At 41.0% G+C, this 44,402-nt stretch carries 39 protein-coding genes and 3 pseudogenes; 15 read left to right on the top strand and 27 right to left on the bottom strand.

What is annotated here, in order from left to right; translation table 11 throughout:
* Positions 1-283 precede the first annotated feature (283 nt).
* On the top strand, positions 284-1,465 hold the full coding sequence (locus NWP25_RS04415) for an NAD(P)/FAD-dependent oxidoreductase (RefSeq protein WP_280650889.1): 1,182 nt from the start codon (positions 284-286) through the stop codon (positions 1,463-1,465).
* Here the strand turns inward: NWP25_RS04415 and NWP25_RS04410 are convergent.
* The 4 genes from NWP25_RS04410 to NWP25_RS04395 form a co-directional block, all read right to left on the bottom strand.
* Positions 1,431-1,934: a hypothetical protein gene (locus NWP25_RS04410; RefSeq protein ID WP_280650888.1), complete on the bottom strand. Its 504-nt coding sequence runs from the start codon at positions 1,932-1,934 to the stop codon at positions 1,431-1,433. The two genes, NWP25_RS04415 and NWP25_RS04410, sit on opposite strands and share 35 nt — an antisense overlap.
* Positions 1,935-2,140: 206 nt before the next feature.
* The gene (ilvD, locus tag NWP25_RS04405) at positions 2,141-3,829 is read right to left on the bottom strand and encodes a dihydroxy-acid dehydratase (protein ID WP_280650887.1); all 1,689 of its coding nucleotides are present in this window, start codon (positions 3,827-3,829) and stop codon (positions 2,141-2,143) included.
* Positions 3,830-3,943: 114 nt separating this feature from the next.
* Entirely contained in the window at positions 3,944-4,564 is a 621-nt protein-coding gene (locus NWP25_RS04400; protein WP_280650886.1) for a TenA family protein, read from the bottom strand.
* Between the two features lie 17 nt (positions 4,565-4,581).
* Positions 4,582-6,216, bottom strand: a complete 1,635-nt coding sequence (locus tag NWP25_RS04395) for a cation:proton antiporter (RefSeq protein ID WP_280650885.1) — start codon at positions 6,214-6,216, stop codon at positions 4,582-4,584.
* 480 nt (positions 6,217-6,696) lie between these two features.
* On the opposite strand from NWP25_RS04395, the gene NWP25_RS04390 reads away from it, so the two are divergent.
* Positions 6,697-7,563, top strand: a complete 867-nt coding sequence (locus NWP25_RS04390) for a M48 family metalloprotease (RefSeq protein WP_280650884.1) — start codon at positions 6,697-6,699, stop codon at positions 7,561-7,563.
* Between the two features lie 149 nt (positions 7,564-7,712).
* Here NWP25_RS04390 and NWP25_RS04385 read toward each other — a convergent pair whose 3' ends face one another.
* Positions 7,713-8,387 carry a LuxR C-terminal-related transcriptional regulator gene (locus tag NWP25_RS04385; RefSeq protein ID WP_280650883.1) on the bottom strand — a complete coding sequence of 225 codons (675 nt, stop codon included), beginning with the start codon at positions 8,385-8,387 and terminating at the stop codon, positions 7,713-7,715.
* 102 nt (positions 8,388-8,489) lie between these two features.
* Between NWP25_RS04385 and NWP25_RS04380 the strand changes: the two genes are divergently transcribed.
* The gene (locus NWP25_RS04380; RefSeq protein WP_280698925.1) at positions 8,490-9,146 is read left to right on the top strand and encodes a DUF3386 domain-containing protein; all 657 of its coding nucleotides are present in this window, start codon (positions 8,490-8,492) and stop codon (positions 9,144-9,146) included.
* A 158-nt stretch (positions 9,147-9,304) separates the two neighbouring features.
* Here the strand turns inward: NWP25_RS04380 and glgB are convergent, their stop codons facing one another.
* The 4 genes from glgB to NWP25_RS04360 form a co-directional block, all read right to left on the bottom strand.
* Positions 9,305-11,596 (bottom strand): 1,4-alpha-glucan branching enzyme, encoded by a 2,292-nt coding sequence (glgB, locus tag NWP25_RS04375; protein WP_280698927.1) that lies wholly within the window; start codon positions 11,594-11,596, stop codon positions 9,305-9,307.
* A 100-nt stretch (positions 11,597-11,696) separates the two neighbouring features.
* A complete protein-coding gene (locus NWP25_RS04370) occupies positions 11,697-12,662 on the bottom strand; it encodes a transposase (protein WP_280698923.1) in 966 nt (321 codons plus the stop codon).
* 399 nt (positions 12,663-13,061) lie between these two features.
* On the bottom strand, positions 13,062-13,385 hold the full coding sequence (locus NWP25_RS04365; RefSeq protein ID WP_280650879.1) for a hypothetical protein: 324 nt from the start codon (positions 13,383-13,385) through the stop codon (positions 13,062-13,064).
* Positions 13,382-14,050: a glutathione S-transferase family protein gene (locus tag NWP25_RS04360; RefSeq protein ID WP_280698921.1), complete on the bottom strand. Its 669-nt coding sequence runs from the start codon at positions 14,048-14,050 to the stop codon at positions 13,382-13,384. Before NWP25_RS04360 ends, NWP25_RS04365 begins: the two co-directional genes overlap by 4 nt.
* Before the next feature lie 287 nt (positions 14,051-14,337).
* Here NWP25_RS04360 and NWP25_RS04355 point away from each other — a divergent pair, with 287 nt between their 5' ends.
* The 3 genes from NWP25_RS04355 to NWP25_RS04345 all read left to right on the top strand — a co-directional run bounded on the left by NWP25_RS04355 (position 14,338) and on the right by NWP25_RS04345 (position 17,633).
* Complete coding sequence (locus NWP25_RS04355; protein WP_280656743.1) at positions 14,338-14,511, top strand: hypothetical protein; 174 nt, start codon at positions 14,338-14,340, stop codon at positions 14,509-14,511.
* A 464-nt stretch (positions 14,512-14,975) separates the two neighbouring features.
* Complete coding sequence (locus NWP25_RS04350; RefSeq protein ID WP_280650876.1) at positions 14,976-15,665, top strand: hypothetical protein; 690 nt, start codon at positions 14,976-14,978, stop codon at positions 15,663-15,665.
* A 129-nt stretch (positions 15,666-15,794) separates the two neighbouring features.
* Positions 15,795-17,633, top strand: a complete 1,839-nt coding sequence (locus NWP25_RS04345; protein WP_280656741.1) for a peptidoglycan D,D-transpeptidase FtsI family protein — start codon at positions 15,795-15,797, stop codon at positions 17,631-17,633.
* Positions 17,634-17,640: 7 nt separating this feature from the next.
* Here the strand turns inward: NWP25_RS04345 and NWP25_RS04340 are convergent, their stop codons facing one another.
* Complete coding sequence (locus NWP25_RS04340) at positions 17,641-18,744, bottom strand: glutamate--cysteine ligase (protein WP_280650874.1); 1,104 nt, start codon at positions 18,742-18,744, stop codon at positions 17,641-17,643.
* Between the two features lie 428 nt (positions 18,745-19,172).
* On the opposite strand from NWP25_RS04340, the gene NWP25_RS04335 reads away from it, so the two are divergent.
* Together NWP25_RS04335 and obgE are read left to right on the top strand one after the other, a co-directional pair.
* Positions 19,173-19,832: a Mo-dependent nitrogenase C-terminal domain-containing protein gene (locus NWP25_RS04335; protein WP_280656737.1), complete on the top strand. Its 660-nt coding sequence runs from the start codon at positions 19,173-19,175 to the stop codon at positions 19,830-19,832.
* A gap of 153 nt (positions 19,833-19,985) precedes the next feature.
* Positions 19,986-21,014, top strand: coding sequence for a GTPase ObgE (gene obgE, locus NWP25_RS04330; protein ID WP_280650872.1), 1,029 nt, complete (start codon positions 19,986-19,988; stop codon positions 21,012-21,014).
* Between the two features lie 215 nt (positions 21,015-21,229).
* On the opposite strand, the gene NWP25_RS04325 is transcribed toward obgE, so the two are convergent.
* On the bottom strand, positions 21,230-22,339 hold the full coding sequence (locus NWP25_RS04325) for an acyltransferase family protein (RefSeq protein WP_280650871.1): 1,110 nt from the start codon (positions 22,337-22,339) through the stop codon (positions 21,230-21,232).
* Positions 22,340-22,425: 86 nt separating this feature from the next.
* Here NWP25_RS04325 and NWP25_RS04320 point away from each other — a divergent pair, with 86 nt between their 5' ends.
* Positions 22,426-23,130: a polysaccharide deacetylase family protein gene (locus NWP25_RS04320; RefSeq protein ID WP_280686780.1), complete on the top strand. Its 705-nt coding sequence runs from the start codon at positions 22,426-22,428 to the stop codon at positions 23,128-23,130.
* 39 nt (positions 23,131-23,169) lie between these two features.
* On the opposite strand, the pseudogene NWP25_RS04315 reads toward NWP25_RS04320, so the two are convergent.
* From NWP25_RS04315 to psaC, 4 genes and pseudogenes are all read right to left on the bottom strand, one after another.
* Positions 23,170-23,555: pseudogene (locus NWP25_RS04315) on the bottom strand (helix-turn-helix transcriptional regulator).
* A gap of 304 nt (positions 23,556-23,859) precedes the next feature.
* Positions 23,860-24,120, bottom strand: coding sequence for a hypothetical protein (locus NWP25_RS04310; protein WP_280650869.1), 261 nt, complete (start codon positions 24,118-24,120; stop codon positions 23,860-23,862).
* Positions 24,121-24,781: 661 nt separating this feature from the next.
* Positions 24,782-26,680 (bottom strand): glutamine--fructose-6-phosphate transaminase (isomerizing), encoded by a 1,899-nt coding sequence (gene glmS / locus NWP25_RS04305; RefSeq protein ID WP_280650868.1) that lies wholly within the window; start codon positions 26,678-26,680, stop codon positions 24,782-24,784.
* Between the two features lie 281 nt (positions 26,681-26,961).
* Entirely contained in the window at positions 26,962-27,207 is a 246-nt protein-coding gene (gene psaC, locus NWP25_RS04300) for a photosystem I iron-sulfur center protein PsaC (RefSeq protein WP_015215228.1), read from the bottom strand.
* 481 nt (positions 27,208-27,688) lie between these two features.
* Between psaC and NWP25_RS04295 the strand changes: the two genes are divergently transcribed.
* Positions 27,689-28,054, top strand: coding sequence for a DUF6464 family protein (locus tag NWP25_RS04295; protein WP_280650867.1), 366 nt, complete (start codon positions 27,689-27,691; stop codon positions 28,052-28,054).
* A 17-nt stretch (positions 28,055-28,071) separates the two neighbouring features.
* On the opposite strand, the gene fmt is transcribed toward NWP25_RS04295, so the two are convergent.
* Positions 28,072-29,073: a methionyl-tRNA formyltransferase gene (fmt, locus tag NWP25_RS04290; RefSeq protein ID WP_280698919.1), complete on the bottom strand. Its 1,002-nt coding sequence runs from the start codon at positions 29,071-29,073 to the stop codon at positions 28,072-28,074.
* 944 nt (positions 29,074-30,017) lie between these two features.
* Between fmt and NWP25_RS04285 the strand changes: the two genes are divergently transcribed.
* Complete coding sequence (locus tag NWP25_RS04285; RefSeq protein WP_280650865.1) at positions 30,018-31,304, top strand: hypothetical protein; 1,287 nt, start codon at positions 30,018-30,020, stop codon at positions 31,302-31,304.
* Between the two features lie 499 nt (positions 31,305-31,803).
* Here the strand turns inward: NWP25_RS04285 and minE are convergent, their stop codons facing one another.
* From minE to NWP25_RS04260, 5 genes are all read right to left on the bottom strand, one after another.
* Entirely contained in the window at positions 31,804-32,112 is a 309-nt protein-coding gene (gene minE / locus NWP25_RS04280; RefSeq protein ID WP_280650864.1) for a cell division topological specificity factor MinE, read from the bottom strand.
* Positions 32,113-32,144: 32 nt separating this feature from the next.
* Positions 32,145-32,951, bottom strand: a complete 807-nt coding sequence (gene minD, locus NWP25_RS04275; protein WP_280650863.1) for a septum site-determining protein MinD — start codon at positions 32,949-32,951, stop codon at positions 32,145-32,147.
* A gap of 44 nt (positions 32,952-32,995) precedes the next feature.
* The gene (gene minC, locus NWP25_RS04270) at positions 32,996-34,060 is read right to left on the bottom strand and encodes a septum site-determining protein MinC (protein ID WP_280650862.1); all 1,065 of its coding nucleotides are present in this window, start codon (positions 34,058-34,060) and stop codon (positions 32,996-32,998) included.
* Between the two features lie 185 nt (positions 34,061-34,245).
* On the bottom strand, positions 34,246-35,583 hold the full coding sequence (locus tag NWP25_RS04265; RefSeq protein WP_280650861.1) for a four-carbon acid sugar kinase family protein: 1,338 nt from the start codon (positions 35,581-35,583) through the stop codon (positions 34,246-34,248).
* Positions 35,584-36,083: 500 nt separating this feature from the next.
* Positions 36,084-36,635 carry an NUDIX hydrolase gene (locus tag NWP25_RS04260; RefSeq protein WP_280650860.1) on the bottom strand — a complete coding sequence of 184 codons (552 nt, stop codon included), beginning with the start codon at positions 36,633-36,635 and terminating at the stop codon, positions 36,084-36,086.
* A 126-nt stretch (positions 36,636-36,761) separates the two neighbouring features.
* Here NWP25_RS04260 and NWP25_RS04255 point away from each other — a divergent pair, with 126 nt between their 5' ends.
* Together NWP25_RS04255 and NWP25_RS04250 are read left to right on the top strand one after the other, a co-directional pair.
* Positions 36,762-37,814: a dipeptide epimerase gene (locus NWP25_RS04255; RefSeq protein ID WP_280650859.1), complete on the top strand. Its 1,053-nt coding sequence runs from the start codon at positions 36,762-36,764 to the stop codon at positions 37,812-37,814.
* Positions 37,798-38,844, top strand: a complete 1,047-nt coding sequence (locus NWP25_RS04250) for a DUF1611 domain-containing protein (protein ID WP_280650858.1) — start codon at positions 37,798-37,800, stop codon at positions 38,842-38,844. Before NWP25_RS04255 ends, NWP25_RS04250 begins: the two co-directional genes overlap by 17 nt.
* Before the next feature lie 91 nt (positions 38,845-38,935).
* Here NWP25_RS04250 and NWP25_RS04245 read toward each other — a convergent pair whose 3' ends face one another.
* Positions 38,936-39,175 (bottom strand): hypothetical protein, encoded by a 240-nt coding sequence (locus NWP25_RS04245; protein ID WP_280650857.1) that lies wholly within the window; start codon positions 39,173-39,175, stop codon positions 38,936-38,938.
* A 59-nt stretch (positions 39,176-39,234) separates the two neighbouring features.
* Positions 39,235-39,447: a chlorophyll a/b-binding protein gene (locus NWP25_RS04240; RefSeq protein ID WP_280650856.1), complete on the bottom strand. Its 213-nt coding sequence runs from the start codon at positions 39,445-39,447 to the stop codon at positions 39,235-39,237.
* A gap of 213 nt (positions 39,448-39,660) precedes the next feature.
* Between NWP25_RS04240 and NWP25_RS04235 the strand changes: the two genes are divergently transcribed.
* Positions 39,661-40,695 (top strand): aspartate carbamoyltransferase catalytic subunit, encoded by a 1,035-nt coding sequence (locus NWP25_RS04235; protein WP_280650855.1) that lies wholly within the window; start codon positions 39,661-39,663, stop codon positions 40,693-40,695.
* 200 nt (positions 40,696-40,895) lie between these two features.
* Positions 40,896-41,060: pseudogene (locus NWP25_RS18625) on the top strand (pentapeptide repeat-containing protein); the annotation flags it as partial.
* Positions 41,061-41,090: 30 nt separating this feature from the next.
* Here NWP25_RS18625 and NWP25_RS04230 read toward each other — a convergent pair.
* The 4 genes and pseudogenes from NWP25_RS04230 to NWP25_RS18790 all read right to left on the bottom strand — a co-directional run.
* Positions 41,091-42,431 carry a TldD/PmbA family protein gene (locus NWP25_RS04230; protein ID WP_280650854.1) on the bottom strand — a complete coding sequence of 447 codons (1,341 nt, stop codon included), beginning with the start codon at positions 42,429-42,431 and terminating at the stop codon, positions 41,091-41,093.
* A 122-nt stretch (positions 42,432-42,553) separates the two neighbouring features.
* On the bottom strand, positions 42,554-44,026 hold the full coding sequence (locus NWP25_RS04225; protein WP_280650853.1) for a TldD/PmbA family protein: 1,473 nt from the start codon (positions 44,024-44,026) through the stop codon (positions 42,554-42,556).
* 24 nt (positions 44,027-44,050) lie between these two features.
* The gene (locus NWP25_RS04220; RefSeq protein WP_280698917.1) at positions 44,051-44,260 is read right to left on the bottom strand and encodes a hypothetical protein; all 210 of its coding nucleotides are present in this window, start codon (positions 44,258-44,260) and stop codon (positions 44,051-44,053) included.
* Between the two features lie 18 nt (positions 44,261-44,278).
* Positions 44,279-44,402 (bottom strand): annotated as a pseudogene (locus tag NWP25_RS18790) (IS982 family transposase); the annotation flags it as partial.

The raw sequence follows: 44,402 nt of genomic DNA, 5'->3' as shown, positions 1-44,402 counted from the left end.
CTTCTTGACGAGGATTGGTTATTCTTTCGCTTTCAAAGTATTTTGTTTTCTCGGTTCAGGTGTTTTCGGCTTTTGCCTCGCCACCTATTTAATATAACTATTCTATTGCGCTTCGTCAAGGGCTTGAGCAAAATTTTTTTTAGGGTTGCCCCTAAGTCTCTTTTCCCATACCCAGAGCCTAGTCCCGAGGATAACCGTTTAGAGAACACGGTTTCACCTTTATTCAGAAACCCCTATATATGTATTATGACAAGATTATCACAAGCAAAAATAGGCGTAAATCATGAATAACTATGATTGGATTGTGGTTGGGGCTGGCATTACAGGTGCTGCCATCGCCTATGAACTGGCCAAAACAGGCTTTAGTACACTTTTGTTGGAGCAACAGCAAACATCGGAGAATGCTACTCGCTATAGTTATGGTGGGTTAGCCTATTGGTCTGGGACTACACCACTCACCCAGCAACTATGTGAAGAGGCCATCTCTCGTTACCAAAATTTTGACTTTGAATTAGAGGCTGAGACCGAGTTTCGCGAACTAGACTTATTACTGACTATTGCAGCTGATGAAGACCCACAAACCACTGCTTCATTATATAGTCATGCTGCTATTCCACCTCGGTTACTCAATATCAATGAGGCGTGTGAGTTGGAACCACTCTTGAATCCAAGGGCGATATCCGGAGCTTTAACTGTTAAACATGGTCATATCAACCCAGCAAAAACAACACACGGCTATATCCAAGCTTTTCTGCGTGCTGGGGGAACAATGGAAATAGCCCAAGTTCTCAATTTACAAACAACTTCATCTTCTCACAAAGGAATGAAGTTGACAGGTGTACAAACAACTATTAACACCTACCATACTGCTAACGTTGTGATTTGTGCAGGTGGATTTAGTAGACAACTACTAAAATTGGCTGGTATTAACATCAAGTTGTACTTTACTCATGCAGAGGTAATTGAAACCTCACCTGTTGAATTAAATTTACGCACTTTAGTCATGCCAGCAAGTCTGCAACGTTTTCACTTAGAAGCAGAATCTACTAAGATTGATGAACTATGGCAATACTCAGATACTGAACCAGTACCCCCGATTTTAGATGTAGGTGCGATTCAGTTTCAAGATGGTAGTTTGCGCTTGGGTCAAATTAGCCGTGTTCTCACAAATCCTAACGCCAAGGTCAACCCAGAAAAAAGTCAAAAGTGGCTACGAACAAATATTCAGCAAATCTTACCAAAATTAGCCCATTTACCCGGAACTTTGCATCATTGCTTGGTGGCTTTTAGTAGCGATCGCCTACCTTTAATTGGTCTTATTCCAGGATGTGAAGGAGTTTATATTTTTTCGGGTTTTAGCAATCCCCTTGTAATGATACCACCTTTAGCACGGCGCTTTGCTGATTTTGTGGCTGGCAAGGAGGATGAAATTATTCCTCAGTTATCGCCAAGGCGCTATGAATAGTGGAATGGTCAATATTTTCCCTAGCCATTAAGTCTGCTGCTTCTGCTAAAAGTTGTTGTTGTTCTGCTTGAATGACTTCTAAACGTTTAGAAATTTGAGCTAATCGCTGATGTTTGTTGTTATCGATAGTTTCAGAGTTTATAGGTAAAATTTTTAGTGTATTATCTAACTTAGGATCTTTCACTGATTGAAGAGCAAAACCTGTAAATTTAGTGAAAGAAACAAAGCTAACTTTAATCACAGACAAAATTAATTTAACTGGAATTTGGAGTAACGACCAACTAGCTGTTTCAATCAGGCGGAGAATGACTTTAATAATGCTCCCAATCAAAGCAATGGCAAACAGCAAAATCACTATAGTGACAATCGGGTGACTAGCCGCCCAGGCCAAGATATGAAAAAACCGCAAAAATCCAGGGTGTTGAGTCAGCCAATTATTTACAGAATTAGTCACAAAAGAAATTCTCATACCACTTCTCTTTAATAAGATACTTAATACAATTGAATACCTTTACACCTTTGCGTAACCGTAACAGCTAGGATATTAAGTGCAGCTTCATAGAGAAATGGTATTAGAACTACTTGTGGATTTTTTACTAGTTCTTCCTTGACCCAAACATTTGCACCCTTCGCAATTCATCCCCAACCTGGAGGCGAATGGGGAATTTTGCGACGTTAGTTAAATAAGTCTAAATCCGTCACAGCTCCAACACTGCTAGAAGATACTAACTTTGCATATTTAGCCAATACACCTTTAGTGTAACGAGGTGGACGGGGTTGCCAATTAGCACGCCTGCGGGCTAATTCTTCATCTGATACGTTTAACTGCAATAGGCGAGTCGAGGCATCAATAGTGATGCTATCACCTTCTTCCACAAGAGCGATCGCACCACCAACTGCTGCTTCTGGAGCTACGTGGCCGACTACCATGCCGTATGTACCACCGGAGAAGCGCCCATCAGTAATTAAACCTACTGCGTCACCTAACCCAGCCCCAATAATTGCTGAGGTGGGAGCAAGCATTTCTCGCATACCAGGGCCACCCTTGGGGCCTTCGTAACGAATAACCAAAACATCACCTGCATTAACTTTCCCTGCCAGGATTGCTTCTAAACAAGATTCTTCAGAGTCAAATACCCGTGCTGGTCCGGTAATAATCGGCTTTTTAACTCCAGTAATTTTAGCTACAGCTCCTTCTGTGGCTAAATTGCCTTTGAGGATAGCTAAGTGTCCTTGAGAATACATCGGGTTATCCCAAGGTCGAATCACATCTTGACCAGTAGGTGCTTCTGCTGGGATATCTGCCAAGACTTGTGCAACTGTTTGACCACTAATGGTCAGACAATCACCGTGTAGTAAGTCATGCACAAGTAACATCTTCATTACTTGGGGAATCCCACCAACTTTGTGCAGGTCTGTGGCGACATATCTACCACTGGGTTTTAAATCACAAATCACAGGGACACGGCTACGGATGGTTTCAAAGTCGTCTAAAGTTAGTTCTACCCCAGCCGCGCGAGCGATGGCTAAAAAATGCAATACTGCATTTGTGGAACCTCCCACGGCCATAATTACAGAAATGGCATTTTCTATAGATTTACGGGTAATAATTTGCCTAGGTAAAATTTGCTTACGAATAGCTTCCACCAAAACAAGGGCTGATTTTTCTGTACTGTCGGCTTTTTCTGGGTCTTCCGCTGCCATTGTGGAGGAATAAGGTATGCTCATCCCCATTGCTTCAAAAGCGGAAGACATGGTGTTAGCCGTATACATCCCACCGCAGGAACCAGCACCAGGACAAGCTTGACGTTCCACTTCTAAAAGTTCATCAGCATCAATCTTACCGGCGCTGTATTCACCCACCGCTTCAAAGGAACTGACGACGGTTAAATCTTTACCATTGTAGTTACCAGGTTTAATTGTGCCACCGTAAACAAAAATAGCAGGAATATTCATGCGAGCCATGGCTAGCATTGCCCCTGGCATATTTTTATCACAGCCACCAATAGCCAGCACACCATCCATACTTTGACCATTACAAGCCGTTTCAATGGAATCAGCAATCACTTCCCGCGACACTAAGGAGTATTTCATTCCTTCTGTTCCCATTGATATACCATCGCTAATGGTAATTGTGCCGAAAATCTGTGGCATTGCTCCAGCGTTTTTTATACCAATTTCAGCTCTTTGTGCCAGCTTATTAATTCCCATATTGCAAGGCGTAATAGTGCTGTAGCCATTAGCAATACCGACGATAGCCTTATTAAAATCTTCATCTTGAAAACCAACTGCACGCAGCATAGCCCGATTAGGGGATCGCTGCACTCCTTGGGTGACAACTTTGCTTCTGAAATTTTCTGACATCTTTTTTCCTTCCCTGCCGTCCGATAGGTTGCGTGGCGTAGCCACAGCATGTATTGCGATTGTATTACCTAATTTTCTCATGCAGATGCAGCACAAGTGAGCAAGGGTCAATAGTTATTTTCCCCAAACAGCTTCAAAAAAGTCTTGCTCACAAAACATGGCATAACGATAAATTGAATGAATTCTAGAACTAGAAGTAGCATAACGTTCTACCAAATTTTCTAATTGTTGTGTCAGGCGTTGAAAATCCCCACCACTGTAAGTTTGAATCCAATGGGCATACTGATGGTCAGGAATGCCATCACGGGCTAACTCTTGTCCCAAAAAAGCATAAAGACCCATACAAGGAGACATAGCCGCAGCAGTCACACCGACATCACCACTCCAGGCGGTAGCTAGTAAAAAATCAGTATAGCGACGGGTAGCGATTCCAGGTTCTACAGTCCCCAAATTAACCCCCCACTGGATAGCATAGCTTTCATGTAGCTTCAGTTCTGCCAAAACTCCACCACCTAAGGCGTGAAATGTGGTAAAACATTGCCAATCTGGGGCTTTCCCTGCGGCAATACTATATGCACGACCAAAAGCTGCTAAGAAAAAAGCATCTTGCCCCACATAGTCGGCAAATTTAGCTCGTTCGAGAGTACCATCAGCGATGCCTTGAACGAAAGGATGATTGAGACAAGCTAAGGCTAAATCTTGATTTGCTGCCCACAATTCAGTTGATAGAGTCATGGCTTAAAACTGATATTTTATCCAAAATTGGTAACACTATTTTCCACCAAAATTACAGGTATAAGACTAGCTTCTAAAACTGATTGAGACACTGAACCAATTACAACTTTTGCCCAGGTCTGATGACCGCGTTTGCCCATAATAATTGCAGTGGCGTGATGTTCTTGGGCAGTGCGAATAATTTCTTCCGGCACAGCACCTGTGACAGTTATAAACTTATATCTAATATCCGATAACAATTCTTGAACTTGTGACTTTAGTTTTTGGATCTCTGGTTGATTTGGCAAATTAACTACATGCACAACTATCACTTCTGCATTAGTGCGTCGTGCTAAATCTGCAACTTTGGTTAAAACTGCTGTGGCTAAAATGGATGTATCAATTGCTGCTAATAACAAGGTAGGAGTTGCAACTGTAACTTTTGTGGGGTCAACTTCTCCCCTAGTCAATAATTTAGGTGCAAAGGTCATAGTTCCCCAAGCTCCTAAAGGTGCCGTAATTAAAATTGATAAAGCCGCGATCGCTAAAATTATCTCACCTCCAGCAATTCCTTGAGCTAGGGGAATTGCACCAATGGCGGCTTGCACCGTAGCTTTGGCGCTCATTCCTGGTAATAAAAACAATCTTTCCCGCCAATTCCAATTACTCCCCCATGTGGAAAGATGCCAACCCACCATCCGACCAATCAATAAACCAATAGCCAAAATTAAAATCCCAGGTAAGAAAATTTTTGCTAACACTTGCAGTTGAATATTTGCACCCAGCAAAACAAACAAAAAAATCTCGGCTACTGTCCACAAACTATCAAACCCACCGCGTAACCTCCGGGCTAGGGGTGAATCTAATTCAATTAAAAAAAATCCCATACTCATTGCTGCTAAATAACCAGAAAAGTAAGGCAATCCATGAGCAGAAATTACTAAAAATAAGGCGATACTGGCAGCAACTACAGTGTCTTGAACGCCGTTTTGAGTCCAATTTTGTTTGACTAACAGCAAAACCAAGAAACGCGCTGCTAAATAACCTAACACCACTCCTAGTGCAATTGGCACGGTAATTTGCAGTGGTAGCAGTTGCCAAGGAGTTAGTGTGAAACGGTCAAAAAGGATAATCTGCTTCAATCCTCCACCACCCAAAAAACTCAGCAACAAGCTAAAAACTAGCAATAGCAACACATCAGACAAAGCGCTACCAGTCAAAATTGCATCGGGTATACCTTTAGTAACCCCCCAGCCTAAACTTTTTAGCCTGAGCATTCCTGGGACAATCACAGCCGGGGATTCAGCGCTAATAATACAACCCAAAAGTAACCCGGTGAGAAAGTCAAAGTTAAAAATTACCATAGCAGCCAAAGCAATAGCCATTGCTTCGGTTGTAGCTGGCAAAAATCCCAAACGCAGCGCTACGCCTCTTTGTTGGACTAACTTTTCTTTATCTAGTCCCAATCCAGCTTTCATGAGAATAATCATCACTGCCAGTGTTCTTAAATCATCAGCAGCACCTAGCATCTCTGGACTGACTAGATTAAATATTTGAGGGCTCATAATTATCCCCACTAAAATCATGCCAATTAAAGGGGGAGCCCCTAAACGACGGGCAATTTGACCGACAAAAAAGCCCATTATTAAAATCCACAATACGCTGGCCAGCACTTTCATGACTCCTTGAGGTGCAATTTGTACACAGATAGTTGGTACAGAAGAGTCAAGTTAGACATTTACCCAAGCCCTACCCTTCCGCACACACCGGAAAAAGTAGCAGCCATTAGCCTAAGAAACGGGGGTTTTGGCGAGATCCATCACCATTATTAATTAACTTTACAATGTTATTTTGTTTTTTTTTTAAATAAACTCCTAGATTTTCTTAAGCATACCAGATAATAATATTGGTACAATTTTCTTAATTTAAATATTTTTTGTTGCTAAAATAATTAAAAATAGTTAGTAATTTTCAGATAATTAATTTCTCTAGAAGTAGCCAAATTATATTTTTCCCTTTGATTGGGAAAACCGTACTTATTTGACAGGTTTTCTGTACCATACATCAAAGTTTAGCTAAGTACAATTAAAATGCGATGTGAGTAATGCTGTTGTTCCAAAACACCAATACGACATGAGCCGGAGAGCAAAAATATGACAAATCAATTAAAAACGGTGGCTTTACTAGCCATCCTTAGTGGTCTGTTGATTGCAATTAGCTATTGGATAATTGGCGGTGCTGGTGGCTTAATTATAGGAATTGCCTTAGCAGCAGCTACAAATCTGTTTTCTTGGTATCAGTCAGACAAGATTGCATTGACTGTTTACCGCGCTCGTCCTGTAAGTCAAGCCGAAGCACCGGGGCTTTACCGCATGGTGCAAAAATTGTCTCAACGTGCCAACATTCCCATGCCGGGAATTTACATTGTTCCAAGCCAAACTGCCAATGCTTTCGCTACGGGACGGGATCCAGAACACGCAGCTGTTGCAGTTACACAAGGGATTTTGAATATATTGCCGGAAGATGAACTCGAAGGCGTAATTGCTCACGAATTAACTCACATTATTAATCGTGACACTTTAACCCAAGCCGTTGCTGCCACTATTGCTGGGGCTATTTCCTTTCTGGCTCAAATGGTTAGTTACAGTTTATGGTTTGGTGGTGGGCGAGACAGTGACAGAGGTGGAAATCCTTTAGGTATTTTGTTAACAGTAATATTTGCACCCGTAGCTGCCACAATTATTCAGCTAGCAATTTCCCGCACCCGGGAGTTTTCCGCCGATGCAGGTTCTGCTAGATTAACTGGTAACCCCCGCGCTTTAGCTAACGCCCTAAAAAGGTTAGAAGCCACAGCTAGACAATTACCTTTAAATGCTAATCCAGCTTTTGAGCCGTTATTGATTATTAATCCAATTTCCGGTAAGTTTCTGGGTAATTTATTCTCTAGTCATCCACCTACAGAAGCACGAGTTGAACAACTGCTAAACCTAGAACAAGAACTATCAACAAAGGGTTATTAAGTGACTTCCAACAATGTTTAAATTTGGCAATTAATTTAGACATCCCCAGAAATCAAATATGCCCCTTGCGCCTTGTAGAGACGTTCCATGCAAAGTCTTTACATTTTTTTCCCAAGTGTCTATTATTAATTGTTCCTCACTGAACAAGTTTAACTAAGCGAGATCAAATGTAATTTTGCCACCAGCTCACTACGAGCTGAAACACTAAGCTTACGAAACATCCGTTTGAGCGCTTGCTTGACGGAATTTTGAGTAATCCAGAGTTGACGACCAATTTCCGCATTGGTTAACCCCTGTGCTACCAACTCAGCAATTTCTAACTCACGGGGGGTTAAAGGACTGACTAACAAGGAATTAGACAGTTTTGGCTGTTGCGCTCGGAGAGTTGAGAGTTTCGCCGATAAATGAATACATAAAGCACTCAAGTCAGCTAGGTCATCAGCATTAAAAGCTTCAGTTCCTTGATGGCGGGCTAAATTTAATGTCCCTACCAAACCACCATCGCAAACAATCGGGCCTGTCATCACGTGTTCATGGTCGTGACGCGAACAGAAATGTTTCCAATCCCCTGGGGATAATATTAATTGCTCATGGGTGGGAGCGTGCCTTTCCACGACATAGCGCCCCACTGGGTTATTCTTCATACACACTGCGGGAATAGCCTGAATATTAGTTTCCGCAGTTGATTGTTCATCGATCAAATAGATACCGCAATTTTGCACTCCAAAGTACTCACCAATTTTATCCATGAGCTCCAGTCGTAGTTGCTGCTCGTTGCTGACATTAGCGATCGCTTGAAATACAGTGTAAAGAGAATTAGGCATAAGTGTACCCACTTGGGGACTATGCGAAGCTTTCTATTTACTTCTATCCTAATATTAACCAAGATAAAACGCTAATATAGCCAGTCACGGTAGGAGAGGCATATGACAATTACAAAACTTTCTGCTCAGGAACTATTCCGGGCTGCTTATGAAAATCGCTACACTTGGGACAAGTCTTTTCCAGGTTATACAGCAGATATTGTATATAAATATGAACAGCAAGTATTTACAGGTAAAGTAGTTATTGATGCCAACCTCAAGGCGGAAGTCTTGGACGTAGAAGACGAACAAGCAAAAAAAGCAATCCACGGTCAGGCTTGGGAAATTGCCATTCACCGTGTTCGTCGCAGCTTTGAAGATACCCACAGTGCCAATACATTCAGCTATGGCAATACTGACGAAAGCGGTGCAATGGAAATTTTAGTAGGTGGTAAATCTGAAGGCGATAAATACAAAGTCCGCAACAATGAAGTTTGCCACGTCCACCGTTTAATCCACGGTACTTTTGTGACAATTAACACTTTCAGCAGTCATAACACTGGCGAAGGATATTTATCTCACACCTATAACTCCGTATACAATGACCCCAAAACAGGGGAACAAAAGGGTGGTAGAAGTGAGTTTACAGATGAATATGAAAAAGTTGGTGAATACTTCATTTTAAATCGTCGCCAGATTCGCACTGAAGCGGCAGGGAAAATTTCCACTCAAGAATTCATCTTCTCAAATATTCAACTGCTATCATGTGTTGCTGCCTAAGGTGAATTTTTGATCAAATCAACTTCCCGAACCGTTGTAGAGATGTTCTCTGGAATGTCTCTACATTCTTTTTTGAACAACAAGAAGACGATAACTCCCCTGCTCCCTCTCGCCCCTCCTGTGCATTAGGGTGGGGATAATCCCACCCTGACCGTTATTTATTTCATTACTTGGGCGGTCCTCTCCTTATCCAACTTCAACATCAACACACCCAAAGGTGGTAGACATAAATCAAGGGAATAAGGACGACTGTGCAAAGACCAATTATCAGTCCATTTACCACCTAAGTTGCCCATATTACTCCCGCCATAGCGACGGGCATCACTATTGAACAACTCGGTGTAAAATCCTTGTTCAGGCACACCAATACGGTAGTGAGAATGGGGTTGAGGTGTGAAGTTGCAAACCACGATAACGAAATCATTTGAATCCTTGTCACGACGGATAAACGAAACCACACTGTGACGGTTATCGCTACAATCAATCCACTCAAAGCCACTCTGGGCAAAGTCCTGGGTATACAAAGCCGGTTCAGAACGGTAAAGATGATTTATATCCTGAAAAAACTGTTTTAATTTTTCGTGGTCTTCATACTGCAACAATTGCCACTCCAAGTCTGCCCACACATTCCATTCACTCCATTGCCCAAATTCCATGCTCATAAACATGGTTTTTTTACCTGGGTGAGCGAACATATAGCTAAATAAACATCGCACATTTGCTAACTTCTGCCATCTATCACCAGGCATTTTACCGATAATGTTGCTTTTGCCATGTACAATTTCATCATGGGACAAAGCCAGCATGAAATTTTCACTGTGGTGGTACCACATGCTAAAAGTAACATTATTTTGATGGAACTGGCGGAACCACGGATCCATACTGAAGTAATCCAGCATATCATGCATCCAGCCCATATTCCACTTTAAATTAAAGCCTAATCCTCCTGTGTAAGTAGGCCAAGATACCATAGGCCAAGCGGTGGATTCTTCGGCAATTGAGAGAATTCCAGGGAAATAGCTAAAAATGAGGTGATTTGCCTGACGCAGAAAATCAGCTGCTTCCAAGTTCTCTCTACCACCGTATTGGTTGGGCACCCATTCTCCTGCTTTACGGCAATAGTCTAGGTAAAGCATGGAAGCCACAGCATCAACACGAATTCCATCAATATGATACTTATCAAACCAGAAAAGGGCATTTGCTACCAGGAAATTCCTCACTTCATGGCGATTGTAGTTAAAAACTAAAGTACCCCATTCTTTATGTTCGCCTTTGCGGGAGTCCGAGTGTTCATAAAGGTGGGTACCATCAAAGAAAGCTAAACCATGACCATCTTTGGGAAAGTGACCCGGAACCCAATCCACAATTACGCCGATTTCGTTTTGGTGACATTTGTCAACAAAATACATAAAATCCTCAGGGCTGCCAAAACGTGAGGTAGGGGCATAATAACCGGTTACTTGATAACCCCAAGACCCATCAAAGGGATGTTCAGCCACGGGTAGCAGTTCTAAATGGGTATATCCCAATTCTTTGACATAGGGGATAAGCCGATCTGCTAATTCTCTGTAGGTTAGGAAACGTGCCCCTGGTTTGAGTTCTGAAACTACGACTACAGGTTCAGTCTCACCACTGGGTAATTTAGCAGGTTCTGAACTAGAAGCGTGTAACCAAGAACCTAAATGCACTTCGTATACCGAAATAGGTTGGGTGAGAGGATCTGTATGACGACGTTTTTCCATCCAGTCTTCGTCAGCCCAAGTGTAAGTATTTAAATCACTGACAATGGATGCAGTTTTCGGACGAGGTTCCTGCTGGAAACCATAGGGATCTGATTTTTCGTAAATATGTCCTTCAAAATTTTTAATTTCATACTTGTAAGGCTCTCCGATGCCTATTTCGGGAATAAATAATTCCCACACACCAGTGGGGCCTTTCCTCATCTGATGTTTACGCCCATCCCAAAGATTAAAATCTCCCAGTAAGGAAACATTACGAGCATTAGGAGCCCACACGGCAAAGTAAACACCTTTAACACCGTTTATCTCTGTGGGGTGTGCTCCCATTTTCTCGTATATACGGTGATGATTGCCTTCAGCAAACAAATGCAAGTCAAAGTCTGTCAATTTAGGAGAACGGAAAGCATATGGGTCATAAATTACACGCTCATGTTCACCTTCTTTAATCCGTAACTGGTAGTTTGTCAGTTCTGGGACTTCAATAGTACATTCAAAAAAATGGGGATGATGTACAGTCTGCATTGGGTGTTGTTGACGTTGCTCAGGAAGAACTACCCATGCTGCACTTGCATTTGGTAGGTAGGCTCGCACAGCCCAGACTTTTTTGCCATCTTGTTCTATAGGATGAGAACCTAGTATTTCAAAGGGATCGTGATGCTGATTCCCCACTATACGATTAACTTGTTCTGGGACAATTGTGGTCATGGACATGAAGCTACCTACATCTAAGATAAACGAATTGAGTGATCTACTCACAACGCTGACTCTATAGAGTACAGCATGGTTTTGCGAAGCTAGAAGTGACGTACTTCTACACTGATGCTATCGCATACAGTGTGGGCTTCTCAGCGACTCCAGCCATTGCTGGGGAAGTTAACTGAGCCTTAAAGACGGCATGCTCCACCGCCATATTGTTTATATTTATTGTTGTATTGTGGTTATGGTCAAGACCGCATCCACAACTAGGGCATTCATACCATTTTTCATGGAATTTTTGCCGAATTTTCGCTTCAGAATCATAACAATCTGGAAAATTAGCGGAAGTATTCACGGAAATTACCAACAAACCTGCACTTTGGGCTGTAATCGTTATTATTGACAGTAAATTCAACCATCCATCATCATGCATAAATTTTGAAAGTGCTTTAACATTCAAGTTTTCATAAAGCACAAAATAATATTTTGACAGGAGTTTTTTAACTGTTTTTACGTAAAAATTTTTGCATTTATCAGCAAGTTTTTGATATTGCTTGCCTAATTGTTTAACTGGTTTCTTGATTATAGATGGTATTTTAATTTTAAACCCAACAGGTAAAGGATTGTGCAAAATTAACTTAAAATTGTTCAGTTTTAGTCTGTTAATCAAATTGCTTTGTAAATAGCCATTTTGCATCTGTGGATCCCCCAACGTAGGATCACAGTCACGAGATTTGAATCTTCCTTTGTTACTAAGTTTCCCCTTACTCTCACTGTTGAGAAAAGGGTTACAGGTTACCTTAAATCTTTTCACTACATTATTCTGTAAAATCCGTGAATAAATGTCTTGGTATAAAAGGTAAGTTTTTTTGATTTGACCCTTATAGTTGGGATTCTTTGCTAATTCCTGAAAGTGGCTGAAGATTTGACAAACGTCAATAGCACAAGGATTTTGCTCATACCAATGAAATCTGTCACCTAACAAATAGTTATATTGATTACCAACCATAGGTAAACATCTATGCATTGCAATGGCTGGCTGTTTTGTTAGACGTAATTTGTATTGGTATACTGTTTGCACTTGTCTATGTCATCCTTTACTAGAGTTAATGATCACATACTTGTGACAACCTTGGATAGACAAACATGAAAATGACTAGATTAAATTTGCGGATCTGTGACCAAAGATTCAATAAGTTATATCAATATGTAGCAAGTAAGGAGCAAGGGGTTACTCAAATTGTAAAAGGTGCGATTTTGCAACTCCTAAATACAAAAATTGACAAAAATCCAACTACTCCCCACCCATCAAACCAGAGGTTTAATGGTGATTATGAGTATATTAGCCAAATTTATGCTTCTAAATGTTAGTTATATTTATTCGCTATTTCTTTACTACTGGTATCATATATCATAATGTCGCATCAGTCTAATCAGGATAATGGGGTAATAGATAAACATACAGATAAAACTGAATTTGTCAAATATCTAAAAAGGGGAAAATTTGCAGTAACGCTTTACGCAACTTTAAAAGGTAAACAGTTTGCCGTACATTGGTACTTAGTTTGGGTGGAGGACTGACTTGCAGCTGTTCTTGCAGTTCTGCGTATTGGGCAGCATTTAGGGGTTTACCATCAACAGGCGATCGCGCGTCTATGATAATTTCTGTCCGTAATATTTCTTCTGGTATGTCGTCTGGTGGTGGTAACGCAACTACATTTGTCCCCCAATTACTAGTTGACCAGATCACAATAGTAGTGCTGATGGTCAAAACCCAAAAAAATATTTTCCTGTTCTTTTTCATAACCCTGGTGGTAATGGTTCATGACACAGTTCATGGACTTGCACAAGGCGTTCAAATAACCAGGGATATCCTTGACGATACTCGGGAATTAGTGCTAGGGGACTCAATAAAGCCGCCGCCGCAATATCTGCTACACTTAGTCTATTACCTACTAAGTAATTATTTTTCTCCCAGCGGATAGATAACTCTGAGAATGCAGTAGCAAGTCTGTTTTTAGCTAATCCCACACTAGCCTGGTTAATGCCATATTGTTGGCGCACCACTGAGATGACAATTTGACTAAGTACTGAAGGATCAATTTCCTTACCTTCACCAGCGCGAAACTGATAGTATACAAATCTTGTGGCCGTACCTACACTTTCATCCAACCAATCCTCTAGCATCCAAGCTTGTGTCTGCTGTTCATAGTCAGGTAACAAGAATGATGGTTCTTTTTGGTAATTTTCCAGAAACTTTAAAATTTCTGTAGAATCAGGAATCACACTCCGTTTTCCTTCAATTTGTGGCAGCAAAACAGGCAGAGTCTTCAAACCTGTCATAGCCCTAAGGCGAAGGATATGCAATCCAGGAGTCAGATTTTCGCATTTATAATTAATTTGCTTGTAGCCTAGCGCCAGACGGGCTTTGCGGCAATAGTGTGATGTGCTAAACTGTAGCAGCAACATAATGCTACTTTTTTTCTACAAAAGAAAAGTAAATTTTACCTAGTTAATTTCTATTTTTTCAAAGCAAAAACTCACTATCCTTGATTAAGGATAACAATAGTATAACCTACCCAAGGTCATCAAGTAATAAAGAAAAAATCAGGCATAAACCACATAGAAATGGCATTTTGAAGAGTTTTTACTTAAGTCATAGTAAGGACACTTGGTTGCAAATAAATCTATGTTTACCAGTGTCCTTTACGTACTATTTTAACTCGATATTTTACTCCTGTTAGGAATAAGATGCTGTGTACTCGCCCAGACCCAAATTAATTGTTGTATTAAATTTTACTATCATTAACTTTTTGGGCGGGATTTCTCCGGCTAAGTTTTATGGAGTGGATCCGGGTGTCGGGGTAGGAGTAGCACTGTCAGTTGGCTCACCACCAGGGGTGGGAGTAGCTGGTGTAACTTCGGGTTGAGTACTAGGCTGACAAGCTCCCAGAATCCCAACCATCCCTAACATTAGAATAAAACCAAAGATTCTTGTCTTCATCATGAACTCCTCTTTCACCAAATGACGGCGATGAAAAACAATTCGCCTGTTGAATAAGATAACCTATTTGTTGCTAATTTTTGAAATGCCTTGTGCTGATATTTTTTAAAGCAACCCTTTAGGTTAATTTTTATGAGTTTAGTTATTGTGCAGTAAACTTATTAATCTCTCTACCTGTGCAGTACAGTAATTATCAACTTAGTAGCTAACCAAAACATTACATTAAAGGTTGTTAATCTTCTTCGGGTCTTGCCCTTTGCGGCCTCCTCTTGCCATACTTTAAATGCAATATTCCTGTTTACTGGTTATAAGTATTACAATACTCACTTAATGCCATAGCCAAAACAGGCAAACCTTCTAAAACACAGTATTTTCAATCTCAAAACATTTATGGTTGTCCTTCGTAAATCAGCCGTTTCCACAACAGGTACTTGGTTCCGGCGAAATTCTACCCCATCTGCAAGAAAGGAGCGCTCCACCTCTGTGAAATCAACTGTTGGGAGTACATCTAAACTTGCAGATGAAGTTTTACCAGTATCCGCAAAAAGACAACGGCATTCTGCAAAAAATTTATCGGTTTCTGCCACTAATACATTGCCAGAGGTGGTTAAAAAACCAATATCCCAGCCCAAAAATCATTCAAAGACAACAAAGCAAAAAAATCAGAAGTCAGCTTTCGTGCACCTACCCGTAATGCCTGGTTCAGGAGCAGCACCCTTGTGGTTACTACGGTTGTACACCTCACATCGTTATTCCTCAGTTGTAGCTTTTTTATTAGTGACAGCTACTCTATTTGTTTATGGTTGGACAGTATATTCTCAAGAGCTGTGGAGTCAAGGATATAACAGATTGCAAAACCTACAACTCCATGAACGGCAGTTAACCACAACCAACGCCAGCCTCAAGAACAAAATGGCTGAGGAAGCTGAAAAGGAAACACTTAAGCTAGTTTCACCCACGCCAGCAAGAACAATTTTTTTGCCCACACCATCTCCATCTCATAGTTCCCATACCAAACCCTCTGGTACACCATCAAGTTTGGAAAAGCTACAAAACACTCCTTCACCACTAGGATATTAAAACAGTCAACAGTTATCAAAGTTGGAGTTGAGGATTTAAAACCTCGTCTCAAGTCATCCACTTCAGGCACTATAAAATTGGGTAACTCCCACTTCTTTTGATAACTGATAACTCATACTGAGCAGGTCAATGCAGAAATTTCCGGTTAAATTGAAATTCAGAAATTTTCCCCATCCAACATTTAAAAGGCTAAGGAAGTCTTGTATTCTAAAGTTTATGCACAGGTTTACCTCTCAGGCTCCAGACCAAATACCAAATACAAGATCCCGACTATTCGTGGTTTGGGGTATACTAATGACCGCAGGGTTGGGATTGGCTATCAATTTATATAAATTACAAATCATCCAGGGAACAAAACTAACCCAAAAGGCACGCAATCAGCAAATGGTGAACTTACGACCTTTTGTTCCCCGTCGTTTAGTTATAGACCGCAGTAAAAATGTGTTAGCCATTGACCGCCCCGTGTATACCTTATATGCCCATCCCAAGCTATTTAGTCAGTCTAATCAACAAATCGCAGAACGGCTAGCTCCCATATTGGATAAAACTCCCGGTGAGTTAGTGAAAATTTTTACCCGCCAAAACAGTGGCATTACACTTGCTTCTACCCTCCCGGAAGTAAATGCTGACCGTGTGAAATCATTACGCTTAAATGGCCTTGAATTAATTCAAAAATACTCCCGATACTACCCACAAAACAATTTAGTTGCAGACGTAGTGGGTTATGTAAATATTGACCGTCAAGGTCAGGCTGGTGTGGAATACAGTCAAGAGAATTTATTAGAACGTTCTGTACAGACAGTCCGCATGAGTCGTGCGGGTAATGGGAGACTACTACCAAATCATGCACCGGAAGGATTTTTAAATTTTGATGACCTGCAACTGCAACTAACTATTGATAGCCGTTTGCAAAGGGTCGCCCGTACTGCTTTACAAGAACAAATAGAGAAGTTTAAAGCCAAACGTGGAGCGGTAATTGTCATGGATGCTTCAGATGGTTCTTTACTAGCTCTAACTTCTTATCCCACCTATAACCCTAATGAATACTCAAAAGCCGACCTTGCACTGTTCAAAAACTGGACTGTGACTGATCTTTATGAGCCGGGATCAACTTTTAAACCCTTGAATGTAGCCATCGCCCTAGAGAATAATGTAATTAAAGCAGATGATTTCTTTAATGACCCCGGTTTTATTCAGATAGGTCAGCACACCATCCGAAATGCTGGTCACAATAGCCATGGAAAAATTAACATTGCCAAAATACTGCAAACTTCTAGCAACATTGGTATGGTGCGAATAATTGAACGCATGAAGCCTTCAGCCTATTACAACTGGCTGGAACGTTTGGGATTAGGACAAACCCTTGAGACAGATTTGCCTTTTGAAGTTCGTGGACAGCTCAAAGGTGAAAAAGAATTTATCGGTTCAGCTATTGAAGCAGCAACTACATCCTTTGGGCAAGGCTTTTCTTTAACACCGTTACAGTTAGTACAAATGCACGGTGCTCTAGCCAATGGTGGTAAATTAGTCACACCCCATGTAGTCCAAGGGTTGGTGGATAGTAAAGGTCAGATGCATTATTCCCCCAATCTTCCTGCACCGCGCCAGATTTTCTCACCAGCCACAACCCAAACAGTGGTAGAAATGATGGAAACTGTTGTGTCAGAAGGCACAGGTAAGGCGGCAGAAATTCCAGGTTATCGTATTGGTGGTAAAACAGGCACATCTCAAAAAGCTAGTGCTAATGGGGGTTACATCCCAAATGCCCGTATCACTAGCTTCGTGAGTATTTTGCCAGTGGAATCTCCCCGCTATGTAGTTTTTGCAGTAGCGGATGAGCCAAAAGGTGCAAATGCTTACGGTTCCACCGTCGCCGCACCGATTGTTAAAGCCGTAATTGAAGCATTAATTCCCATTGAAAAAATTCCCCCAAGTCAGGAAGATAAAACAAACTCTAAACTAAAATAGTTCATTACTATCCCTGGTAAGTTTGTTGCAGTGCTTCTTCTATTGAACCTAAACGTTCATAAGCCTCTATGAGTTGATGGGACTTAGTTTTTCGCTGTGCCAGTATCTCTTTTAATGGGGTTAATAAATGCACATCTGAATCATCACCCAAGGCAACTTCAGCTACTTGTAAAATTTTTGCAGCATTAGAAAAAATATCTGCATTATCAAAGCCTTCTTTTGCAGAAATTTGGTGTAAAGTAGCGTTAGGTGTAATTGCCCTACCTAGTAAGGTTTTATCTAATATCAAACCTTTCAATAATGCCAATAAAGCCCCATAAATAGAAAAATTATCGCAACTATCACAAGCTTTAAATTCAATGCGTCCGACTTCAGAGGGAATCCGGGCAATTTTTGTTAATGAAGGTACACTATTAATTAACTGTTCTTGTTTCTCCACAAATACTAAAGCAGCTGCTCTTATTCCAGTTCTGACAAAAGTTCGTACTGAAAAACCATCCCATAATCCCCCATTGTAAAAAGGAGAACTATAACTAAAAGGAACGATATAGGGACTGTAATAAGTTAATTTCTTGCCAATATCAATCAAATTTTCAATTGGTAAATCTGCCACCGAAATATTTAAATCTGGACCATAAGTCACCATGTAAATATTCGCGGTGTGTTCATCAGGATAAGCCTGTAACTGTTTGAGTTCATAATTGTTTAAAGGAGGTTCAGGGTCAAACACAGTCTTATAGGGGTTAAAACTAGTTAAAACAGGTGAAAAACCGTAGCTAGTGGCCACTTCACGCAGTAACTGGAAACTTTCTGACAATTCAGTTAAAGCTCCTTGAATATCAGAGTGAATAGTGGTTCTAATTTCAATACCTTTAGGTACACAGCCAATTACCTTGTCAGAATCAGCAAATCTTTCAAATCCCTCAATGTACCACCTCTTTTGCCTAATACCCGCATCTCCAACGCGCAATTGCGAACAATCCTTGGGGTATGTGGGCAATTCCTCCACAATTTGTTCAAAGTTAGCAAATTTAGTTTGGGAAAAATCAGCAAATTTTCCTTCCTGGTTGAGGAAAGCGACTTCATGTTCAATGCCAAAATAAAACTTCATGTATAATTAGCGACAAAAATGGTTATTGAGTTCAAGTAGGGCTACAAATGAGATAGTTTTGCATTAATTAATTTATCAAATTTGTAGCCAATTCCACGAAAAATTTGTGTTCACTGAGAATCAGTCAGTTTGGATTGATGCTGCTTTAATTGTGCTGCTTTTCCAGAGGAGCTAAACTAACATGGTTTTGACCCTATTTACGGCTAAGTTGAAATTTTTTAACCAACAAATCCATTCCACCAACTCACGCGTTCTTTTTTAGTTTAACTATAAAAATTCTCAAGATTATTTTTAGATATAATTTATTCAGATTCTCAACTACTTCGTTGAAACTCTCAGGAGGCTATAGTACTTACAAGTTCTGTATTCAGTGTGTATAATGATATAAAGTGGCTTAATGTTAAGCAAGGAAATATTGAGGCGTAACTATGACAAGTGTTACGAAATCTCCTTATAGCAGGGAAGAAATAACCGCTTGGTTACGTGGACTGCTGACAATTGCCTGGGCAGATGGTAACTTTGACCCTGAAGAAAAGCAATTAATTACCACTCTTACCCAGAATGATATAGCTCCAGGGATTTCGTTGAATTCACTAGCAGTAATTCAACCAGAAGAATTGGCTGCAAAGTTGGGTAAAAGAACACGAGCAGCCGAAAATTTTACTCGCACAGCAGTGATGGTGGCCATCGCTAATGGTACATATTCCCCCCAAGAAGATCAAGTTCTTCATCAGTTGTGCGAAGCCTTGGAACAGCCAAAAGATATTATAGACTCCTTACGTCATACCCTAGAACATGAGGGACAAGTATCTACACCCACAGCACCTCCACAAGATGCGCTTTTTTCCCTGGCTGACTGGCTAGACAAACTAGAAATCCAAGACCCCACGGTTGCCCGTTTTTTGTGCAAAATGATTCCCTCTCAGTGTCCCTTTGAGCGGGATATAACTTTATTTGGACACAAAATTGTTCATATACCCCCATTGTGTCAACTCAACCCATTGTATGAGCAACTAGTGGGTTTACGTTTTCGCGCCCTCTCCTATTTAGCAGATGAATGTGGTGAGGATATTTCAGCATATATTTAGTCATTGGTCATTGGTGATTAGTAGGATATGTCAAGTAGGAGGTTTCAGGAATTACTCGTTGATCAATTGTCTTAAAAATGCTTCCATATCTGAAATCAATTGGTATCCTTCCCAAAGACCAATGACCAATAACCAATGACTAATGGCTAAGTTATGCAATTTATTGACCAAGCAGTAATCGAAGTTGAAGCTGGTAAAGGTGGCGATGGTATCGTGGCTTTTCGACGTGAAAAATACGTACCAGCAGGCGGCCCCTCTGGTGGGAACGGAGGAAAAGGCGGTTCAGTAATTTTTGTTGTTGATACAAACCTACAAACTTTACTGGACTTCAAATACAAGCATCATTTTAAAGCGGATGATGGTGGACGTGGTGGGCCAAACAATCGCACTGGAGCTAATGGTAAGGATTTTATCATTGAAGTTCCCTCTGGTACTTCTGTTTATGATGGCAGTACAAGTGCTTTACTGTGTGATTTAATTGACCCTGGACAACGTTTTCTAGTTGCTGAAGGTGGAAAAGGTGGACTAGGAAATCAGCATTTTTTGAGTAACCGTAACCGCGCCCCAGAATATGCTTTACCTGGACTACCTGGCGAAATGAAGGTACTGCGCCTAGAGTTGAAACTTTTGGCAGAAGTAGGTATTATTGGCTTACCAAATGCTGGTAAATCTACACTAATTTCTTCTCTATCAGCTGCATGTCCCAAAATTGCTGACTACCCCTTTACAACTCTTATTCCCAATTTGGGTGTAGTCAGAAAACCCACTGGTGATGGTACTGTTTTCGCCGATATTCCCGGTTTGATTGCAGGTGCTTCCCAAGGTGCAGGTTTGGGATACGATTTTTTGCGCCACATTGAACGCACAAAAGTTCTGCTACACTTAATTGATGCCACCAGCGAAGATGTGATTCGTGACTACAAAATAATTCAGCAAGAGTTACAAGCCTACGGACGAGGTTTAGCAAAGCGTCCGCAAATTTTAGCCTTGAACAAGATTGATGCAGTTGATAGAGAAACAGTAGATTTAGAAGCATTGGCTACTCAACTAAATCACCTTTGTCTATCTCCGGTTTTTTTGATTTCAGCAGTTACCCGCACTGGGTTAGAACCAATGTTGCAAGAGTTGTGGACAATTCTTGATCAAGTTAAGGCCGCTGAAAAAGTGGAAGTATTGACATAGGTATTCTTTATGGGGCTTTGACATTGGCATTACAGCACACTTGATTTGAGTGAATTACACCCTTAGCGGGCAATACTTGTACTGAGCGCATCCCATGGCTTGCGTCCTGTAGCCGTAGTGTGCCCGCACTACAAGAGTTTGATTGTTGATCCACGTAGCTCATTTACCTGCAATCTGAAGAAAAGAATTTCATGGGGAAGCCCAGAAGTTCACAGTTAAATTTTGAGAAACCAACGTTGATGATACATCAGGTCAGCAATTGCTAACCAAAATAAAAGGGTGACTAGGGCAAATAATAGTGAACCGTTGAGATTACCCGCCCAAGATGCAAAGATGTTTTGATAAATCCAGTTGTAGGTGGTGAGAGCAGTTTCTCCTGTGCCAATTTTGGTTTTAACTAGGATTTTAATTAACAAAACGGATGCAATGAATAAAGCGATGGCATTTAAGCCCATAGTTTCAAAAGGCTTACTCCAGCGTCGGATTTTTCGCACTTCCATCAGTTCGTAACAAGCTGCTAATAATACTAAAGCCCAACCACTGGTGAACATTACATAGGAACTTGTCCACAGTTTTTTGTTAATGGGAAATGCCCAGCCCCACCCCCAACCAATAATTAAGCAACCAATACCAAATAATGCTAACCCCAGGCTGGTGCGTGTCTCTACTGGTTGATTACGTATCCATTCCCCCGTAAAATATCCAATAAGCACACTAACCATAGCAGGAATAGTGCCAAATAATCCCTCTGGATCGCCTAAATTTTGATATCCATCACCTGCATATAGGTGGACTTGGGGAATAATTAAGCGGTCAATGTAAGCGCCAAAGTTCCCCACTCGTGTCAGTACCCCCGCCCCAAAATCCGGAACTGGTACATACATCATAGTTAGCCAATAGCCGATAAGTAATACACCTGCTAGTATCCATTGTCCTTTCCGCGGTAGGTTAAGGACTACAAGGGAAGCAAACAGGTAACTGATACTGATACGCTGTAATACTCCCATAATACGGATATTGCTTAAATCAAATGTCCAAATCCCCTGATTCCAGAAGCCATTGAGTAATAACCCCAAGCAAAAGAGTATGGCGGCACGGGGTAAAATACGCCAGTAAGCTTTTTCGGTGTACTTTGATAAGGAAAATGACATTGCTACACCAACAATAAATAAAAAATAAGGAAACACTAAGTCTGTTGGTGTGCAGCCGTGCCAATCAGCATGGGCTAAGGGGGGATACACATCACCTGCAACTCCCGCCATGTTAACAAGAATCATGGCAGCAATGGTAATACCTCGAAAAACATCCAGTGAAGATAAGCGCATAGAAGTTTATATTTAATTAGTCACTAATGCACAAATATCTTAATTTTTTTAACCGCTAAACTAAGACAAGCTACAAAAAACTCAAAATGCAGTTAGCGCCCTTATACCCTTTTCTTTATCACATTCTCCAACCCAGTTTTCCTAACTGTCTTTGGAGTGGTAATCCCCATGTCAAAGCAATTGCTATCTCTTTTGATGATGGCCCCCACCCGGAATACACACCCCAAGTATTGACTGTATTAGAACGTCACAACATCAAAGCCAGTTTTTTTTGCTTGGGTGCTTGTGTGAACCGCTTTCCGTCTATTGCCAAAGCTATATGCGATGGCGGACACTGGATTGGATTACATGGTTATGAGCATCGCTGTTTTCCCACACTTTCCCCAAATGACCTGCAAAATAGTTTAGAAAAAACTCAACTGGCTATTTACAATGCTTGTGGTTTGACACCAGAAGAAGTTAGAGATGTGCGACCCCCCAACGGTTTATTTACACCCCAAACTTTACGACTATTCCTCAAATGGAATTACCGTCCAGTAATGTGGAGTGTCGTACCGGAAGATTGGGTCAGCCCGGGAGTTGCCACCGTAGTCCAACGAGTTATTAAACAAGTGCAAAATGGTTCACTAATTGTCTTGCATGATGGTTCCTTTGGTGGACAATATGTTGCTGTGACAATTCAAGCACTGATTCCCCAATTGCTACACCAAGGCTATGAATTTGTAACAGTTGATGCTTTATGGAAGCAAAATAAAAGCAACCATAATCTCATAGCCAGGAATTCTGATTGATTCGGGAGCTAAAAATTACTAATTACTTTATTAGCACTGTTAGCACAGCCACCTGTAGCCCACAATGCCGTGAGAATTAGCTATACTTGGCTTTCCTTGTTGAGTAATTTTTGTCTCAGAAGTGCCAGCCCTCACTGAGGCTGATTTCCCACTACTCAATAAATTGTGCATTTTACCTAACGTGAGCCTAGTCTACCCACAGGCTTGTCTAATGACTCATTCATATCTTCAATTAGGTCTTCTACTTGGCAATTCAAGACTTTGCAAAACCTAATGATTCTTTCAATATAATCTGTCCCAGTCCTACCGCTTTCCCAATTTTGGATAGTGCTTTCAGTCACGCCCACAAGACGAGATAGCTCAAGCTGGGTTAGCCCTGCTTTTTCACGAAGGAAGGCGATCCTTGGTTTTGGCTTTTGTTTCACGGCTACAGCATTTTTATTTTATCCATCCTTGTATACTATATCACCAAAAAAATCAAAGCCGAGAAAATTACTAAACAATTTTATTTGTACTACAAAATACTTAAAGCTTTGATCCGGATTACCCATCATGTCTGTGTGAAAATAGATAAAAAAATTGCTTGAGAAAAATCAACGTAAATTCCCCAAGGTTCAGCCTCGGCGGAAAAAGCGAAAACTCAAGTTCCGCCCAGGACAGTTTGGTTTGTGTAGTTCTGGGACTTCTACTCCCCAGGGTTAACAAGATTGAATACTGTGACTACTTCTATCAACCGGAGAAATTATCTACTCTTACATCCTTCCAAATATCCGAAACTTGCCAACCTGAGTTACCCACAGATTGAACTATGGGATGAGTACGTAAAGGAATATAATTAACTTCCCTATCCTCTATTATATATTCTTGATATTCTTCAACTATGGGTTCTGGGGGAATCACACTATCCAGTGGAACACCTTTTTCTTCTGCTTCCTCCATGAGCTTGATTTTATCTAGGAGAAGTTTTTCAGATTTTTTGATTAGTTTCATCTTAATTTCAGGGGGTAGAAAACTGGACATTAAAAAAAACGAAAATCCTTATACTGATTCTGAAATAGGCTAGTGTAGTCTTTCAAGAATCTTTAGAGATATCCGCAAAACAAAAAGTTATTATTAACTTTGTAAGAATACTTACTGGCCAAAGACCATACTACAGCAACAATACTGTAAATATCTAGGCATTCACCACAATCTTAATAAATAGTTTCTACAACACCAAGACTTTTGCCAACTTGGTGAAGCTTTCACAGCCTTCTAGGCTGTAGCCAAAGTTTAAGGTTGTTGTTAAGCTATGCTAATTTCAACCAAAAAACAACATTTTGGCAAGTAAACTGACAACCCAGCACTTGGGCTATCCCAGGTCTTATTCCTACACTACCCTCCACTCACCATCACATTTCATCAGTGTTGAAGCAGCCTTGAGATGTTGTTTCCGATATTTATTTAAAAAATTTTCTAAGTACCGTGGAAATGAGTCAATAAAGTTTTGCTTATAGCTTATATGTACTTTATTGGCTTTTTATTGGCTACCGTAATAGCCAAAATAAACTCTGAAATAAAAAAAGCCATGGCCACCGGACAAAGGTAATGGCATCGCCCTTTGTTAAACTGTTTTATCTTACTACAAAAATTTCTGTACCAAGGTATAAAATTACTCAACCGTAACACTTTTCGCCAAGTTACGAGGCTGGTCAACATCCAAACCGCGACGGGCTGCTATGTGATAAGCCAATAGTTGCAAAGGAATCACAGTGAGAATAGGCGATAGCAACTCATCCACTTGGGAAACCGGGAGCAAATCGTTGAATATTTCCCCAGCTTCGCCATCATTGAAGGGAGTTACACCAATTAACCGAGAATCTCTGGCTTTGGCTTCTTGAGCATTGGAAATCACTTTTTCGTATACACCACCAGGAACCGCGATGGCCACCACTGGAACTTTCGCTTCTAATAAAGCAATGGGTCCATGTTTCATTTCCCCCGCCGGATAACCTTCAGCGTGAATGTAGCTGATTTCCTTTAATTTTAAAGCTCCTTCTAAGGCAATGGGAAAATTAATTCCCCTACCTAAAAAGATAAAATCTTTGGTTTCTGCAAAATCATGTGCTAAATGTTCCGTTAAACTTTCCTGAGTTTGTAAAGCCGTTTCAATTTCTTGAGGAATTTGCCGCAACCCGTTAATAATCTCCGCTATTTTCCCTAGCGCAACTGTCTGACGACGAGCAGCTAAATCTAACGCCAAAGCGTAAAATGCCATAAGTTGAGCTGTAAAAGTTTTCGTAGCTGCTACACCAATTTCAATTCCGGCTAAAGTGTTGATAATATGGGGAACCATTAACCCCAAACTACTTTCTGGGCGATTGGTAATACCTAAAAGTCGCGCTCGATACTTAAGTTCCTTCCCTTGGCGACGTTCTTTTTCCATCCCTAAAGCCGCTAAAGTATCAGCAGTTTCTCCTGATTGGGTAACACCAATAATTAGTGTATTTGCCGTTAAGGGCGAGGGTGCATAGCGATACTCAGAAGCATAATGTACTTGAGTAGAAATTCCAGCTATTTGCTCAATTAAATATTTTCCTATTAATGCCGCGTGCCAACTCGTACCACAGGCAACAATGTTTATTTGTTCTAAATCTGCGTAAAATTCAGTAGACAAACCGAGGTTAATTGGTGAAGGAGATTCAGCAGAATTACTCTCAGTATCAAAGTAAGCTGCTAAACTGGCTCTTACTACTCCTGGCTGCTCATAAATTTCTTTAAGCATGAAGTGTTTGAATCCCTGCTTTTCTACCATGGTGGGATTCAAATTCAGCATTCGTGGTTGTTTTTTCAACCTTTCACCAGCAAAGTTATAGATTTCCACACCTAATGGTGTCATCCGGGCAATTTCACCATTTTCCAGCGGCAAAACTGCACGAGTATGAGTTACAATTGCTGGTGTGTCGGAAGCGCAAAAGAACTCACCTTGGCCAAAGCCAATTACCAGAGGAGCTTGTTGACGGACAACAATCAATTCATCTGGGTAATCAGCAGATATGGCTGCGATGGCAAATGCTCCCTGAAGATGGTTAACAGATTGACGAATCGCCTCTAAAAAACGAGAAGGGGAAGTGGGGACATGGGGGGCTGGAGGATTGTTTAAGAATTCAGCTATGAGGTGGGGAATTACTTCAGTGTCGGTTTCAGAAACGAATTGGTGGCCCTTTTGTTTGAGTTCTTCACGCAGATCCCGGTAGTTTTCCACAATGCCATTTTGTACCACCGCCACCCGCATGGCCATATCCATGTGGGGATGGGCATTATATTCCTCCGGCTTACCATGAGTTGCCCAGCGAGTGTGGCCAATACCAATTTGGGCAGGAGTCACTGTTTGTTCTAGTTTAGAACGCAGGTTATTTAGTTTCCCTTTAGCCCGAACACAATGTACTTCATCTTCCCAAACCGTGGCTATGCCGGCGGAGTCATAACCGCGATATTCGAGTTTTTCTAGCCCAGCCACTAAAATATCTGTTGCCGCTTGAGTGCCTATATAACCAACGATTCCACACATTACCTACGCCACTCTGATTTGAATATGATTTAATTTAATCTAGTTGGTAACATAAAAGCACCATTTTGTCCAAATAAACAAGGCGGAATTAGCTCTCTATGCTACCAGATATGGTGTTGATTTTTCAGCTTTGACATTTTCCTTGCCAAGGAAAATGTCAGGTGTTTAGTTGGACTGAGAGAAAAATTTAGTAGGGTGAGCAGTACCCACCCCACCATCCTAAAGCACCTTGCTATGGAATCACTCAATGTCAACCAAATCAGGAATTGGCAATAAACTCCCTAATAAGCTAGACCCATGCTGCGAGTTGTTTCAGCACCTAGATAAACTCGGATGCTTAAAAAGTCAGTAGGACAAGCAGTTTCACAACGCTTACATCCTACGCAGTCTTCGGTGCGGGGTGAAGAGGCAATTTGAGAAGCTTTACAGCCATCCCAAGGTACCATTTCCAACACGTCTGTGGGGCAAGCCCGGACGCACTGGGTGCAGCCAATGCAGGTATCGTAGATTTTTACGGTATGAGACATTAAAAAGGCTCCTTTCCAGTGTTCTTTTCTGCAAAAGAATCATATATCAAAGCATAGTTTACAGCAGTAGCTTATAGTCCGTAATCAAAAGGCTACATAACTTTAAACAATTTAATGGGCACTTATAAAAATTTGGATTTACGAAATCTCTCTATTGCTTATATACCAATGGCATCTTAGCAGGGTATTTAGGTTTCTGTCGTCTCAAATGTCCCTTATTTGTAAACTTCTATGAAGTGAAGTCAACACCAATCAAATCAATATGGGACCTCTGTATAGTAATTATTGCTGGGAAATTATATACTGTCTAACTAAACAAATTGGCGACCACAGATTTTGCTCAATACACCTAATTTTCTATATTGTAAACAAGTGGGTCAAAACTTACTCTCAGCAGCCACGGCTCCCCCATATGTTAGTGTTTATCTGAGGTTTTCATGATTTTCTTTATAATTAGTCTAAATCACATTAGCATGAACTTATGCATCCAGAGTCTCTACCTAGCGAGGTGATTCTGACAAATCCTAGTCAGTCCCTCGGCAAACTCCATCTTGATTGGACACCCCAACCAGGAAACTACGTCGATTTTCAAGGTAAAACTTATGCAGTATTAGAACGCCGTCACAGATACCAATTTAAATCCGGGCGTTACCACCTGCGGAATATAGCCCTTTACGTGCAGTCTATCACAAAACCAACAGAGAAAACTTTAGTACACGGACGCTGGGTAATTGGTGATGCTACCTGTAGCTACAATGCACAGTCAGAAATTATGCGCTGTGCTGTCAACCCGGAAGGTCCTTGTGATTCTTGCCGCTTCTACGAAAAATCCGAAGTCAAGAGTTAGCAACGACTTACCAAGGGTTAACCATTGCCCAACATTTCACCCACAGTTAAACGGTTACCATTAACAAAATCCCATCCTGACTGGGGACGTTTACCAGCTAACTGAACTTCTCGTAAAAGTAGCAAACCCTCACCCGTTTGGATAATGGCACCAATTCCCTTGGCGATGCTCACCACTGCTCCTGGAATACCCGATATATTTGATAAATCAGGCAATTTTTGGTGTATTTGTATTAACTCAGCTGTCGGCTTATAACGGTAAGCATCACCAACGGGAACAGAGGCTAGAATTTTTATTCCTTGATCGCGAAAAGTGGCTGTGCAGTTAGGGTAAAAACCTCTGATTTGATTATGTAATTGAATAGCGCTCTTTGACCAATCCAAACTGTAGTTATGCTTTTGAATCAAAGGTGCATAGGTCGCTTCAGACTCATCTTGATGAATAGCCTCAATTTCCCTACTTTCCCACTTAAACAAAGTTTCCAGTAACAAATCTCCACCAAGAACAGATAGCCTCTCAGCCAAATCTTGGGCATGATCTAACAATCTAATAGGTGTAGTGGCTTTCAAGAGCATCGCCCCGGTATCCATGCCCACATCCATCAGCATCGTAGTGACCCCGGTTTCTGTTTCGCCGTTGTACAGACACCACTGAATTGGTGCTGCACCACGATACTTCGGTAAAATCGACCCATGCACATTAATACAACCCAACCTCGGCATATCCAATATTTCTGCTGACAAAATCTGTCCATAGGCCACAACCACAAAAACATCCGCATTAAGTTGTCGCAGTTGAGTTAAAGTTTCAGTGTCCTTTTTAATTTTTTGTGGTTGCCACACAGGCAAGTTGTGGTTAAGTGCAACGGTTTTTACTGGTGATGGTATAAGTTTGTTACCCCGTTCCCGACGTTTATCAGGTTGGGTAACAACGGCCAAAACTTTAATATCTGGTTGATTCAGTAATTTATCTAAGGTTGGAACAGCAAAGTCAGGTGTTCCAAAAAATACTACTTTCATGTGAAATAATTAATGTTTCCTACAGGACAACATAAAACTAAAGTCATGACCACATTGCATAACATAGTCTTATCAATTTTTGCCCATTTATGTACTCAATAGTAAGTAAATACTAAACCACTGAGAACCAACTGGAGGAAGGGGTGTCAATGTGCTATCCGCGTGCTATCTGCTATCTTATCCAGCCTTTAAAAAAAAAACTACAAAATTAATTTTTTTCATGTTAAGGTAGTATTATATTGGCAAAAAGCAGGTTAGCCTGGTAGACTCAATGCACGAGAAGCCCACAGTCCAAAAACTTGGTATTGACTGTAGTGTGCGGAAGTTAGTCCCGTACAGTATAAACAAAAATAAGTTAATGTTCGGCGGGGAACCAAAAGTCACTAAAAAGCCCAAACCTAGGGCTTGCTGAACTGTGGGGTTGCGTCACCATCATTGAGTTGTGCATTACCTTGTCCCAGCTTTTAAAGTAACGCCTCACTTTCACCGTTATCGGGCGCTGCTCTATTTCAGCACCAATTAAGAGGGAAACTACCTGAGCCTTAGTTTTTGCTAAGGGCTGTGTACCAACAGAACATTTATTTTGCTTTGCCTCTGTGTTGTTAGCAATTGTGCCCTATATGACGGGTTCAACAATTTTTCACTCACACAAATTTCCATGTACTCGGGTATTAAGCCCAGAGGTAAGACCCCATTTTATGCAGTAACTTCTCGTTGATCTGCATTCGTTTTTGGTGGTAATCTCCAATAAAAAACAATTTGTTAGTAAAGAGGTATGGAGCATGATATTAAACTTTTGTGAAATTATCCAAAATTTAGATAAATTATTGTTTTCAAGGCCTTAAACATTTTAGCCTGTTCTTACACGTGTAACTATCGCCTACTTTCTTGCTTCTTAGGCATTGCTCTTCACACAGCACCCGCCCTCTTTAGAGAGTCTACATATGCTCAAACTCTTCTTGCTGTCAGGATCCTTCCGCCTTCAACCATTTCGTAATCATATTGTCCTTGTGATGCTGATCGCACCTTTGCTAGGGGCATTTAGTCATTCCACATCAGCAAAACAATCAAAAGTAGTCACAAAAATTCCTCCCACAAGCGCAAAATTGGACTTTGCGCCGTTGCCAGTTGCTACTATGAATGAACCTTATTTAGTGGAAGTGTTAACATCATCTCCCATCACCTCATTTAAAGAAGGATCTGACTCCATGCCATTATTAATGGCTTCTGTTAGTAAACCCTCAACATTACAAATCAGCACAATAGAGTCTTTGTTAGCTCATGATTTTTTCTCTGTTGGTGATGATGTTAATCCATTAGTAGCAGTGGAACTAGGACAAATTCCAGAAACACCTGTGAGTAAATTGAATTTAGGGGAAAGATTTAATCCTGGTGACAGCGCTAATACCAAGTTCCCCAATGAATTGCTCAGTACTAAATCTTTGAAAACAATACCTGGGGAATTCCAACCACTTTTCATACCCGAAACACCTGCTGTAGAAGAAATCGATGAAGCGCACGCATCACATACTGATCCCATAGGAAGTCCTCATCCAATTCCTTGGCAATGGATTCTCGCCACCCAGGAAGCTATTGCTGCCGATGGAGGTTACGGAGTTCGCCACTATCGTAGTGTACCTGTGACTTCTCCTGATGGTAGATACGTTGTTTACAGCAGGGTGCAACTGGAAGTAAGACCCAAAATGTACAACAGCAAAGTTAGCAGTGTGTTGTTTGTGGAAGATAGGCAAACTAAAAACTTGCGGGTGATGGCTTCAACTGCACCTATCGGGGATCCAGTGTTAAACAAAAATCTCCCATCTCTGGAAGCAGAGGATACAAATCAAAATGGGAAAATAGGAGTTTTAGTTCCCGTTAGCTGGTCACAAAAAAGCGATCGCTTCTTAGCACGCAAGTTTGAAGGCAAGTTTAACACAGGTGATTCCACAGATCAAGCAGTAATTTGGGATAGTGAAAAAAATCACATTAACACTGTTGCCCCACATCGTGGAGAACATGAGCATGAGAAAATAGCAGTTCTATTAGGTTGGAGTAAAAACAAGCCTGATCATGCACTGTTTCGTGCGGGAGAAATGGGAGAAGAAAACTGGCCTTTGGTGCAAGTTTCCACCGATGGTAAGACTTTAGACACAACAGATGCGGATCAGCCTATTACCTTTGGTCAAAAAATTCCAGAACTTTGGGCAAGTCCACAAGTTGCTTCTCGATAATTTCTGCAAAACTTCCTCAATTCCCGTTGTTACACCCAAGAACAATGGGAATCTGTTTTACACACACTCAAATAATAGGCGTAACTCTGGGAAAACATATTCAGCAGATTTAAACGGTTCCCTAAATATATTGAGAGGGGTAGTTGGGGATTCTATCTTTGATAAAAAATCAATAGAGGAGCTTGTAGTTAGCCCAATAAAGGTTACACCTTACAAAGCTAGAAGTATAGTCAAATATTTCTGGTAACTATAACAGCTCTTTATCGAAAATCTAGGTTTAAAACCCCCTCCTTCTAGGACGGCTTTACTGATACTTTCCTAAAAAAATAGCTGCAAGTGGCCATTGACTTTTTTTCATAACTTGGCTTATGTATTTGGTTGGTGGTTTAGCCTGTATATATTATGGCTTTCAAGTATTATGGCTTTCAAGGCTTGGTGTGCCATTAACGTGGAGCGTTGTTGCACCATGGGACAACACACCTTAAGAATAGCAGTTAATCTAACTATTACTCTCGGATTGCTCGCTGTTTTCTAATTCAGCTGTGGTTTCTTTGACTCGACGGATGGGTAAATTAGCAATCAACGCTGTGGTTCGTTGATTACTTTCTAGAGAAAATTCTAGTCCCTCTGTCTCAATTTCTACATAGCGACAAACTATTTCTAAAATCTCTTGCCGCATTTTTTCCAACTTTTTAGGGTCTAAATCAGCACGGTCGTGAGCAATCACCAGCTGTAGGCGACGTTTCACTTGATTGCGACTGTTGTCAGGAGTACGTAAAAAAAATCGTTCTATAAGTTCAAGAATCATTGCCAATGGGTATGCGGAGACTGGAACAAGAGTTAAACAATCTTTGTCCGAAACAATTTTCGCAAACGAGCAAAAATGTTGTCGTGGGGTGCGTCGAGGTCAAGAAAATCGACTTTTTCTCCTTCCAATCTACGGGCAATGTTATCAAAGGCTATGGCAGCTAAAGAAGGAGTGTCCCCCAACACTAAAGGTTCCCCGCGATTGGTAGAAACAATAACACGTTCATCATCAGGTATTACCCCGATTAGGGGTATTGCCAGAAGTTCCTGAACATCTTGCACAGACATCATATCATTTGCCCGTACCATTGCGGGTCTGATCCGGTTAATGATTAAATGAGTACGCTTAATGCCTTGTGCTTCTAGTAACCCCACCACTCTGTCAGCGTCACGAACGGCGGAAATTTCCGGTGTAGTTACTATTAGAGCTTCTTTTGCTGGAGCGATCGCATTTTTAAACCCGTTTTCAATCCCAGCCGGACTATCAATAATTACGTATTGAAACTTCTGGGCTAGTGCATTCACTAGCAACTTCATCTGTTCAGGAGTTACCGCATCTTTAGACCGATTTTGGGCTGCTGGTAGTAATACGAGATTGGTTTGTCGCTTATCTTTCACCAACGCCTGTTCTAACCGACACTCCCTAGCCAGAACTTCTACCGCCGTATAAACAATGCGGTTTTCTAGTCCCAGTAACAAATCCAAATTTCTCAAACCAAAATCCGCATCAACTAAAGCAACTTGACGCCCCATTTTGGCTAAAGTCATGCCTAAATTTGCCGAAACTGTGGTTTTACCCACTCCCCCTTTACCGGAGGTAATCACAATAATGCGAGTCATGGTAGAGTTCCCCTCGATGAGGGTTCAGGAAATATAGTAAATACTTATGGAATCTGATTTAACCTATTTAATTGGTTTCTGGAAAAATCATTAGCCCTGGCGATGCGAATTCCTTCGGGCGTAATGTGCGCCACTTCAGGAAAAACCTGCATCGGTGATTTCTCCGGTGCCCTAGCTACAGCATCTGCGATCCGCAACTGGGTTGGTTCCATTTGCAAGGCCATAATCAGACACTCACGATTGCCTCCGGCACCCGCATGAGCAATTCCACGTAATCGTCCCCATATTACAATATCTCCTTGTGCAACTACGATACCACCAGGATTTATATCTCCTAAAATCACTACTGTTCCTGGATGACGAATTTCTGTTCCAGAACGTACGGTCATTTCTAGATAGAGAGCATCTGCTGGAGTTTTAGTCCCGGACTTCAACTCAGAATGCAAAGAAGTTTCAGGTTGGAGTTGTTCCACCGAATAACCGCAGGTCACAGCCGCGATGGCGGTTTGCCGACGACTAGTACTTACAGATTTTAACTCAAGTTGAGCTTCCCTAAAGGCTTCGGCCAATTCTTGCAGTTGTCTACCATCTAATAAACGGTCTTGTGCGATCAAATTTACTGGGGCCCTTGATGTCCGTAACCGATCACTAGCATTTAACCGTAACTTCAACTGTTGCCAAATATCAGACCAAGCGAGTTCTGAGGCTGGTATTTGAGATTCCGTTGGCAAAATTACTAGCAGTTTTTCTCCATCACTTTTTAACTGCACTTGAATATGGTTATTTAACCTATTCTCTTCTGTTAATAATTCAGGAGAATTCATATCTAAATCCACCTCCTGAACCACAGAAACAAATCTTGTATCTGTCGGGGCAGAATCTGACTCTTGATCATCAGAATCAGAATTAGACTGTAAATATAGCAAAACAGAATCTAGCTCTTTATCCGGGATGATATCATGAGAATCTGCATCAGAAATAGCGAAATTTGAGGCATTATCCTCAGCAACGGTAGAATTCACTTCTAAATCCGAAAGATGAGAAATTGACCCTGCATCAGCAAGTTCAAAATTTGACTCTAAGTTGGGGATATGGGAATCAGAAGTCATGCAGCACCCGCCAAAAGATACACCAAGTAATTATCAATACTAAGTCAATTGCAAAATGTATTAACGTTCTTACCTATAAAAATCCTATTTATTTTTTCTATCACCTCATTTGTGGCTGCTGACGGTTAACAGTTGACAGCCAACGGTCAAAAGTCAACAGCCCATAAACGAGATTTGACCAAACATTAAGGACTACTATATCTATTTCTAGTTAATCTTTTGTAAATCGTCCCCAAAGCATCAGCATCGCCAACATTACCAGGAAACAGCACCACTGGCAAATTGGGAAACTGAGGATGTTCTGATGTAGTGATTACCATTGAACAACCGGCTAAAATTTGTCCCAGTAAACGGGCTGAATTTAAACATAGACCATTACTCAAAACATCATTTGAGGTGATCCCACCCTTACTGATTAAAAATCCAATATCAGATGGTAAACCCCGCACAATATCCATCAATAAACTAGACACTTTGACCCCAAACTGCAATCTATTCCTGACATCATTAAAAGTGAGTTCCTGACGACTAGTATAAACTACTGGTGTTTTACCAGCATTATGCACCGCTTTTGTACTTTCCAAAACCTGGGTTAGGAGTTGAGCAAATTCATTCTCTTGATCATCCAGTAACCGCGCCACATCCACTTCAATTCCCACGGTTCCTTCCACTTGTAATAACGCCTGTAACTGCTGAGTGGTCTTTTTCACATGAGAACCAACGATGACCGCACCCGGCTTTCCTTTGCGGACATATTCAGCCATATTTTCTGCGGCAATGGGTTGAGGAGGTAACGCCGCTAAAGCCGTTAAAATACTCGCAGCACTGCGAAACAAAAAGCGTTTTCCCTGACTAGATGCTTCTAGCACATCCACAGCAAAGCAGTTTAGATCGGCTTGAGTTTCACCATCTACCACGGCGCACTGATTATTACTGAGTTGTAATAAGCGTTCTAAACTACCAGCACGGATATCATCAAGTAAAAACCTGGTTACAGATTCTGCACTAATACGCCCTTGAGTCTTTTCATCTACATATTTGGGCAAGTAACTGTGATGGTAGCCGAACACCGAATCACGGGCAAATTCAGTTTCGTGTACTGGTGTCGGTGTACCATCAATACTCAAGTAATGTACACTATCGCGGGTGATGCGTCCCCCTTCAAAAAATGCCGGTACAAGAAAATGAGCATCAAATGGCCCAAGTTCTTCAGCGATGGCATCGGTTTCTATAGGATAATGCCCTCGTAATGTAGAATCAGAACGGCTGACAATCAAAAAATCACTCAGATTTTCTGCGGCCAAGGCCCGTTTTAAATTTTGACAAACTTCTGTAGTCACAGATGCTGCTGACTCTGGCGGTAACGCTCTCGTGTTCGTCAAGATAAAGAAAATGGGTGAATCATCCTTCAAGGCGAGGCGTAAAGTGTCCACATCCCATTGCATTAGCAGCAAGCAGCTGTGAACTGTTTGTGAACCTGTGGGATCATCATCTAAGACAATAATTTTAGGTTTGTTGCTCATTGTCCGTCAAAGTAAACGATTGTGTTGAGAAATATCCTCATGGATATTTTCTAAATTCAGATTTTTACCAATTTTCTCATTTATACTTGCACATTCAAGACAATGTGCAAAAATTGATTAAGAACTTGAGCATATTAGCTCATTTAAGCAGTAGTTTGTAAAGCTTGCACATCAGTAAATAATTAAGAAATATTTCTTAATTATTTGAAATTAACTTCTTATTATCGGGCAAAATTAGTTCACTTTTCCTACATATTACTAAATCTCCCCTGACCACTTGTTCTCTCTCCTTAATACTACTTTGTATTCATGAGACCACACCGTGGTATTTGTTGACTTTATTTTAAAAAACCGGCAAAATTTTGCCATAGCTTACACCTTGGTCTAGTCATCGCGCCACTCACACCAAAATTGCTACTAATTTATTAAAAACTACCTAACAGTAAAAAATAAACTAGAAGTGTACTGATTTTTGTCAAAGCAAATAGCAGCATATATGATCATGAATTTAAAAAATTTAACCCTAGAAAGAGAGCCGCAATAGTTCCTGCTACCGCAATTTCACCTTGATTAATTTTATTTAAAACTGACTCTACAGGAACTAATACAATTTCAATATCTTCCGTAACATCTAGTGTCTGCTCTCCATACTTTGCCACATTCTCAGCTAAAAATAAATGTATTTTATTCGTATCTTTCACCGGATTATCATATAAAGTCGCTAATTTAGTCACTTTTTCCGCTAAATACCCAGTTTCTTCTTTTAATTCTCTCACTGCTGCCACTGCAGCATCTTCTTTACCTGGGTCGAAACCCCCAGCAGGTAGTTCTAACAGAATCTCACCAACACCATGCCTATATTGACGGACAAAAACAATTTCTTCCTCATTTGTAATCGGTAAAATTAAGGCAATCTCCGGTCTAACAACCACAAAAAAATCATCTACAATTTTTCCATTAGGTAATTCTATTTCATCTCGTCTAACTTGACACCAGGGATGTTCTAAAACTATTTCTGATTTGAGGATATTCCATTTCTTGATATTATTCATAGATAAATTTTGAAAATAAAAATTAGCCAATGAAATGATGAACGTAAAAAATTATAACAAACACCTCAAACAATCTAAAATTTAAACTTACACTGTTTTTGCTTTAGCCCAATATTGAGCATACTTATGGAATTAAAAGTAAATTTATTTACTCTCAATAAAAGATTTCCCTTAAGAATCAGTCGTGGGACAACAGCACAAACGACAAATATATGGATCAAGATTATAGAAGATGGCATTGAAGGCTGGGGTGAAGCATCACCATTTAGCCTAGGCACTCACTGTCAATCTACAGAAATCATCAAAGGCTATTTGCAAGAACTCACTCCCGTATTAGAACCATTCAACCCGTTGCAGCGCCAGCAAATTGAACAAATATTGACACAACAACAGGTTCCTTCATCCGTGAGGGCAGCCCTGGATATGGCCATGCACGACTGGCTAGGTAAGGCTGTAAAATTACCTCTGTGGAAAATTTGGGGACTTGACCGTAATCTTATAGTGCCGACTTCCCTCACAATTGGCATTAATTCACCAGCCGGAGCTAAGGCTAGGGTGCGAGACTGGTTAGAATTTATTGATGTTCGTCTTTTCAAAGTAAAATTAGGTAACCCAGATGGTATAGATGCAGACCAGCAAATGTTATTAGCAGTGCAACAAGAAGCCCCCGGTCGAGAATTATTCGTGGATGCAAACGGGGGTTGGAGTTTAGAAAATGCTATTTATATGTGTAATTGGCTAGCGGATTTAGGGATAAGATATGTAGAGCAGCCACTACCACGAGGTCAGGAAACTAGCCTAGTCCAATTAAAGGAAAAATCTCCCCTGCCAATATTTCTTGATGAAAGTTGCCTTACCAGCACCGATATTCCTGACTTAGCAAACTACGTGGATGGTATTAATATTAAACTCATGAAATCAGGGGGACTCGCCGAGGCCATGGGCATGGTACATACAGCCCGAGCCCATGGGTTGAAAGTGATGCTCGGTTGCTATTCTGACAGTACCATTGCCAACACAGCCGCAGCACAGTTAGCACCATTAGCTGATTATTTAGACTTAGACAGTCACCTTAACTTAACTGATGACCCCTTTACGGGTGCATTGGTGCAAGAAGGAAAAATTTTACCAAATGATTTACCTGGCTTGGGGGTACAATACAGTGCGTTTACCGCTTAATCAAAGAGTAGCAATTCTGCTACATGAGGGAATTACAGGCACTCAGGGCAAAACTGGGCTAGCACTTTTACGCTACAGTGAATCGTCAATCGTCGCCTTGATTGATCGTGAGTCTCCTGGCAAATCTTTGTCAGAATTAACAGGAATTCAGCGTGATGTGCCAATTGTAGCATCCTTAACAGCAGCACTGGAATATCAACCGCAAGTTTTGGTCATTGGTATTGCTCCTAAAGGCGGTGCCTTACCCGATGATTACTGGCAAGATATTAAAAATGCTCTACAAGCTGGAATGTCTTTAGTAAACGGTTTACATACACCACTAGCAAACATACCAGAGTTAAATGCACTTCTCAAACCAGAACAATTAATTTGGGATGTACGCAAAGAACCACCCCATTTAGGTGTTGCTAGTGGTTTAGCTCATACTCTCCCCTGTCTGCGGGTACTGACTGTGGGAACTGATATGGCCATCGGTAAAATGTCAACTAGCCTAGAATTACACCGAGAGTCAAAGCGCCGAGGGTGGCGTTCTAAATTCTTAGCCACCGGTCAAACCGGAGTCATGTTAGAAGGCGATGGTATACCCTTAGATGCTGTGCGGGTAGACTTTGCCGCTGGCGCCGTAGAGCAAATGGTTATGGGTTATGGCAAAAACTACGACATCCTCCACATTGAAGGACAAGGTTCACTTTTGCATCCTGGTTCCACCGCCACCTTACCTTTAATCCGTGGTTCCCAACCAACACACCTAATATTGGCACATCGGGCAGGACAAGTTCAAGTCCGTAATCATTCCCATGTCGTTATTCCCTCTTTACCAACAGTGATTCAGTTGTATGAAAGTGTGGCTAGTGCAGGCGGTGCTTTTGGTCATGTCCCTGTAGTTGGTATAGCCTTAAATACAGCTCACTTAGATGAGTTTACAGCTCTTGAGGCCATCGCTCAAACCACAGCCGAAACTAATTTACCTTGCAATGATCCTGTTCGTTTTGGGGCTGGTATTTTGTTAGATGCCATTATTAAAAATTAAGGAACAAAGAAAGTAAACATTTTAAAGAAGCCTCGATGTGTCATCGAGGCTTCTGGGGAATTTATGCAATTGATAAATGGGAAATAGTTATTCAACCCATGTGATTGAAGTAAATTCCCCACAGGGTTTCGGTAAGACCCACCGCGATTAGAAGGTTAGTGAAAAAACGTCCTAACTCAACTTCTCTTCCTAGCTTGCTGTCATCTTGTCCGGCACTGAAAAATAAAGACCAAGCTTGGTTAACATTAATTGTTTCAAAGTTATTAAAATTAGGTCTAAATACCACGGGACCCAGTAAATCTTTCCGGGGGAAATCAAAATCAGTTTTCATAATTTTTCTCGTTTATGTTTTTAGCTTTAATTAATTTGGTGAATTCTAAAATCTGCCATTTACAGGTTAGTTAACCAGCCAATTAAGCCATTTCCTGTAATTGCTTCTACAGCAATTAGCGCAACAAAACCAATCATTGCTAAACGTCCATTAAGTTTTTCTGCATATTCAGTAAAACCTACTTTTGGAGTTTCATTTACATACACTTTTTGCTGAACTGCCAACTGATCACGTTTACTAACTTTGTTGATCTTAAAGCCTTTGCTAGTCATTGGTTGTTTTGTTTACTTTGTTATGTAACTGAATATAACATTATGTAAATAAATTTTGCAACTACTTGACAAAAAGAACATATGGATAGAGCAAATATCAGATTCATAGCGACAAAACCCAAGGTCAAAGGTCTCCATTGGGATAGAGGGTAAGTGCTATCATTTGCACTGCATATATGATTGCGTCCTTACGGAGAACATCCAAAGTTATTTATGCCTACTACCACCTGGAATCGTCATCACGTTCTTTCCCTGGCTGATTTCACAACCGCCGAATATGATACAATTTTACAGACTGCCGCTAGTTTTCAGGAAGTGTTGTCACGGCGAACCAAGAAAGTACCAAGCCTACAAGGACAGGTGGTGACAAATTTGTTTTTTGAACCGTCCACACGCACCCGCAGTAGTTTTGAACTCGCAGCAAAACGTCTCAGCGCAGATACCCTTAATTTTGCTCCTGCAAGTTCTTCCATGACGAAGGGAGAAACAATTCTGGATACAGCCAAAACCTATTTGGCCATGGGAACTGATATAATGGTAGTCCGTCATCGAGAGGCGGGAGTACCCAATGCCATCGCCCAAGAAATGGATCGTCTAGGGGTGCGAGTAAGTGTCCTTAATGCCGGTGACGGTCAACATGAGCATCCTTCCCAAGCACTGCTAGATTTATTTACCATCTGTACTTTAATTGACAGCAGTCATCCCCGCTTAGAATTGTTAAAAGATAAAAAAATCGCCATCGTTGGAGATATTTTACATTCCCGCGTAGCGCGATCAAATATTTGGAGTTTAACAGCCAGTGGCGCTCAAGTGCATCTAGCAGCACCACCCACCCTTGTGCCTAAGTTATTTGCTGACTTTGTTTTAGAAACAGATGAAACCGACTCAACCCCAAAACTCAACCGTCAGCTATTTCTACATTGGGAACTAGAACCAGCTTTACAAGATGCCGACTTCGTTATGACATTGCGCCTGCAAAAGGAACGCATGACTGCTCACCTACTTCCCAGCTTACGAGAATATCATCAAACCTTTGGTATCACACGCAAAAAGCTACAAATATGCCAGCCCAACGTTAAAATACTACATCCAGGACCAGTGAACCGTGGTGTAGAAATTAGCTCAGATTTAATGGATGACCCAGAATTTAGCCTCATTCAGTCCCAAGTTACCAGTGGTATTGCCATTCGCATGGCACTGTTATACTTATTGGGCAGTGGCAAAGATTCAGCAACTGCCATCAAATAAGTTTGTTTCCACGTTCGTAGTGAGGATTTTAGGCTAGAGCCGCCTACTACGAGCTAATTTGATTTTTTACGTAACCTTGCAGTCAGGCTATCATATTAAAGGTATTTTTTTCAATCGATTTAATCAGTAAATTAACCCTCCATGGCAACTTAGAACAGGTGAACCCATAAGGCACAAATTTAACCACTGCTAACTTCTATTCTGCCTATCTCACAGGAGCATATGCCCATGGTGCTACCTTCCATAAGACTCACTTTACCAACCCCGATTTGAGCGATGCAAACCTATACAATGGTCAAATCAATTGCGTGGTGCTCACTGTTTTGATATTAATCTTGGCAGTGGTAGCAAAAAATAAAAGTTAAGAGTTAAAAAGTAACTCCCAACTCCCAATTTTATTCCCCAGTAATAGAAAGCTGGTCAACCCAAACTCTTGGACATACTCCACCAGGGGACAACTCTACCTCTTTCTCTACATAAATTATCGACTTCAATAATTCCAAGAAATCCCCAGCAACAGTTGCAGACTCAATACTCGTTTTCACACCCTTGTTAACCAGCCAACCATCAAAAGGTAGAGAAAACGAACCTTGCAAAGGTTTTACTCCTGCATGGAGAGCTTGTAAATCATCAATTAAGACCACATTTTCCGCGGTTTCTAAGCTCAACTCTTGTCCAGGTGACGACGCTGCAAAAACATGATAAAAGTTAGGACTTACACTAACTTTTGCACCAATATTAGCGTTACCTGTAGGCTGGGTATTCATTCTTTTCGCCGTACCAGCACTGTGGAGAAAACTTATCAATACACCATTTTCAATCAGCTTTACTTGACGCGTAGGAGTTCCTTCACCATCAAAACTCTCCGCACCAACATTTGCTGGGTGTAGTGCATCATCATAAACCGACACCAGGGGCGCAGCAATTTGTTTACCTAAATCATCAGCATTGGATAAACTTTGATTATCCAAAATACTTTGAGCATTGAACAAATTAGAAAACCCACCCAATAAACTTAAAAAAGCATTGGGAGAGAAAACAACTCGATATTTACCAGATTTGATTTTTTCATAATTCAAATGGCTGACGGTTTTCTCCGCTGTTTCCTGAATACATCCCTGAATATCGAGGTTATTTAAACTCCGTTCAATTCTAAAAGCACTACCACTGCGGGGCTTTTTACCATCCTCCTCAGTTTTGCTGTAAAGATAAATCGACGCTAAAGAACGAGATTCAGTTCTAGTTGCACCGTCACTGTTGAGATAAAATCGGTCAATATCCCTTTGAGCCAAACCATTATAAGGTACACCCTTAATAGCCTCATGAGCTGCTAAAAGTTCTTTTTCCGCAGCCAACAAACTATTAATCAAATCATTTACAGGTGCTTGGGGTAACTTTTCTTGATGTGTATTGGGGATAAGAACAGTTGCTTCGGGGCTAAAATCGGGAACATTTTCCTTCACACCAAAAAAACTAGCTTCGTAGGCTGTTTTTAAAGCTAATTCCAAACCCTTGGGATCCACATCCGTTGTGCTGGTAACACCCATTGTATTTTCTTCATTCCAGACACGAACAGTTACCCCAGAACGATTTGAGGCTTTAACTTGCTTCGGTTCACCTTGATCCACCTGGACGCTGGTTTCATCAATAGTAGAACCATAAATGTCAAATTTTTTAATACCAAGTTTACTAGCCTTTTCCTTGGCATGATGAGCAATTTCTGTGATATTCGGCATAATCAATTTTGAAATTGGGATTGAAGATTTTATCGCGCCAAAAATTTACTTTGTAATTTTTTTGTAATTTTGTGTCTTGGTGTTATCGTCAAACACTAAGACACGAACACACTCAGGATTTTCTATCTACCGCCAACAGTTATAGAATCCACTTTGATATGTGGTTGCCCAACTGTAGTGTAGATACTGCCACTAACAGAACCACAGAAGCCAGGCGCAAGTTCCAAATCTTGGGAACACATGGAAATTTTATTCATAATTTCCTTGGCTTCACCAATCAGAATCGCTCCTTTTAATGGTTTAGTGATTTTGCCATTCTCAATTAAATAAGCTTCGTCTACACCAAAGTTAAATTGACCTGTAGCCCCCACGCTACCGCCACCCATCTTTTTACAGTAAATACCCTTATCAATGGAGTTAAATAAGTCTTCCGTGGTATGTTCCCCAGGTGCAATGTAAGTATTCCGCATCCGACTAGCCGCAGCAAAAGTATAGTTCTGACGGCGACCACTTCCACTTCTGGGGTGTCCAGTACGCAAAGAACCTGTTCTGTCTGCTAAGAAATTTTTGAGAATACCTTTTTCGATTAATAGGGTTCTTTGTGCGGGCATTCCTTCGTCATCCATGTCAATGGTACCAAAGGCATTTTCTGCTCGACCCTCATCCCACGCTGTCAGATTTTCGTGGGCAATTTTTTCCCCTTTTTTGTCTGCAAAAGGAGTAGTCTTACGTTCAATTTGGGTAGTTTCTAACAAGTGTCCGCAGGCTTCATGGAAAATTACCCCACCAAAGTGATTCGCCATAATAATGGGGTAAGTACCTGAATCTACATAATCTGCATACAGCATTTTGCCGGCAGATTCCGCTATTTGTTCGGCTGCTTGTTGATAATCCCAAGTTTTCAGGAAATTAGCATCACTGGTATTACCAGCGCGTTCACCAATGGAAGCGCGGTGAGCACCATCAGCACACAATAGATTAAATCCTACCGATTGAGTCAGGCGAATGTCACGGGCAAATGTACCATCACTAGCCGCAACTAAGACTTCTTGCCAGTCTCGGAAATAGGAAGCCCGACGGGATTGTACATGATTGGCTTTTTCCTTCAGATGGCTAGTGCCATCCAGTAGAATCTCTCCCATTTCTCGGATAGAACTACACAGAGGTAGCCATCCATCTTTACCTCTTTTTGTGGCGTAGTCTCTGAGTAACTCTAAATTAATTTCTGGAATGAAAGCGTTATGAGCAGGTAATTCTAATCCCAGAATCGAAAGACCTTTTTCCAAAGCCGCTTTTAACCCAGAAAAGGAAAGGTCATTGGTACTGACGTAGCAATCAGCTTTACCACGAAACACTCTAACACCCGCACCTGTAGCTAAAGTCGGCGAAATACTAGTAATCGCATCGTCTTCCGCCAAACAACTAATGTAGTTACGACGTTCTAAAAATAATTCGATGAAGTCAGCACCTGCCGCGCGTCCTAGTCCAAGCAGGGTAGCCAGAGGGGCTTCCCAAGTATCATCAAATCGCTCTGGAGTGGAAAAGTATTGTAATGTGGGAATTTGGTTCGATTGAAGTAGCGTACTTGTAAGCATGGATAGCCTCGTATGCTGGCGTTGTCAGAGATTTAACTGAAAAAATCCTGGTGTGTTAACTCTAGCAAATTCCGCGATGGGGCGTAAGGTGTTCAGGGTACAAGGCAAAAAGTCTAGCTTTGTTTCACAAAACGTAAATACTCCTTGGGGACTTTGCTGAAACAATTCATTTTTCTGTAAAAAATAATTCCCTGTCCATTGCTTAACAAAGCCTGGGGAAATAGCAAAAAGCAATCTTACGCCTAATGTGAATTAAATAGGTTGAGACTGGAAAGTGAGAACATTAATACCAAAACGGCGACGAAGCAAAAGACGTAGAGTGTGAGAGGCAATTTTAGCCGCAATATGGACACAAAAGCCGTCAACAGTTTTGTTG

Origin of the sequence: Umezakia ovalisporum Ak1311 (assembly GCF_029891685.1) — a bacterium.
GTDB lineage: Bacteria > Cyanobacteriota > Cyanobacteriia > Cyanobacteriales > Nostocaceae > Umezakia > Umezakia ovalisporum.
Note: the sequence above shows the minus strand (reverse complement) of the source record. Positions and strands in the feature narration are given on the sequence as shown.

Bases quoted from the DNA above. Each gene is read 5' to 3' on its own strand.
- NWP25_RS04415 (WP_280650889.1), top strand. From the start codon at position 284: ATGAATAACTATGATTGGATTGTGGTTGGGGCTGGCATTACAGGTGCT.
- NWP25_RS04410 (WP_280650888.1), bottom strand. From the start codon at position 1,934: ATGAGAATTTCTTTTGTGACTAATTCTGTAAATAATTGGCTGACTCAA.
- ilvD (WP_280650887.1), bottom strand. From the start codon at position 3,829: ATGTCAGAAAATTTCAGAAGCAAAGTTGTCACCCAAGGAGTGCAGCGA.
- NWP25_RS04400 (WP_280650886.1), bottom strand. From the start codon at position 4,564: ATGACTCTATCAACTGAATTGTGGGCAGCAAATCAAGATTTAGCCTTA.
- NWP25_RS04390 (WP_280650884.1), top strand. From the start codon at position 6,697: ATGACAAATCAATTAAAAACGGTGGCTTTACTAGCCATCCTTAGTGGT.
- NWP25_RS04385 (WP_280650883.1), bottom strand. From the start codon at position 8,387: ATGCCTAATTCTCTTTACACTGTATTTCAAGCGATCGCTAATGTCAGC.
- NWP25_RS04380 (WP_280698925.1), top strand. From the start codon at position 8,490: ATGACAATTACAAAACTTTCTGCTCAGGAACTATTCCGGGCTGCTTAT.
- glgB (WP_280698927.1), bottom strand. From the start codon at position 11,596: ATGTCCATGACCACAATTGTCCCAGAACAAGTTAATCGTATAGTGGGG.
- NWP25_RS04365 (WP_280650879.1), bottom strand. From the start codon at position 13,385: ATGAAAAAGAACAGGAAAATATTTTTTTGGGTTTTGACCATCAGCACT.
- NWP25_RS04360 (WP_280698921.1), bottom strand. From the start codon at position 14,050: ATGTTGCTGCTACAGTTTAGCACATCACACTATTGCCGCAAAGCCCGT.
- NWP25_RS04350 (WP_280650876.1), top strand. From the start codon at position 14,976: ATGGTTGTCCTTCGTAAATCAGCCGTTTCCACAACAGGTACTTGGTTC.
- NWP25_RS04345 (WP_280656741.1), top strand. From the start codon at position 15,795: ATGCAGAAATTTCCGGTTAAATTGAAATTCAGAAATTTTCCCCATCCA.
- NWP25_RS04340 (WP_280650874.1), bottom strand. From the start codon at position 18,744: ATGAAGTTTTATTTTGGCATTGAACATGAAGTCGCTTTCCTCAACCAG.
- NWP25_RS04335 (WP_280656737.1), top strand. From the start codon at position 19,173: ATGACAAGTGTTACGAAATCTCCTTATAGCAGGGAAGAAATAACCGCT.
- obgE (WP_280650872.1), top strand. From the start codon at position 19,986: ATGCAATTTATTGACCAAGCAGTAATCGAAGTTGAAGCTGGTAAAGGT.
- NWP25_RS04325 (WP_280650871.1), bottom strand. From the start codon at position 22,339: ATGCGCTTATCTTCACTGGATGTTTTTCGAGGTATTACCATTGCTGCC.
- NWP25_RS04320 (WP_280686780.1), top strand. From the start codon at position 22,426: ATGCAGTTAGCGCCCTTATACCCTTTTCTTTATCACATTCTCCAACCC.
- NWP25_RS04310 (WP_280650869.1), bottom strand. From the start codon at position 24,120: ATGAAACTAATCAAAAAATCTGAAAAACTTCTCCTAGATAAAATCAAG.
- glmS (WP_280650868.1), bottom strand. From the start codon at position 26,680: ATGTGTGGAATCGTTGGTTATATAGGCACTCAAGCGGCAACAGATATT.
- psaC (WP_015215228.1), bottom strand. From the start codon at position 27,207: ATGTCTCATACCGTAAAAATCTACGATACCTGCATTGGCTGCACCCAG.
- NWP25_RS04295 (WP_280650867.1), top strand. From the start codon at position 27,689: ATGCATCCAGAGTCTCTACCTAGCGAGGTGATTCTGACAAATCCTAGT.
- fmt (WP_280698919.1), bottom strand. From the start codon at position 29,073: ATGAAAGTAGTATTTTTTGGAACACCTGACTTTGCTGTTCCAACCTTA.
- NWP25_RS04285 (WP_280650865.1), top strand. From the start codon at position 30,018: ATGCTCAAACTCTTCTTGCTGTCAGGATCCTTCCGCCTTCAACCATTT.
- minE (WP_280650864.1), bottom strand. From the start codon at position 32,112: ATGATTCTTGAACTTATAGAACGATTTTTTTTACGTACTCCTGACAAC.
- minD (WP_280650863.1), bottom strand. From the start codon at position 32,951: ATGACTCGCATTATTGTGATTACCTCCGGTAAAGGGGGAGTGGGTAAA.
- minC (WP_280650862.1), bottom strand. From the start codon at position 34,060: ATGACTTCTGATTCCCATATCCCCAACTTAGAGTCAAATTTTGAACTT.
- NWP25_RS04265 (WP_280650861.1), bottom strand. From the start codon at position 35,583: ATGAGCAACAAACCTAAAATTATTGTCTTAGATGATGATCCCACAGGT.
- NWP25_RS04260 (WP_280650860.1), bottom strand. From the start codon at position 36,635: ATGAATAATATCAAGAAATGGAATATCCTCAAATCAGAAATAGTTTTA.
- NWP25_RS04255 (WP_280650859.1), top strand. From the start codon at position 36,762: ATGGAATTAAAAGTAAATTTATTTACTCTCAATAAAAGATTTCCCTTA.
- NWP25_RS04245 (WP_280650857.1), bottom strand. From the start codon at position 39,175: ATGAAAACTGATTTTGATTTCCCCCGGAAAGATTTACTGGGTCCCGTG.
- NWP25_RS04240 (WP_280650856.1), bottom strand. From the start codon at position 39,447: ATGACTAGCAAAGGCTTTAAGATCAACAAAGTTAGTAAACGTGATCAG.
- NWP25_RS04235 (WP_280650855.1), top strand. From the start codon at position 39,661: ATGCCTACTACCACCTGGAATCGTCATCACGTTCTTTCCCTGGCTGAT.
- NWP25_RS04230 (WP_280650854.1), bottom strand. From the start codon at position 42,431: ATGCCGAATATCACAGAAATTGCTCATCATGCCAAGGAAAAGGCTAGT.
- NWP25_RS04225 (WP_280650853.1), bottom strand. From the start codon at position 44,026: ATGCTTACAAGTACGCTACTTCAATCGAACCAAATTCCCACATTACAA.